Here is a 57,671-nt window from a genome sequence, read left to right as displayed (position 1 = left end):
GATTAATTGTCGCAATAAATAATAGAATCCGGTTTTTACAGCCGGATTATTTTGGTGGAGTAATTGTAAATTCAGAAAAAGTATTCATTTGGAAGGTTTTAATTTTTATTAATAACTTTGCAAACTTATGTCAGACGTCAATTCACAACCGAAAACCGTTGCTTTTCATACACTTGGTTGCAAACTCAACTTTGCAGAAACTTCTACTATTGCACGAACTTTAACAGATGCAGGTTATAAGAAAGTTAATTTTGATGAACCTGCAAAAGTTTATATTATCAATACTTGTTCTGTGACAGAAAACGCAGATAAAGAATGTAAACTTCACGTCAAGCGTGCAGTGAAGGCAAATCCAGAAGGTTTGGTCGCCATCATTGGCTGTTATGCACAGTTGAAACCAGAAGAAATTTCCGGAATCGAAGGTGTTGATTTGGTTTTAGGAGCAAAGGAAAAATTTAATATTTTGAGTTATCTGGATGATTTGGAAAAATCAGAAAGTTATGCTCAGATTCATTCTTGCGAAATTGATGAAGCAGATTTTTTTGTTGGTTCCTATTCAATAGGCGATAGAACAAGAGCTTTTTTGAAAGTTCAGGACGGTTGTGATTACAAATGTACTTATTGCACGATTCCTTTAGCAAGAGGAATTTCTCGTTCTGATACCATCGATAATGTGGTTGCGAATGCCAAAGAAATTGCTGGAAGAGATATTAAAGAAATCGTTTTGACTGGTGTTAATATCGGTGATTACGGAAAAGGCGAGTTTGGTAATAAAAAACACGAGCACACTTTTCTGGATTTAATTTCTGAATTAGATAAAGTCGAAGGTATTGAAAGAATTAGAATTTCTTCCATCGAACCTAATCTTCTAAAAGATGAAAGCATTGAATTGGTTTCTAAAAGTAGAAGTTTTGTTCCGCATTTTCATATTCCGCTTCAATCTGGAAGTGACGAATTGTTGAAAAAAATGAAACGTCGTTACTTAACCAAATTATATTACAATCGAGTTAATAAAATCCGAGAAGTAATGCCAGACGCAGCAATTGGTGTAGATGTGATTGTTGGATTTCCTGGAGAGACAGAAGAATTGTTTATGGAAACTTATAACTTCCTGAATGATTTGCCAATCAGTTATCTTCACGTTTTTACTTATTCTGAAAGAGAAAATACAGAAGCTGCAGAAATGCAGGGTGCAGTTCCAATCTCCGAAAGAAAGAAAAGAAACAAAATGTTGAGAATCCTTTCCGAGAAAAAGAAAATGGAATTTTACAGAACTCAGTTAGGAAAAAAACTTCCTGTTCTTTGGGAGCATGAAAACAAAAACGGAATGATGTATGGTTTTACAGAAAACTATGTAAGAGTTTCAAAACCATTCGATGAAAAATCTGTTAATCAAATAGAAGATATTATCTTAGATAAAATCTTGGAAGAAGGATGTGTTTCTATAAAAGAGAATCAGTTTGAGGATTTTCTTGCTAAAATTTAAAAAGTGAAATAGCTTTAAATAAAAAACCGCAAATCTGATTTGCGGTTTTTTATATTTATAGAAAATATTTAAATTAATTTTCAGTAGACAATCTTTCTCTAGTATTATAAATCTGGAAGTTGAATACAAAACTTCTATTATTGTAACTAGTTCCATAAAAGTTATTGTCTCTAGCAAACGCAGCTCTGGAAGGTACAATGATGATGCCTTGCATATTGTAATTAGCTGAGTCGTCAAGGTCAAAAGATTTGAAATATTTTAAACCTTCCTGGAATCCTTCTATCTCATAAAAACTTCTTCCAATAGTTGTGCTATTGGCTGTATTGTATGCATCAATCACAGATTGTTTTACATAGTAATAGGCAGGGTCTCTTATCACATTTCCTGATGCTACAGAGCTAGCAAATGTAGATTCGCTACCAAATACTATTTTGTCATCTACTTTTGCGGATACGTAGCTTTTTACAACCTGAAATAAGCTAACTACATCTTTGGTTCCAATCTGTTTTCCTGGATTAGGTTGTAAAGAATCTTCTCTTTTGATATAAATAACACCAGAAGGTAAGGTTACATAATCATAATCAATCAGCTTTTTTTCATTATCATCAGTATCGGTTGTACTGTCAAACGCTGTAATTACACCTTTGCTATTGATGTAGTTTTTAGTCATGAAATCTTTCGCGGCCTCATCGTCGTAGGTTTTTTGTTCATCTACAGTCAAGACTACAGTTGTATCTACTTCGTCATCATCTTTTTTACAACTCTGTAATGCAACGACAGAAAGAGCAATTCCTAAAAGTATTTTCTTCATTTTTTTATTTAATCTTAAATTGCGATTAATTTAACGTGACAAAAGTATAAAAAATTATGAGAATAGATAAATTTTTGTGGAGTGTAAGATTTTATAAAACAAGAACCATTGCTACAGAAGAGATCAAAAAAAATAGAGTTAGCATTGGAGAGAATGTTGTAAAATCTTCAAAAGAAGTAAAAGCAGGAGATGTTATAAAAATCAGAAAGAATCAAATAGATTACAAAATAAAAGTTATAGATATCCCAAAAAGTAGAGTAGGAGCCAAGCTTGTGGCCATGTATGTAATTGATATGACTGAAAAGGATCAATACGAAATCCTAAACATGAGAAAAGCATCTCAGGATTATTACAGACAAAAAGGCATCGGGAGACCCACCAAAAAAGATAGGCGAGATATGGATGGCTATGTGGATGATGGCTCTTCCGATGATATGGATAATGAAGATTGGGATACTTTTTTCAAAGAAGAGAAGGAAGAAGACTAAATTTTTAAGGCTTTTATAATCTCGTCGGAGATATTGTTGGGTTCTTTAGAATCTGTATCCACTGTATAATGAGCTTTGAAATAAAAAGTATTCCTTTCAAAAAGATGTTTTGCGATAAACTCAGGAACATCAGAGTCTTCTAACTTCGAAATCAACGGTCTGGTGTGTTTTTGCAAGAGTACACGTTCTGTAAGTGTTTTTACAGAGCCTCTCAAAAACACACTTTTTGATTTTTCATTGATAATATCCATATTGTTGTAATAAACAGGGGTTCCTCCTCCAAGACTCAAAATTATATCCTCTTTTGAATTTAAAATTTCTTCTAAAATCCTTTTTTCCTCCTTTCTAAAGAAGATTTCTCCTTTATTTTGAAAGATTTCTGCAACTGTTTGCTGATGTTCTTCAGAAATTTTCTGATCGAGGTCAATTAATTTAAAATTTATTTTTTGGCTCAAGTTTTTGGAAATGTGAGATTTACCACTACCCATGTAGCCTAATAGAGAAATAATCATATTTTTATTTTAAACAAAGTTCGAAAAAAATTTTGAGATTTAAAAAATAGCCCTATCTTTGCACCACTCTAAACGGAACAACATACGTTGCTAAGTTTAAGAAGTGGCCGACCTGGTAGCTCAGCTGGTAGAGCAATACACTTTTAATGTATGGGTCCTGGGTTCGAATCCCAGCCAGGTCACTAGCAAAAAGTCCGTAAGGATACGGTTTTTTTTGCCTGCGTGGTGAAATTGGTAGACACGCCATCTTGAGGGGGTGGTTTCCTAAGGATGTGCTGGTTCGAGTCCAGTCGCAGGCACTGCAAAGAAAAATATTATTTTAATTAAATAATCTAGGTTATTAATTAAAGTGGCCGACCTGGTAGCTCAGCTGGTAGAGCAATACACTTTTAATGTATGGGTCCTGGGTTCGAATCCCAGCCAGGTCACAATTTACGCAAGTAAATTTTTTTCATATTAATATTTTGTGATTTGGTGTAGAAGCTTCTTGTAAAAGAAGCTTCTTTTTTTTGTCCAAATCTTTCGGCTTAATCGAGGTGAAGATTGTCAATCAATCTTACGTTTCCAATGTTCACAACGATGAAAGCGCGGTAGTTTTTGTCGTTGGAAATAGAATTTACTTCTTTCAAGGTTTCCTCGTCTGCAATCATAAAGTATTCTAAATCCATTTCTCCTTGGTTGAAGATGTTTTCAACTTTTTCTTTAATATCAGAAATATTTAAGGTTTTTGTCCAGTCATTAACTTGTTTCAAAGTCTTATATATAAGAGAGGAAGTTTCTTTTTCAATTTCAGAAAGACGCATGTTGCGAGAGCTCATTGCTAGTCCGTTCTCTTCTCTATGGATTTTAACACCATGGATGTTGATTTTTAAATTTAAAACTTCAACCAGCTTTTCGATTATCTTCAGCTGCTGGAAATCTTTTTCTCCAAAATAGGCATTGTCTGGCTGTACTTGTACAAATAATTCTTCTACAACTGTTCCAACACCATCAAAATGACCTGGTCTTGCAGCACCTTCCATTTCGTTTTCAATTCCTCCAAAGTTGTAATGTTTTCTTTCCATTCTATTAGGGTAGATGTCTTCAACTCTTGGGATATATACGGCATTTACAAGATTCGAATTTTCTAGTTTTTTTATATCAACATCAATGGTTCTAGGGTACTTTTCTAGATCTTCAGGATTGTTGAATTGTGTTGGGTTGACAAAGATTGAAGAAATAACTATATCATTTTTTTGTCTGGCTTCTTTGTAAAGTGAAATGTGTCCAGCGTGTAAGGCTCCCATTGTTGGGGCGAATCCAATTGTTTTGTTTTTCTCTTTTTGTGTTTTTATGTATTCGGAAAAAGTTTTTTTGTCGTAGAATATTTCCATTGTTTTATTGTTTTAATAGGTCAAAGGTAATTGTTTTTGGAAGTTCTGAGATAAGGTTGGGGTATTAAAATTAGATCAAACCTTAGCAAAATAACCTTGTCTTAATATTTGAAATTAATTTTATAAAATCGAATCAACAATTTAATTATGATTATTTTCTGAAATTAACATTTTTTAATCTGTTAACTAGTTGATAGGTAGAGTATTTTAAATAAGAGTATTAATATTAATGAAAATAAATGTTTTGATTTAATTTTTTGTAATTTTGCAAAATGAAGATTTTATACTTCATCTAAAGTAAATTTTATGCCTAATCAAAAGATTTTATACGTTACTACAGAGATGTTCCCTTATCAAGAAGATACTAATATGGGAAGTATGGTACACAAAATGGCTCTTAAGATGCACGGGAGTGGTAACGACGTGAGGGTTTTTATGCCTAGATTCGGACAAATAAGCGAGAGGAAATTCCAACTTCACGAGGTAATCAGACTTTCCGGGATGAACATTATCATTAATGACCTAGATCAGCCTTTGATTATCAAAGTTGCTTCTTTGCCAGGAGAGCGTCTGCAAGTTTATTTTATTGATAACGAAGAATATTTCAAAAGAAAGCAGTTTTATTTTGATGACGAAGGGAAACCTTTTGAAGATAACAACGAGAGAGCTATTTTCTTTGCCAGAGGTGTTATCGAGACTATAAAAAAACTTAACTGGGTTCCTGATGTGATTCATTTGAATGGGTGGATGGCGTCTTTGATTCCTATTTATTTGAAGACTTATTACAAAGATGATACTTATTTCAATGATACCAAGATTGTTCTTTCTGTTTATAACGAAGATGATATAGAATTAAACAATAATACAAAAGAAGTCTTGGCTTTTGATAATATTTCTGATTTACAATCGTTAGATAATCCTAGCTTTTTGAGTTTTGTAAATGATAGCATGAACTATGTAGATGTGATTGTAAAAGGAAATGAATTCCTAGAAGAGAAACTTGAAGAAGCTTATGGAAAAGCAGAAGTTGAAAAATTGGATTACTTGAATGCTGATTCTATAGCAACAGTTTATTAATACTATTTTTTTATAATGATAAAAATAAAAACTTTTATGAAAGTGATCCCATTTTTCGTAATGGGAATTGTTGTTTTAAACTCTTGTGAAGGAGATTTGGATAATTTGGGATCACAGTTGGTAGATGCCAATGGAGCAGATGGTTACGATGAAGCATATAGTCTTATAGCATATAATATTGATAATGACGATGTTATTCGCGCAGATGCTTCGAAATTGGATAGTGTTAGAATTGGTGCTTTTACTGAAGATGTATTTGGTATGCAAAAAGCATCTTACATTACTCAAGTTAGATTGAATACATACGATCCCGATTTTGGAACTAATCCAGTTATTGATTCTGTTGTTTTGACATTGAAGCCAAGATATGAAACAGCTTCAGATTCTATTACCACTACAACTAATGAAGATTATATCTATCCAGATGGGGCGGTTGCTGCAAAAAAAGTAGTAACGACTTATCCTGTAAGTAAGTATGGGAAGTATAAATTAGGAGGAGAAAAAACTAAGTTTACTATTAAAGTAAATGAAGTGAGTGATTTCCTGGGAAGTACATCAGACTCACTTACTTCTAAAAAAGCAGTTGCTTTGGGTGCGGAATTAGGCTCGAAAGTTTTTGACGGGACTGTTAATTCTGTAGTTGTAACAAAGGATAGTGATGCTACTGAGTTGCTAAATAAAGCTGTTTCTTTTAGAATGAAGTTGGATAGTTTATTCTTCCAAAATAAAATTATTGCTAAAAAAGGAGATCAGGTTCTAAAAGACGCTGCATCTTTTATTAGATATTTCAAAGGTCTAAGTATTTCTGTTTCTGAGAATGACGGTTATTTATTTTCAATGGCTCCCAATGATGCCGCAATTACCATTTATTATAAAAACGATGTGACTGCAACAGATGGAACTGTTACCCGTACTAAGGCAGAAACAGAATTGAATTTAGGTTCGTCCAATGTTCACTTAAGTAGTATAACATACAATAGAACAAATCAATCTTATATTACCGCTAGAAATAATGCCATCAAGATTGCTGATTTTAATAAAATAGAATCAGGAAAAAACTTAGTTGTTTCAACTAATAATTATGCTAAAGAATTGTATTTGCAAGGAATGGGTGGATCTAGTGCTGGGATTAGAATTCCTGCAGCAACAATTATAGCGTTGAAGAACAAGTATAAAAATGAAAAAATAGGGATTGTTTCTGCCAAGATACGACTTTACAATGACGCTGCTACTTGGAATAATAAGTATAAGAAACCTTCCAATATGTTGGTGAAAAATAGAGTTTTGAAAGGCTTTCTTCCAGATATGACCAGCTTGTCTAGTGCGGGATATTCTTTATTGAAAACTGCTAATCTGTCAACAGAAGATGCTTACTATGATATTGGAATCACGGCTTCTCTTAAAACAATAATCGAAGATGATACTTACAATCCTAACACTACTGATAGGGATTATATTATCAATCTTGGAAGTTATTTAACCGATACAACTACTGGAGTTTTGCTAGGACAATATTATAATACTAGAGCTTATAACCCTTATCGTGTAGTACTAAAAGGTACTGTTGATGCTCAAAATGTAGGTAAGCAAATTGACGCAAAATCTAGCAAAGAAGCTCAACTAAGATTAATTTATACAAAAAAATAAAAAACTTTTAATAATATGTGTGGAATCGTAGGATATACAGGTTTTCGTGATGCTTATGATATTGTTATCAATGGATTACGTCGTTTAGAATACCGCGGTTACGATAGTGCTGGCGTTGTTCTAGAAACCGAAAATGGTGAATTAGAAGTTAAAAAAACTAAAGGAAAAGTAGATGATCTTGTAGCTATCTCAAAAGTATTAAAGGGTACTTCCAAACTAGGGATGGGACATACGAGATGGGCTACACATGGTGTTCCAAGTGATAACAATTCTCATCCACATCTATCCAATAATGGGAAAATAGCATTGGTTCACAATGGTATCATAGAAAATTATGATACTATAAAAACAATGCTTATCAATAAAGATTTTGAATTCAAATCAGAGACAGATACAGAGGTATTGGTAAATCTTATTCAGTATTTTATGGATAAAGAACCAACCTTGGCATTTCCAGAAGCAGTTCGTTATGCTTTGAATGAGGTTTATGGAGCTTATGCAGTTTCTGTTATGCATGATGATTTTCCAGGACAATTAGTAGTTGCTAGATTAGGGTCTCCGCTTGCAATTGGTATTGGTGATAATGAGTATTTTGTCGCATCTGATGCTTCTCCATTTGTAGAATTTACAAAAGAAGCCGCGTATCTTGAAGAAGGGCATATGGCTACTATTTCTCTCGATTCTGGTATTGACATTAGAACAATTAAAGAAAACGCTAAAATAGAACCAGCAATACAAGAATTAAGACTTAATCTTGAGCAGATAGAAAAAGGAGGTTATGAACATTTTATGCTAAAAGAAATATTCGAACAACCAAAATCTATTTTAGACACAATGAGAGGTCGATTACTTGTAAATGAAGGTATTATAAAAATGGCTGGTATTTGGGATCATTTGGAAAGATTAACCAATGCAGAAAGAATAATAATTATTGCTTGTGGTACTTCATGGCATGCAGGATTGATTGGAGAATATCTAATTGAAGAATTTGCTAGAGTACCAGTAGAGGTAGAATATGCGTCAGAATTTAGATACAGGAATCCAATTGTTAATTCTAAAGATCTTGTAATCGCAATTTCTCAGTCTGGAGAAACTGCGGATACAATGGCTGCTATCAAATTAGCTAAAGAAAAAGGTGCTTTTGTATTTGGAATTTGTAACGTTGTAGATTCTTCGATTGCAAGATATACAGATGCTGGAGCATATACACATGCAGGTCCAGAAATTGGTGTTGCTTCTACAAAGGCATTTACAGCTCAACTTACAATTTTATCTCTTATCGCTATCAAATTAGGAAATCATAATGGTAATTTGGGTAAAGCCGACTTTATGAGGTTAATTACAGAATTAGAAGCTATTCCTAAAAAAGTAGAAGATGTTTTGAATTCTGTTGATAATACAGTAAAAGAAATTGCGAAGAACTTTGTAGATGCGACTAACTTTTTATACTTGGGAAGAGGTTATAACTATCCTGCAGCATTAGAAGGAGCGCTTAAGTTAAAAGAGATTTCATATATCCATGCAGAAGGCTACCCTGCAGCTGAGATGAAGCATGGTCCAATTGCTTTGATTGATGAGAAAATGCCAATCGTTATCATTGCACCAAAGATTGGACATTATGATAAGATTGTAAGTAATGTTCAAGAGATCAAGGCTAGAAAAGGAATTGTAATTGCTGTTATTAATAAAGGTGATGTTCAAGTTGCTGCAATGGCAGACTACATAATAGAGATTCCTGAGACTTCAGAATGCTTCTCTCCAATTTTGGCTTCAATACCTTTACAACTCCTTTCATACTATATTGCAGTTGAAAGAGGAGCTAATGTAGATCAGCCTAGAAACCTTGCAAAATCAGTAACTGTAGAATAATTTCATAGTTTATGAAATATTCTCTAACAAATTACGTTTTGAATAAAAATTGATAATTATTCATAAAAAAAATTATATATTTACCGCTTAATTTCTTTAAAATAGGATGAAAAGGATATTACTAATATTATTGTCAACATCGGTTATTGTTTCTTGTTCCAAAGGGAGCAAGGGAAGTGCCGGTAAACCCGGCCTTAAGGGTGAGCTTGTTCCAAGAGGATCATCTAAATCATTTATTGCAGACAGACCATATGGAATGGTTTCAATTCCTGGTGGGTCGTTTGTAATGGGTATGGCAGATCAGGATTTTTCAGCAACACCAGAAAAAGCAATGCCAAAAACAGTTACAGTATCTTCCTTTTTTATGGATGAAACAGAAATTACGAATGCTGAGTATAGAGTGTTTATTAATGCTGTTAGAGATTCAATAGCAAGAGGTTTATTGGCAGAAGCTGCTGGCGAAGGTGGTGGAGAAGAAGGCGGTAACGGTGGTTCTATTGGAGATTTTGCATACGCAAGTAAAAAAACAGGAGAAGAAGCTACACCTTACCAATCGTATTTGGAATCACAAGGAGGCAGAGATGGAGATGGCGGTTATGACGAATCAAAAAAACTAGATTGGAAAGTGCCACTTCAATATAATACATCTGCTTATCCCGACGAAAAATATGCAGAAGTTTTGGAGTCTATGTATTTACCTAAAGAAAAAAGAATCAATAACGAAAGAATTATAGATTGGTCAAAAATCAAATATAATTATCAATGGGAAGATGTTATGTCTGCTGTAAAAGATAAAGACAGAAGCGCAAATTATCTTAAAAAAGAAAGTATTGCAATCTATCCTGATACTACAGTTTGGGTAAAAGATTTTAACTATGCTTATAACGAACCATTGTTTGATCAGTATTTTTGGCATAATGCTTACAAAGAGTATCCTGTTGTAGGTGTTACTTGGGATCAAGCAAGAGCTTTTTGTGATTTCAGAACCAAAATAAAAACAGATTACAACAATAGTCTTAAAAAGAAAAAGCAAAAAGCCATGAGATTCCGCCTTCCTACAGAAGCTGAATGGGAATATGCTGCAAAAGGAGGTATTGAAAATGCTACTTATCCTTGGGGAGGTCCTTACTTGCAAGATGATAGAGGTTGTTACCTTGCAAACTTCAAACCTAAAAGAGGTAGTTATATAGAAGACGAAAAGAAAGGAAACTATACTTATACTGCTCCTGTTAGAAAGTTCCCTAAAAATGGATATGGATTATTCGATATGGCGGGTAATGTTTCTGAATGGACAGAGTCTCCTTACAGTAATTCTACATACGAGTTTTCTTCTACACTAAATCCTTATCTATCTAACCAAGCTTACAGAGAGGTTAAAAAAACTGTAAGAGGTGGTTCTTGGAAAGATGTAGGTTATCTATTGATGACCGGTTACAGAGATTGGGAAAGGAAAGACTCAGCTAGAAGTTATATTGGATTCAGAACGATTCAGGATATTCCTTCTGGAGCTGGGAAATTTAAAAGAACAACTAAATAATTAACTAACTATTACTAACTAAAATTTTTGAAAATGTTTAAAACAAAAGAATCAATAACGAATTTTGTTTATTCGTTCGGTGCTGCGATTGTAATCTTGGGAGCTCTATTCAAAATGACACACTGGAGCTTAGGTCCAATTACAGGTAACGTTGCTCTTGCTGCTGGTTTGATTACTGAAGCATTAATTTTCTTATTCTTTGCATTCGATCCACCAAAATCTGAAGAAAGCTATGCTTGGGAAAATGTGTATCCAGAATTATTAGACGAGACTGCAGAAAGACAACCTAGAAAAGTTGTAAACAAAGTAGAAAATAAAGAATTAGAAGTGTCTTTATCTAGCAAACTTGATCAAATGTTAGCAGATGCTAAACTAGATGTAAGTTTATTCGAAAGATTAAGAGGAGGAATTGATAAGTTCTCTTCTTCTGTAGATCAAATCAACCAAACTGTTGATGTTTCTGCTTCTACTCACAAATATAATGAGCAATTGAACCTTGCTGCTTCACACCTTGAAAGTATGAATGCCCTTTATGCACTTCAATTAGAGCACGGTCAAAAACAATCAGAATTCAGCAAAAAATATGTAGAAGATATTCAAAAATCTGCTGCACAATCTGAAAAATTCAACGAAGAATTACAAGGTTTAACATCTAATCTAAACAACCTTAACAGAGTTTATGGTGGTATGCTTAGCGCAATGAAGTCTTAATCACTATCATTTTAATTATTGTTTAACATTTAAATTATTTTAAAATGGCAGGAGGTAAACAGACACCACGTCAGAAGATGATTAACCTGATGTATTTGGTTTTCATTGCAATGCTTGCAATGCAAATCGATCAGGAAATCATCAGATCATATAAAGATACAAATCAGTCATTGACTGATACAAGACTTACAGTTCAAGATAAGAATGATAAAATCTTCAAAAAGACTTTAGAAGCGAAAGCTGTTGCATCACCAGAAACTTATGGTCCATTATTAGACCAATATAAAGGATTGGAAGGAAAAACTAACGAATTGGTTAATTTTATCGAAGACCTTAAAACTAAAATGAGTAAAGAAGCAGAGTATAACTCTACTTTGCCTGTTGAAGAAAGTTTTACAGCTCTTAATAATACAGAACCAGCTACAAGTAATTTCTTCAAAGATGGGGATGAAAAAAATCCTTCTAAAACAGCAACTGATCTTCAAGCTAAAATTAATGGATTGAGGGATTTTATTGTAAGTACTTTTGGAACTAATGCTCAACTAAAAGATGTTGCAGATAGAGCTAAAAAAACTCTTCTTTCAGATTTTCCTAAAGGAGATAAAAGAGCGAACAAAGGTTGGGTTCAGTACAAATTTTATAATCAGCCATTAGTAGCGGCTCTTTCTAATTTAGAAGTTATTCAGTCAGAAGCTAGAAATTTACAATCTGATGCAATTACATCTATGCTTCAAGAGAAAGTAGATGCAGATATCAAGTTTGACGCTTATGAAGCTTTAGTTTCTGGACCAAGTTCAGTTATGAAAGGAGAACCGGCTCAAATCAAAGTGGCAATTGGAACTTTTGCTAGTTCTGTTCCTGGTTTAGCTATTTCTGGAGCTCAAGTTGTAAATGGTCAAGGAGTTATTACTCCTAATACAGGAGCTACTGGTGAACAAAAATTCCAAGGTACTATTACATTTAATGATAAGAATGGTAAACCACATTCATTGCCTTATGCCCATACTTTAAATGTTGTTTCTGGTTCAGAAGCGCTTAAAGAACAAAGTGGTGCAATTTTAGCAGCTGATAAAATGAACGTTCTTTATAGAGGACTTTCGAACCCAGTTTCAGGATCAATATTAGGTGCTGATCTTAGTGCTACTACGTTATCAGGAGCAGGAGCTTCTGTAAGTGGGAGCAGTGGTAAGTGGAATGTTACACCTGGCGCAGGTAATGAGGTGACTCTTACAATTGCTGGAAAGTCACCTAGTGGAAAGACAATTTCTCAACCATTCAAATTTAGAGTTAAAAATATTCCTCCACCAAGAGGTGAAATTAGAGGTAAAGGTTACGATGTAATGCCTGCGAATATGATTTCGAAACAAACGTTGACTGCAACGCTTAAAGATTTTGATTTCCCAGTTTCATTTAATGTCGTAAGCTTTAAAGTTAAAGTACCTGGTAAAGCTGTAATGTCTGTAAACGGAAATTCTTTGGCACCAGTTGAATCTTTAACTAAAGGGTTAAGACCTGGTGACAACGTCGCAATCTTTGATGTTCAAGCAACAGCTCAAGGACTAAGCGGTGTAGTACTTCCTAATATCAGCGGTGTAGTTATTAGTGTACTATAAATTTTAAAACAAGTTTTTTATCTGATTGATTTTTTATTTCAATACTTATTATGAAAAAGATTATATATAGTTTAATTTGTCTTTCCTCTACAATAGCTTTTGGACAAAATAGCATTCTGAATGCTAATTCTCCTCAGACATTCAGAGAAGATCGTGAGATTAAGAAAGATAGTATTACACCTCTTAAATATGGTTTTATCGAAGATAAAGACATATTGAGAAGCATGGTTGTATGGGAAATTATTGATATGAATGATAAAATCAATCAGCCTTTCTATCACAATGCTGATGGTCTAGTTTCTCAAAATAAATCCCTTTATCAGGTTTTATTAGACGCGGTTAATTCAGGTAAAATTAAAGAAGTTTATTCTGGTGATGATTTTACAAGTAGATTAACTCCAGAAGGTATCGCAGCCGCAACGTCTGTTCCTATGGTTGATGATTATTTCACAGAAATAATGAACGCTAATAAAATTGAAGATGCAGAAGCTCAAAGACTTTTGAAATATTTTACTTCTCTGAAAGGTGCTGGCAACAAACAAGTTGATGGAATGTTTATGAAATATTCTACAAGACTTGCGGATGTTTTGGAATATACAGGAACTGCTCAACCAGAAGCTACAGAAGAAACTGTCACTACTGGAAAAGGCAAAAAGAAAAAAACTGTTAAAAAGACCACTAAAGCACCAACTATTGAACCTGGAACAATGCTTGTTAACTTAGATGGATCTTGGTACAAAATCAAAAAAAGTGATGTTGAAGCCAACGTTGGTTTTTCTGAAACTAGTACCGAGAAAGTTAAAGCACTTAAGTTGATGGGAATGTGGTATATCGATAAAAGAGATACTCAATTAAGATATAGACTTCTTGGAATTGCAGCAATGGGGGAAGATCCTAACTCTGCTATTTTGAAAGCGGAAAGAGCTAGACAAATGCAGGAATCTGGAGCTCCAGTAGATCCTTCCATCCTTAATGAAGCTAGTGATTTAATCGATCTTTTCTGGATTTATTATCCGGATGCAAGACAGGTTTTGTCTAGTAACTACATTTTCAATGCTAAGAACTCTACATCTGATATTACTTTTGATGATGTTCTTAATGCAAGAAGATTTTCAGCAATTATCTATAAAACGGATAACGGAATGGGAAGAGGCGGAAGTGGAATCATTGACGAGTATATCCCGAACGATGCAGACGGACAGCTGGAAGAAAGTGATAGAATCAAAGCTCAGATTCTTCAAATGGAAAATGATATGTGGAATTACTAATATTTCTCATAGTCCAAATAAAAAAACCTAAGTATCTTTACTTAGGTTTTTTATTTTTATGGAACAAGTAGATTTTATCATCGTCGGAGCAGGTTATGCAGGACTTTTTTTTGCACATCAATTAATCAAGGAAAATAAGTCCTTTAAGATTTTCTATGACGGCAATATTTCTGCTTCTCAGATTTCTGCTGGTGTTTGTAATCCGGTTATTCTGAAAAGGTTTACCACGTTTTGGAAGTCCCAAGAACAAATCGATTATCTTGATATTATTTTTAGTGAGATTGAACAATATCAATCGAAAAAATATTTGATTGATGAAAACGTCATTCGAATTTTTCATAACGATTCTGAGAAAGTTCAATGGAAGAGAAATTCTGAAAAAGAAAACTTACAATCTTTTCTTAATAATGATTTTATCAAACTTGATAGCGTAGAAAATCCTTTCGAAGCTGGAAAAGTAAATCATTCTGCAAGATTAAATGTAACTGAATTTTTTCAAGATATGCTTAATTATTTAGAAGAGAACAATTATTTAATCAGAGAAAAATTTGACTATGATTTGATTAATACTGAGAATAATTCCTACAAATATCTTTCATTTAAAAACCTCGTTTTCTGTGAAGGTGTTGCGAGCAATCATAATCCTTATTTTAAAGAAATTCCAATTAAACCAAATAAAGGACATTGCTTAAAGCTAAAACTTAAAGAGAAACCTGAATCTTACATTATCAAGAAGAAACATTTCTTGTTCAATCTTCAAAATGATGAATATTATTACGGCGGAACTTACGACCGTTTTGATAATTCAGATGATATCAACAAAGCATCTTTTGAGGAACTAGAAAATGGACTTCGCGAATTATACAAAAACGATTTTGAAATAAAAGATATTAACTTCGCTTTTCGTGCGACAGTTACAGACAGAAGACCAATTTTAGGAAGACAGCAAGACCATCAGAATTTTTATATTTTTAATGGATTGGGAGCAAGAGGTGTTTACAACGGAAGTTATTTTTCCAAAGTTTTGTTTGATTACTTAGAAAACGATATTGAACTCGATTCTGAAATTGATGTGAAAAGATTTTACTAATTTAATTAACAAAATTTAAATTATACTAATTTGGTCAGATTTCAATGAATTGTTAAATTTGCATTTCGGATAATATCTAATAATGATGAACGAACTAAAAGAAACTTACCAAAAACTAATTGATGAAAACATTGAATCAAAATCGATAGAAGAAGTTCTGGAGATTCTGACGAATACTTTTCCCGACGAAGTTTGCTTTTCCACAAGCTTTAGTTTCGAAGATCAAGTGATTACGGATTATGTAAAAAATTCCGAAATCAAAGTTTTCACGTTGGACACAGGTCGTTTATTCGAAGATACTTACAACACTTGGAATTTAACTAAATCCAAATACAAACTTCCAATCAAAGCTTATTATCCAAATCCCGAAGAATTAGAACCTTTCATTCAGGACAATGGACCTGATTCTTTTTACAGGTCTGTGGAAAATAGGAAAACTTGTTGCGATATCAGAAAAGTGCATCCGTTAAAAAGAGCTTTGAAAGGCAACAAAATTTGGATTACAGGACTCAGAGCCGAACATTCCGTCGCGAGAGAAAATCTTTCTCAATTCGAATGGGACGAGTCCAACCAAATCATCAAATACCATCCAATCCTCTTCTGGACAACGGAACAAGTTAGAGATTATATCAAAAAAAATAATATTCCTTATAATATTTTGCACGACAAAGGTTTCGTTAGCATCGGCTGTGCACCTTGTACACGTGCGATTCAGCCGGGCGAAGATTTTCGTGCAGGTCGCTGGTGGTGGGAAGATGCCTGCAAAAAAGAATGTGGACTCCACGTTCATAAATAACAAATCAAATAGTTAGAAAAATAAATATAATCCAATTGTTAAATATTTTCGAATAGATAATCTTGCTGAGTGAAACGCCTTTGCGAACCTTAAAATATTTTCAATTAGATAAAAAAAACTTTGCGCACTTTGCGTTTAAAAAATAAAAAAATGTCAAAATATCATTTGGATTACCTGGAACAGCTAGAATCCGAAGCCATTCATATTTTCAGGGAAGTTGCGGGTCAGTTTGAGCGACCGGCTTTGCTTTTCAGTGGTGGAAAAGACAGTATTACGTTGGTACATCTTGCGCTGAAAGCTTTTCGTCCTGGGAAATTTCCGTTTCCGCTAGTTCATATCGATACAGGTCATAATTTTCCTGAAGTTTTGGAATTTCGCGACCAATTAGCAGAACAAATCGGAGAAAAACTGATTGTAAGAAAAGTTGAAGATACCATCAAAGAAAAAGGCCTGACCGAACCAAAAGGAAAATTGCCCAGTAGAAATGCATTGCAGACTTTCACATTATTGGACACGGTCGAAGAATTCGAATTCGATTGCTGTATTGGTGGCGGAAGACGAGATGAGGAAAAAGCCAGAGCTAAAGAAAGAATTTTCTCTGTTCGTGATGATTTTGGACAATGGGACCCGAAACTTCAGCGTCCCGAACTTTGGAATACGTACAACGGGAAAATCCATAAAGGAGAACAGGTAAGAGCATTTCCAATTAGTAACTGGACAGAGTTGGATGTTTGGAATTATATCTTGAAAGAAAACATTCAATTACCTTCAATCTATTTTTCTCACGAGAGAGAAGTTCTGAATCTCGATAATCAATTCATCGCAATGAATGAGTTTGTAAATCTGGAAGAAGGCGACATTGTAACCACAGAAAAAGTACGCTACAGAACGGTTGGCGATATGACTTGCACCGCAGCAGTTTTGTCTGAGGCTGGTAATCTAGAGCAAGTGATTGCAGAAATTATTACCACAAAAACCAGTGAACGAGGCGAAACCAGAATAGACGACAGAACTTCGGAAGCTGCAATGGAAGACAGAAAGAAAGCCGGATATTTTTAGGAGCCGAGAACCTGCTGTCCGCTATATCTTTTGCTTTTTCATATATGAAAAAAAAGCAAAAGGATGCCGCTACCATCAGGGCTATTGAGCAATTCTATGGTTAGATGATAACCATTCAACATTAACAATTAACCATTACAATAATGGACATATTAAGATTCATCACTGCAGGAAGTGTAGATGACGGAAAAAGTACACTGATAGGCAGATTATTATACGATAGCAAAAACATTCTGATAGACCAATTGGAAGCTGTTGAACGCGCCAGCAAATTCAAAAATGACGGAACTATCGATTTGGCTTTGTTGACAGACGGTTTAAGAGCCGAACGTGAACAAGGAATTACAATTGATGTGGCTTACAAATATTTCTCAACACCAAAACGTAAATTCATCATTGCAGATGCGCCGGGTCACGTTCAATATACCCGAAATATGATTACCGGAGCCAGTAACGCTGCTTTAATCATTATTCTGATTGATGCCAGAAACGGAATCATAGAACAGACCAAAAGACATTCTATCATTGCATCTTTGCTTAACATTCCGAATGTTGTGGTTGCGATTAACAAACTGGACTTAGTTGGGTATTCGGAAGAGATTTTCAATAATATCAAAGAAGAATATTCCAAAATGGCAGAACAGCTGTCTTTGAATAATGTCGTTTATATTCCAATCTCAGCTTTGAACGGAGACAATATCGTTGACCAATCCGAAAACCTGAATTGGTACGAAGGGAAAACTTTACTCGATTATTTGGAAACTGTTGAGCTGGAAAATACAATCAATCTGGATAAAGCGAGATTTCCTGTTCAATACGTGATTCGTCCTCAGACAGAAGAACTTCACGATTATCGTGGATATGCAGGAAAAATCACCAGCGGAATTTATAAAGTTGGAGATTCGGTGACGATTTTACCTTCCGGAACGGAAAGTAAGATTTCTGCAATAGAAGTCGCTCAAAAACAAGTTGAAGAAGCATTTGCGCCTCAAAGTGTGGTTTTGCATTTGGAAAATGATGTAGATATCAGCCGTGGCGATTTGATTGTAAAATCTGATGACCTTCCAAAAATTGAACAGGAATTAGAAGTTTTGGTTTGTTGGATGGGTGACAAACCTTTGAAATCCGGTTCAAAATATCTGATTCAAAATAACACAACTCAAGTCAAAGGAATCGTAAAAGACATCGAATATAAGCTTGATGTCAATACTTTGGAAAAACAAGAAGTTGAGCAAGTCTCACTCAACGAAATTGTAAAACTAAAACTCAAAACAGCAAAACCTCTGGCTTACGATTCTTACAAAGATTTGGCTTCCAATGGCGGAATTATATTTATCGATGAGACGAGTTTTGTAACAGTTGGTGCAGGATTGATTCAGTAATTGTAACATTGTCAGAATGAGCCTGTCCAAGCTTTTTTAATAAAAAATAAATCCAATTTTGACATCAAAAATTTCACTTCCGGTTTTCATCAACGCATCGACTAACAAAATCTTGATTGTCGGCGGTGGAAAATTAGCTTCGGAACAGTTGAATGATATTATGCAGAATATTCCGGATGCTAATATCAGTGTTCTCGCAAAGAGACTTTCTGATGATATCAAAAACCTATTGCTGGAAAATACATCGGTTAAAATTATCAATGAAGATTTTGATGATTCTTATTTGGAGATTGCGGATTTGTTCATTGTGGCGACAGAAGATTCTGCTCAGGACCAGCTGATAATTAATAAAATTAAAGAAAGAAAGAACTTATATTTTGCTCCAAGTCCTCCTTCTGATAATGATTTTTTCTTTCGGGGAAATAATGATAATCAGGACAGAAAAAATCTTTTCTTTATTAATGGTGAAAAAAAATGGCGAAGAATTGCAAGTATTTTTTTCTTTGCTTTTGTAATTTTATTAATAGGAAATATTCTATCATTTTACATTGGATTCAACGATTTAGAAGTCGCCTATCAATATCTGAATCATAATACGGACGAACGGTTTTTCTGGTTATTCTTGGTTGGATTTTTAGCTCAATTGATTGATGGTGCTTTGGGAATGGGTTACGGCGTGACTTGTACAGCTGCGCTTTTATATATTGGGATTCCGTTGCCTGCAATCAGTAGTAGTATCCACACGGCGGAGATGTTTTCGAGTGGCGCTTCGGGTTTCAGTCATTACAAATTCGGGAATATTAATAAAAAATTATTCAAGAATATATTAATTCCAGGTGTGATTGGAGCCGTTGTTGGAGCATTGTTGCTATCATATTTTGGAGAAAAATATGCAGGAATTATCAAACCGATTTTGGCAACTTATACATTTATTCTTGGAATAAGAATTCTTTTCAATGCATTCAAGAAAAATAAAAAACGTAAAAAAACGAAAAGAGTAGGCTGGTTAGCCGGAGCAGGTGGTTTCTTAGATTCTTTCGGCGGTGGCGGTTGGGGACCTTTGGTAACTTCAACCTTAATTTCTAAAGGAAAAACACCGCGCTATATCATCGGAACAGTCAGTTTAACCGAGTTTTTCGTGACATTCGCCAGCGCATTGACATTCTTTTCAGTAATCGGAATCAGTCATTGGCAATTAATAGCAGCCTTGATTTTAGGAGGTGTTCTTGCAGCGCCGATTGCAGCGAAATTAGCCGGTAAATTACCTTTGAAAGCAATGTTTATCGGAGTTGGACTGATGGTAATTATTTGGAGTTTGAATGTTCTTTTGAAGACATTTCATTTAATCTAAATTTCCTGTCCAAACTGCAAAATAAAACCATTGTTATCATAAATGGCGAACTCGCGCATTCTCCATTCAAAAGTTTCCAATTCGTAGCAAATTTTAACGTCTGATTTTAAACTTTCCCAAATTTCATCAACATTCTGAACATTGATGTAAAAACTTCCTGTAAAATTAGGTTTGATGAAAACTGTATGTTGGTTGGGTTTTGCAAACATTAGTTCAACATTATCTCGAGAAACGGAAGCCCAACCCCAATCTTCATTCTTTTCTCCAAGTTCAAAACCGAGAATTTCTGTATAGAATGCTATCGTTTCTTCAAATTGGTCGGTCCAAAGAATCGGTCTTAAAGAATTGAATTTCATATTAAATAAATGTCAATAACAAAGCAAGCACAATCCCAATAGCGGTAAAAACCATTCCTCTTTTGAAAATTTTTGACTTCGGTGGGAACATCCAAAAGCTGGAAATCACAAAAAAGAATAACGAGATTCCGAAAAACGTATTGAGTGGAGATAATGTGTCTTTGGATTGTGATTTATGCAGTTTTGTCATTTTGTCCAATACAAATGGCAATTCTTTCTTCTTATATTTAGCTTCGCCTGTTTTGATATTGTAAGTTCCTTGTTTGAAAAACATCAAATCACCTTCTGTTTTATCAACCTCAAAACCTTTGATTTTGATTTCCTTTCCTAATTTTTTCTCGTCCAAATTTGGCTCGAATTTCTTTTCATAACTTTTTTCTTTTTTCAGAAAATCTGTGTCTCTGTAAACCAGTAACACGCCGCTAACTGCATAAACAGCCATAATCCCAGCTAGGAAATAGCCCAGATAACGATGCGTGATTCTCATAAAAGTTTTGGTGTCTTTAATTTTATCCATTGTTTTAATTTTTTTATTACCTTAAAAAGTGGAGGCAAATGTATGACTCCACTTTTATTTTTAGAAATTTGATTTGATATTTTATTAAAGTTTATACGTCAAAGTCACATAATAGTTTCTTGGCATAATCGGATTCACTGAATAATTCTCGTGTACCACATAATTATGAGTGTCAAAAAGATTCCCAATTTTACCTTGAATCAAGAATTTTTTATATTCATATCCAACAGATAGATCAAAGATGTTGTAATCTTTCAATTTAAAGATTCTGGAAATGCCGTTTCTTGCTTCCAAGCTGTTTGCTCCGGTTTTGGTGTCGTTCCAGCCTGCAAGTCTGTCTCCGATAAAATAGTAAGTCCCACCAAGTTTAAGACCTTTCACCCATTTGTCGAATGTATAGAACACGGACCCGTTCACCGTTGTAGCCGGCGTTCTCACCACTCTTTGTTTTTCGACATAGCCAAAAATCTCTGGTGTATCTTTATAAACCGCGTGATTGTAGGCAAATCCGGCGATGATGGAGATATTTTTCGTTGGATTTCCTGTGATATCGGCTTCAACACCCCTGCTTAGTAGTTTACCTGCGAATTCCTTAATATTTGTGTCACTGTTTGGAGTTCCATCTAATTTAAATTGAGCTTGCTGATAGAAATTTTTATTTAGAATCTGATAAGCTGATACATTGAATGCCACAGCATTGTTCCAAATATTTTTCTTGATTCCAACTTCAAACTGATCAATGATACTTGGCTTCAAACCTGTATCTGTGTTCACATCACGACCTGTGTTCGGAGAAAATGAATTGGTATATGTAGCAAAAACGGATAAATTTTCATTAGGCATATAAATCAATCCTGCCTTTGGAGAGAAAGCACGGTCTGCTGTTGCAGAATTATCTTTGCCAACTTTAGAGTTATTCATAAAGTTTGAAACCAACGTGGTCATATTCTCCAAATAAGAATATCTCAAACCAGCAATGACTTTCAACTCCTTCGTAAGGCTTACAAAATCTTGGGCATAGATTCCTATTCTTCTGGTTGGGATTCTTGTTTTTTCATATTTGTTGGCAGTTGGTATCGTTCCACCATTCCAAGAAGATGGATCATCCAGATAAACGTAGCCAGATGCATCACCATTGGTACCATAATAATAAGACGTTCCGTAAACAGCATTGTTTCTGTTAGGATCAAAATAAGTGTAGGCATCTGATTTCAAATAATCGGCATCTGCACCAATCAAAATTTTATGATTGATTTTGCCAGTATAGAATTCTCCATTCACATTAATCTGTGCGCTGGTGTAATTTTGTTCGTTATAAGTTCTGTTAAGATTTCTTCTCCATCTGTATCGGTTATTATTTTGAGTCCAAGCTGTACGCTCAGTTGAAAAATAATCTCTGGTATAATTCTGATAAGTAACTACAGCATTCAACGTCCAGTTTTCATTAAACTGATGATTCACGATGATGTCAGTAGAGGCTTGTTTCACATTTTGATATTGCCAATCTGTACCAAAAAAGGTGCTGATGGGCGAAGTAGTATTCAGGAAATAACTTTTGTCTGGATTTTCAAATGTTCCTAGTCCGAAATCTGGTGTAAAATTATTCTGAAGATAATCTGCTTCAACAATAATCTGAGTTTTAGAACCGATGTTAAAAGCAAAAGATGGATTGAAATAGTACTTTTCAGAATTTACCACATCACGAAAGCTATTCGCTTTTTCATAAGTACCGTTCACGCGAAAAGCAATCTTCTCTGTCAATGGTCCGTAGATATCCACAGTAGGTTTGTAAGAATCCCAACTTCCTGCCGAGAAACCAAGTGTTCCGCCAGATTTGAAAATTGGTTTTTTTGTAATCATATTGATAATCCCACCAGCGGCTACATTACCATATAACAAGGCATTGGCGCCTTTTGCAACTTCTACACGTTCCAATCCGGAAACTTCGGGATTTACACCGCTGTTGATTCTTGCACCGTTTTTATATAGATTCTCTGATCCGAAAGTAAAACCTCTACCTCCAAAACTGGCCTGGGAATTTCCTCTCGCAGAAGTTACATACAATCCACTAACGTTTTGAATAACTTCCGACAATTGGCGTATTTGCTGTTGTTCGATAATCTCGTGAGTCACAATGGAAACCGGTTGAGGATTTTCCATTGCTGTAAGATTTGATTTGGAAGTTGATGTTTTAGCCTTGTTAGGATTGCCCGTTTTATGCAACGCGACGTCTTCAATTTGCTGAATTTTGATTGTGTCATTATCTTTTTGCCCACCTTTTTGAGAATAGACAGAGATAGAAAGCAAAACCAGACTTGCAGAGATGATGGACTTCTTCATTTTTTATTTAGAATATTTAAAAACTAGGCAAAAGTATAAAATGTATCTTTACCAACGCAGTGTTATTTTAAATAATTCTAAATAATGAAGTTTGATTGATTTAATTATATGTAAATCAATGTTTTATAATATTATGATATTTATCAATTATTCCTGAAGCTCCAACCAACGCAATTCGTGCTCCTCAAGTTTTCCGGAAAGTAGCTCTAATTCGGAGGATAATTTTAATATTTTCTCATAATCAGATTCATTGTTGAGTTGTTCTAGAATTTCTGCTCTTTTTTCTTCCAATTTTGGCATTTCTTTTTCGATAGTCTCCAGCTCACGTTGTTCCTTGAAAGATAATTTTTTCTTTGGTTGTTGGTTGCTGGTTATTGGTTGTTGGTTTGCCACGCTGAGCGGAGTCGAAGTTTCTTCCGACTTCCGACTTCCAACTTCCAACTTCTCTGTCTTTTGACTTCTGTCTTCCGACTTCTGACTTTCTCGATATTCCGAAAAGTTTCCGACAAATTCTTTAATTTTTCCCTCGCCTTCAAATGCTAAAACGTGGTCCACAATTCTGTCCATAAAATAACGGTCGTGCGAAACAATAATCAAACTGCCTTGGAAATTCTGAAGAAAATTTTCCAAAACTGTCAAAGTCGGCAAATCCAAATCGTTCGTTGGCTCATCAAAAATCAGGAAATTCGGATTCTGATAAAGAATGTACATCAAGTGCAGACGACGTTTTTCTCCTCCGGAAAGTTTCGAAATAGGCGAATATTGCGTTTGGTCGTCAAACAAGAATAATCTCAAAAACTGAGAAGCCGAGATTGTTTTTCCATTCGCTAAAGGGAAATTTTCTCCAATTTCTTTGATGAAATCAATGACTCTTTCGTCTTCTTTATATTGAAGTCCTTTCTGAGCAAAATATCCGAATTTAATCGTTTCTCCGGTTTCAATTTCTCCAGAATCTTTCGGTTCAAAACCTTGAATGATATTCAGTAAAGTCGATTTTCCAGCACCATTTTTTCCGACAATTCCAACTTTTTCTCCTCTTTGGAAAGAATAGGAAAAATCTTTCAATAGGACATTGTTTCCAAAACTTTTGCTGATGTCTTTCAGCTCAAGAATCTTGTTGCCTAACCGTTTCATTTCGAAATCCAATTCCAGGGCTTGTTTTCTAGTGTCGGTTTTCGCTATTTTTTCAGTTTCGTAGAAATCGTCTTGTCTTGATTTAGATTTTGTTGTTCTCGCTTTTGGTTGACGTCGCATCCATTCTAATTCCTTTCTGTAGAGGTTTTGCGCTTTATCAATCGTCGAATTCAGATTATCCTCACGAATCATTTTATTCTCAAGATATGTCGCATAACTTCCGTTGTGGAGATAGAGATTGCCGTCTTCCATTTCCCAGATTTTATCACAAACGGCATCCAGAAAATAACGGTCGTGCGTCACAAGAAGCAACGTAATTTTAGCTTTACTCAAATAATTTTCCAGCCATTCTACCATTTCCACATCCAGGTGGTTGGTTGGTTCATCCATTATCAGGAGTGTGTGGCGATGTTCTGCTCTGGTTTCAGTCAAGAGTTTAGCTAATGCAATTCTTTTGATTTGACCTCCGGAAAGTGTTCCCATTTTCGCTTTCAAATCTGTGATTTTAAGCTGAGAAAGGATTTGTTCCATTTCGTTTTCCAAATCCCACGCTTTGTGGATTTCCATTTCTGCTAAAGCCGTTTCCATATCATCCGGATTTTCTGAAGTCAAGGCGTGATGATACTTTTTCAAAGCCAAAATTGGTGCGGAATCCAAAGTCATCATAAACTCATCCACAGACAATGTTGGGTCAAAATCAATCTCTTGGTCAAATAAAACGACCTGAATATCTTTGTTGATAATCACATCTCCACCATCAGCAATTTCTTTTCCCATCAGGATTTTCAGGAGTGTCGATTTTCCACTTCCGTTTTTGGCAACGATAGCAATTTTGTCACCTTCGTTAACGTGGAAAGTAATGTTTTTGAATAAAACTTTGAGGCCGTAAGATTTGCTAAGATTTTCTGCAGAAACGTAATTCATTTTTATAAATGATAAATGATGAAATATAAATGATCTGCGAAAATACGAAATTGAAAACCGAAAATTCTGTTACTATTGATTAATATTCAGAAAAATTTAAGTAAAAAATTAGTGGATTTAACCTTTCTTTGAGAGATTGGGAAAAAGAAAATTCAGAAGTTTGTGTTAAATTAATTTCAATGAAAAAAATCAACTTTATCCTTGCGTTATTCGCAATCTTATCTTTTCACGCACAAACTATTTCCGGAACTGTAATTTCAAAAGACGATAACCACCCAATTCCTTATGCGAAAATCGGAATTGTCAATAGTAATTATAGAATTCAGGCGGATGAAAACGGGAAATTTCAAATCAAACTAAATGACATTTCGAAAGATAAAGAACTGATTGTCGCAGTTGCCGGCTACAAACAATTCCGAAGCTCTGTAGAAGACTTTGTGAAGACCAATCCTCACAACATTTATCTGTATGAAAAAGTAACTAACATACAGGAAGTTGTGATGGCTCCGAAGAATTATAAAGATAAAAATCTTGGGGTTAACAGCAAGTCAAAATCCGTAATGTTTACGCCCAATATGGAAAAAGGAAATTCTGTGGTGGAAGAAACCGCTGTGGAATTCAGTTCCAATAAAAAGCTGAAGATTACAAAAATCAATATGAATTTTTCCAGATTCGAATCGACTACGCCAATCAAAGTTCGTTACAAGATTTATGATGAAAAAGACGGAAAACCGAACAATTTGATTTTGAGTAAAGACATCATTGCAACGATTAATAAAGACGATTTGGATGATTTTACATATTCTTTGGATGTAACAAATGAAAAGATTTGGCTTGAAGGAAAGTTTTTTGTTGGGATTCAGTTTATCGGCCAATCCAATGGCAAAGTGGCTTTGAGTGGCGCATTGTTCAGGTCTGGTTATTACCGCAGTTTTTATGGGAATTGGGAAAAAATCGGAATGGCAGCGCCAGCAATTAATATCGATGTGAAAGTTCAAAAGTAAATTCTAATCAATCGTCATCATTTTCAAAGACCAAAGATTCCCATTATAAATATCCAAATCGACTTTTGAGTTGATCCCATAAACAATTCCGTTTTCAGAGAATTGCCAAAATTGCCATTCATCGTCTGGAGAAGGTGTTGGGACATCATTATAATTGGCTAACCAAAGCGGATAATCATCAAATTCGCCTTTCAAGTAATCTTTGTAATAATGATAATAAGTGTAGATAATCGGTTTTTCGCCGTAAGTATCTTCCATTATTTTTATCCAAACTTTGAGGTCAGAAACCAATTGTTCTTTTGATTTTTTTCTCGGATTTTTTTCAATATCGAGAATGGGCGGAAGGTCGCCTGATTCTAATTTCGCCACAGAAAGAAAAGAATTGGCTTGCATCACAGGATCTTCGTCCGGACGGTAAAAATGATAAGCGCCACGGATTAAGTTATGCTGTTTTGCAGTTTCCCAAAAATGGTCAAAATTTTTATCTAACTTTCGGTTTCCCATACTTGCTCTCAGAACCACAAATTTCAAAGGAATTGTTCTGTTTCCGATGCTCAAACTATCCCATTGGATATCTTCTTTTTTTTGATAATGAGAAATGTCAAAACCAAAAGTTTGATTAGAATAGAGTCCGATTATTTTTTCGATTCTTTGGGATTCGGTTTCTGTGTTTGAGAGTTTTTTATGCTCAAAATGTTTTCCTAGATAGTAAGCGAAATAATAATTGATTTTCTGCCTTAGATAAAAACCTGTTCCTAACAAAGCAATACAAAGTATAATCAACAAAATCCAACGTTTCTTGATGAATGTTTTTCTTCTTTTCTGATGAATTTTTCTTTTGGAAGCTGGATTGATCTTGGACATAAGTTTTGCAAAAATATTATTTTTATTAATTGAAATATCGAAGAAAATTTATTTTATGAAATTTAAATCCAGATGAATATTTTTGGCTTATTTTATGCTAATATTGTAACATTAATTTTAAAATATTAAAAACGATGAAAAAGAGATTATTATCATTAGCTGCAATTCTTTTTGTAGCAGTTACAATGAACGCTCAAACTGTGAAAGAAGAAGTTAAAAAAGATTCAAAAGCTGTAGGAACTGCGGTTAAAAAAGGAGCCAAAGCAACTGGAGAAGGCGTAAAAGATGCTGCAAAATGGACTGGGGAAACAGTAGAAAAAGGTGCTGATGCAACCGCTGAAGGTGTGAAAGATGGTGCGAAATGGACCGGCAAAACAGCAACCAAAGGTGCAAAAGCGACAAAGAAAGGTGTGAAAAATGCTGCTAAATGGACTGGGAAAACAGCCAAAAAGGGAGCAAATGCTGTAAGTGATACTTACAAAGATGTAAAAGATGACATCAAAAAGAAAGATTAATATTTGATAAATCAATAGAAAGCAACTTCAAAGTCTGAAGTTGTTTTTATTTTTTTTGTAACAAAACTACTGTGAATTGAACTAACTGAAAAGTGATAGTCTTATAAAATCACTATATTCGTTAATAGAAAATAAAAAAAATAAAATGAAAAAACTTATTGTATCGTTTGCACTTTCTCTTTTGTTTGCTGCAAATATGATGGCTCAAAATGTTCCAACTGCGAAACAAGTTATTGATAATTATGTAACTGCTCTTGGTGGAAAAGCAAAATTGGAGGCTGTGAAAACACTTTCTATGAAAAATACTATCAGTGTGATGGGAATGGAAATGGAAGGTACAACGGTGAAAAAAGATAACAAGTTCAAGTCAACTCAGACGATGATGGGGCAGGAGATGGTTCAGATTTTCGATGGAGAGAAAGGTTATGCTAACCAAATGGGACAAAAAATGGATTTTCCGGCTGACCAAGTTGCAAAACTGAAAACTTCAAAAATAATCGAAGCGCTTGGAATGGACGCTGCAAAAATTAAAACTGTGGAGAAAAAACAGATTGATGGAAAAGATTTCTATGTGCTTTCTTCTGATGATACCAAATCTTATTTTGATGTAAAAACAGGATTACTTGCAAAATCTGAAGGAGATAAAGGTGTAATGACTATTGCTAAATATGCGGATGTTGACGGAATCAAATTCCCAGAAGAGATGTCTGTAGATGCAGGTGGACAACAGATTACAATCAAAAATTCTGATATCAAAATCAATCAGCCAGTTTCTGATGATGTTTTCAAAATTGAATAATTTTTGAATTATATTATAAAGAAAAAGAATCCAAATTTGGATTCTTTTTTTGTTTTATGAGTTGTATTCTTTTTCCCATTCTTCGGCAGCTTCACAAAGTGTATTGTAAAAATCCAGACCGTATTTCCTAATCAGCGGCTCTTTCAAAAACTGAAAAATCCTAACCTGTAATTCTGAACCCAACGTACAAGCATCACTACAAATATCCCATTCGTGATAGTTGAGTGCAGAAAAAGTTTTGTACTCGTTCACACGGATTGGGTAGAGATGGCAAGAGATTGGTTTTTTCCAATCCACAGCGCCATCTTCGTAAGCCTTTTCTATGCCACATTTTGTAGTTCCTTTTTCGTCAAAAATCACATAAGCACACTCGCTTCCGTTGACCAAAGTTGTTACATAACCTCCGTCATAATCATCAATAACCCAAGTTCCCTGCTCTTCAATGGCTGTTACACCTTCTGGTCTTAGGTAAGGTTTTACTTTCGGGAAAATTTCGTCAAGGATTGGCAGTTCATCTTTATCAAGAGGAGCTCCTGTGTCTCCATCTACACAACAAACGCCTTTGCATTTGGTAAGGTTGCAGACAAAACTTTGGGCAAATATATCTTCCGAAATTAATTTATCATCTATCTGAATCATTCGACATCCATTTTAAATTTTATACAAAATTAGCGATTTTAAAGATTGCAAGTGTAAAGACAATGATCCAAAGTCCCAATTCCTGCATCCAATATTTAGGTAAGAAACGTAACATTCTGCTGATAATGATGCTTGAAGGCAAAGCAAGAAGCAACAGATATTCGTAATTTGTTCCCATATAAAAAATAATCGTAATCAACTGAGCAAGAGAGAAAACAAGAACAAATGTGTATTTGTATCTACTGATTGGACTTTTCTCATTGTAATGTTTGAAATGGTCGGAAAGCGAGTAGAGTAACATCAGCGCAATCGGAATCAAAATATATAATGTTAAGTAAGAATCTAACGGTTCAAATTTTCCATAAAAAGGCAAATAAGTCTTGTCCCAAGTTGTGTAATGAATGAGATACATCAATCCGAAGTAACTTAGAACAATCAGAATAATTCCAAATAAAAGTCTGAAAATATTAAGTCCAATTCTCCCCGAAGTTCCGATAATATGGAAAATTACAAAAACGCCCATTGGCCAGCTTGGCGGAAAAACCAAATAATTGAAAGCCAGAATTGAACCTACTAGCATAAAAGAACTTTTTCGCAATTGGTCGTTTTGACTGGTGAGAATTAATAATAAAATCGAGCTCATCAGGAAAGTAAAAGCCAATCCTAAATCAATAGTTCCATCATAAAATGAAGCAACAAAAATCGTGTAAAGAAAAAGCGGGAGATGTGAAAACTGATTCAGCGCAATCGCATTGAATAAAAAATATCCTAAACTGATTCCCATAAATGTAATTACCGATGGGAAAACACCTATGTATTTGAAATCTAATAAATTAAGTGATAAAAATATCAAGAACAAAAAGCCGATATAAAGCGGAACAGAAAAAATATTGCTTTCTTTAGAAAGTAATCGAAACATTTTTTATAAATTTGTGCAAAGTTAATTTAAAAAAAGAAAAATATGACATCTTTCTGGTTAGCATTAAGTGCAGCATTCAAATGGTCTTTTGGTTTCTTCGACCTTACTGCTAATGTTTTGAATTGGATTTTATTCCTAGTAGCTTCTGGATTTTTCTGCTACTGGTGCTACATTTTGGTTGTGACATTAGGTGCTCAAAAAGATAAAGATTATTTCTCTCCTACTGAAGGGAAGAATCCTTACTATGATCCAAAAATTTACAAAAACGAAGGTTAAATAAATTGATTATATTTATAAAAAACCCGTCTTGTTATTGCAACGAGACGGGTTCTTTTGTTTTGAAATCTATTAACTATTGGGGATTTTAATCCTCATCGTGACAAGGAACAACCAAAACCGGAATTTTTGATTTTCTTGTAATTTCCTTTGTTAAACTACCGATAAAAACGTCATAAACACCACTTCTACCGTGAGAGCCAATTACAATATAATCAGCATTTTTCTCATCAGAGTATTCTAGAATTGTATCACCAGCAATACCTTGTTTAAGAATGTGAGTGCAATTCACGCCTTGCGAAATTACTTTTTCTTCTAATTTGTTAAGTGCTTTCAGTTCAAATTTGATTTCATTTTCCTCAACTTCTGGGAAATATTGGAAACCCATATCACCAATCACAAAACCAATATCTGTAGCAGCAACGTGAATTAGGGCAATCTCGGCATTTACATCTTTCGCAAAACTTACAGCATAATCTACCAATTTGTCGGAGCTGTCAGAAAAATCTACGGGTAAAATAATTTTTTTCATAATCTCAAGGTTTATAGTATTTCTTGTTTGTAGAAAAGCAAAAACTTAGCCATTTTTACTTTTCAAAATATGATATAAGTTGCAATAAAGGATTATTGAATCTTCAAAGAAAACAACTTTTTGTCTTCGAGAGAAGCTTCCAAAAGGTCATTTTCAGAAACTTTTCCAACACCTTTTGGAGTTCCTGTAAAAATCAAATCGCCAACTCTCAATGTGAAATATTGTGAAGCAAAAGCAATAATATCATCAAAGCTGAAAATCATATCTTTTGTATTTCCGTTTTGGACTTGTTCATTATTTTTTGTCAGAGAAAAATTGAGATTCTGCAAGTCATAATTCTCTTTTGATACAAAATCCGAAACTACAGCAGAGCCATCAAATCCCTTTGCTAATTCCCAAGGTAAACCTTTATTCTTTAGTTTAGATTGTAAATCTCTTGCCGTAAAATCAATCCCAAGACCGATTTCTTCATAATGTTTACCAGCGTTTTCTTTTTGGATATATTTTCCTCCTTTTGAGATTTTCAAAACCACTTCCAATTCATAATGAACGTCGTCAGAGAATTCTGGGATATAAAAATCAGAACCTTTTTTCAAAACCGCTGTGTCAGGTTTCATAAAAATTACTGGATCTTCAGGGATTTCATTTCCTAATTCTTTTGCGTGTTCGCTGTAATTTCTTCCTATGCAGATTATTTTCATAATATTATTTATTTTATACCACAAAAGTCACAAAAGAATAAAATTCCAAATATATTTTTAAAGTTAAAAAAGAGTAGAAATAACCCTTTTTTGTTCTTAATTAGATGTTAGTAATAATTAGAAAGCTTTTGTGACTTTTGCGGTTTTGTGAAAATTTGAGGATTAAAACCTTGACTTCAACTGAATCTTTGTGAATATCTTCTTCGTGTAAAGTGGGAAATCCGCACTTTGAAGCCAGCCGTAATAACCCAAATCTTTTTGAAAAACTTCTTTTACAACTTGACCTTTATATTTTCCGAAAGCAAAAATCTCTTGTTCTTTTTCATTAAAATGAATCATTCCCGCTAAATCAGCAAATCTTTTTTGAGAAGAGAAATCACTTAACTCTGCAATTTCATTCGGAACATCATCATATTTTCCAACTTGAGCATCCAAAACTTCAAAAGTTGCCATTACATCAGCTTCAGCAGAATGCGCATTTTCCAAAGTTTTTCCACAATAGAATCGATAAGCAGCGCCAAGATTTCGCGGTTCTTTTTTAAAGAAAATGGTTTGCGCATCTACAAAACGATGTTTACTAAGGTCAAAATCGACATCAGCTCGTAACATTTCCTCAGCCAAAACAGGAATGTCAAATCTATTAGAATTGAAACCTCCTAAATCAGAATCCTTAATCATTGCCATTACTTTTGGCGCAATGTCTCGGAAAGTTGGAGCTTCTGCAACATCTTCATCATAGATTCCGTGGATTGCGGAAGATTCTTTTGGAATTGCCATTTCTGGATTCACGCGCCAAGTTTTACTTTCTCTTGAAGAATCAGGATTGACTTTTAGAATACAAATTTCTACGATTCTGTCTTTTCCAATGTTGGTTCCGGTTGTTTCCAAATCGAAAATGCAAAGTGGTTTATGGAGTTTTAAATTCATTTTTTATAATTGAAGTTGTTAATTAAGAGTTATGAGTGATTTTTACATTTATAATTAATCATTCATAATTTATAATTATTTAAGTTGTTTTTGGAATATTAATGAGATTAAAATGTAATATATAATCACTAATGGAATTCCAGTTGTTTTAAAAATTAATAAAATCAAAATTCCACCAATTAATAAAGCCAGTTTTGGATAATTATCTTTTAATTGTTTTGATTTGAATTTCATTGCAATCATTTTGATTGGACTTACCAAAAGAAAAGAACTGATAGCAACTAAAAAATATAAGTACAATTCTTGATTTTGGAATAAAAATGCAAAACTGTTATTCTCTTTAAAAGCATAATACAAACCAAAAATCAAAATCGTATTACTTGGCGTATTCAAACCTTTGAAGTAATATTTCTGGTCATCATCCAAATTAAAAATGGCTAATCTAAGGCAAGAGAAAAGCGTAATGAAAATTCCTGCGTAGATTCCAATATTGCTTTCTTTGGACATACTTTCGAGTAAAGCAATATAAATTGTAATTCCAGGCAAAAATCCAAAACTTACCATATCAGCCAAAGAATCTAGTTGTCCACCAAGGTTGCTGCTGGAACCCAATGCTCTTGCGATGAAGCCGTCAAAAAAATCAAGAATCAAAGAAATAATAATACAAATTGCTGTTGTTTGATAATCGCCTAAAAATAGATGAATGATACCAACACATCCGGAAAAAAGATTCCCTAAAGTAAAAGCATTGGCGAGGTTATTCTTGATGAAATTCATATCACAAAAATAGTAAAAACTAATACAAGGAAAGTTTTAATTTTGCAAAATGAAGAATTTAAGAGGGCGGGAATTGTTTGCCTTGATTTACAGACTTTTTCTGGTGTTTATCTTTTACCAGATTGCGAGATTGTTGTTTTGGCTATTCAATAAAGACCTTATAAAAGTTGACGGGATATCAGAATATTTTAATTTGTCTTATTACGGAACTGCGTTTGACACCACTGCAATCTTATATGTAAATGCAGTTTTTATTTTACTAAGTATCATTCCGTTGGTTATTAATTCAAGAAAAAGCTATCAGAAATTTCTTTTCTATTGGTATTTTATTACGAATGGAATTGCTTACTCTCTGAACTTTGGCGATATGATTTATTATCGATTCAGTCAGGCGAGATTAACGTCTGCGGCGATTGAAGTTGGGAAGCACGAAAATAATCTTGGAAGAATATTTTGGAATGCAATTCTACAGCATCCGTTTGTTATTGTTTGGTTTATTTTAGTTTTGCTTCTGTGGATTTTTCTTTATAAAAAAGTTAAAATTAATGATGAAAAACCTAAGAATCTGATTGTCTATTTTGTTTCATCTATTATAAGTTTATGCTTGATTGCAACTTTGGTTGTTGGCGGAATCCGAGGCGATTTCAAACATTCTACAAGACCGATTAATTTGGTGGATGCCAATAAACACGTGAGCAATCCACTGCAGGCAAATATTGTTTTGAATAGCGTTTTTTCATTTTTCAGGACGATTGGAACTAATAATTTTAAGCTCGTCCATTTTGTGGATGAGAAATTCATTAATCAAGAAATTAAACCTTATAAGTTATATCAGCGAGAAGTTGATTCAAAACCAAATGTTGTGATTTTCATTATGGAAAGTTTTGGAAAAGAATATTCTGGAGCATTTAACAAAGAAAATAATATTAAAGATTTTGTTTCTTACACACCGTTTTTGGATAGCTTGGCTGGTCAAAGTTTAATTTTCACCAATACTTTTGCCAACGGAAGGCAATCTATCCATGGAATGAGTTCAGTTTTGGCAGGAATCCCGAGTTTGACAGATGCTTTCACAAGTTCGCCTTATTCCAATCAGAAAATACAATCCATTGTTTCTGTTTGTAATGATTTGGGTTATGATACGAGTTTCTATCACGGAGCACCGAATGGTTCTATGGGATTTCAGGGATTTGGAAATATCTTAGGCTTCAAACATTATTTTGGAAAAACCGAATATAATAAAGATGAAGATTTTGACGGGATTTGGGCAATTTGGGATGAACCATTTTTTCAATATTACGCTAAGAATATAGGCAAGCAACAGCCATTTATGTCAACCTTATTTTCAGCGTCTTCTCACGATCCGTTTAAAATTCCTGAAAAATATAATGGAAAATTTAAAAAAGGAACATTGCAGATTCACGAACCTATTCAGTACACGGATTATTCTTTGAAAAAATTCTTTGAAACGGCGAGTAAACAACCTTGGTATCAGAATACAATTTTTGTAATTACAGCCGACCACACCAATCAAATCAATTATCCCGAATATCAAAAAGCGATGAACCGATTCGCGATTCCGCTTTTGTTTTTCTCTCCAAATCCTAAATATAATTTGAAAGGTGTTGATGACAGATTTGCTCAACAGATTGACATATATCCAACTTTAGCAGATTTGCTAGGATATAATAAAAAGATTAGAAGTTGGGGTAGAAGTTTGCTGTCTGATAAAAATGAAGATTATATGATTGTTAATTCTGATGCAATTAATGAGCAGATGATTATTGGGAATTACATTTATATCTTTAATGGAAAAGAAGTGACGGGAATTTACGACAAATCGGATTTAGCTTTATCCAAAAATATTTTGAATAAAAACCTTAATCCAGAACAAAAACTAGGAATCGAAAAAACAAAAGCCTGGTATCAGGATTATATGGATAGAGTCATCAATAGAAAACTAAGGTAAAATAAGTGTTTAAAACAGGAAAAATCTTGTAAGTGGTGTTATTTATGCTTTGGATAGCAAATAATTATTGTTTGTTTAAAATAAATTTATATTTTTAACAATGTTAATTTAACGTTAACAAGAAAAGCTTATCAAAAACAAAACAACTTAAAATAAAAGACAATGAAATCGAAGATTCACGAATACCAAAACAAAAATGTTTTTACAATGAGTAAAAAGTTATTATTATCACTTGCCTTTTCATTCATCGGGGTTTTATCATTCGCTCAAATCGAAGGAAAATGGAAAACCATTGACGACGAAACGGGAAAAGCAAAATCTATCGTTGAGATTTGGAAAAAATCAGACGGTAAATATTACGGTAAAATTTCGCAATTGTTGATAAAGCCGGAAAACGCAAACTGCGTAAAGTGTAAAGATGACAGAAAAAACAAACCTTTAGTTGGGCTGGAGATTATTCGTGGTCTTTCCAAAGATGGTAACGAGTTTTCTGGTGGAACTATTACCAATCCAAAAGATGGAAAATCTTATAAAACCGAGATTGTAAGAGAGGGAGATGTGTTGAAAGTGAAAGCGATTATTTTAGGAATTGCTGTTAAAACACAAACATGGCATCAAGTAAAATAATTAATTCTATGATATTATGCAGGCTTCCTTTTGGGAGCCTTTTTTTATTATCAGCATAACAAAAAAATTAATACTTTTGTAATTCAAAATTTAAAAGAAACATTTTTCAAAATGAAAGAACATACATTTCGTGAAGTAATTGCTCAAGCGATGAGCGAAGAAATGCGTAAAGACGAGTCTATTTTTCTTGTAGGAGAAGAAGTTGCAGAGTATAACGGAGCTTACAAAGCTTCTAAAGGGATGTTAGATGAATTTGGTGCAAAAAGAATCATCGATGCACCTATCGCAGAACTTGGTTTTACAGGTATTTCTGTTGGCGCTGCAATGAACGGGAATCGTCCGATTGTAGAATATATGACTTTCAACTTCTCGATGGTTGCTATCGATCAAATTATCAATAACGCTGCAAAGATTTATCAGATGAGTGGCGGACAATGGAATTGCCCAATTGTTTTCCGTGGTCCAACAGGTTCTGCAGGTCAGTTGGGAGCAACGCACTCTCAAGCTTTCGAAAGCTGGTATGCCAACTGTCCCGGTCTTAAAGTAATTGTTCCTTCCAATCCTTATGATGCAAAAGGACTTTTGAAGTCAGCCATCCAAGATAACGATCCAGTAATCTTTATGGAGTCTGAGCAGATGTATGGCGATAAGATGGAAATTCCTGAGGAAGAATATTATATCCCAATCGGAAAAGCAGATATCAAAAAAGAAGGAAAAGATGTAACATTAGTTTCTTTCGGTAAGATTATGAAAGTGGCCTTGCAGGCTGCAGAAGATTTAGAAAAAGAAGGTATTTCTGTAGAAGTTATCGATCTTAGAACAATCCGTCCTTTGGATTACGATACAATTCTTGAGTCTGTGAAGAAAACCAACAGATTGGTAATTTTGGAAGAATCTTGGCCATTCGCTTCTATTTCTACGGAGATTACTTATATGGTTCAACAAAAAGCATTTGACTATTTGGATGCGCCAATCAAGAGAATCACTACACCAGATGCTTCGGCACCATATTCAGCACCATTATTTGCGGAATGGTTCCCGAAAGTGGACAAGGTGAAAGAAGAAATCAAAAACGCTTTGTACATCAAAGCATAAGATATAACAGACTCCCGATTTATTCGGGAGTTTTTTTTGATTAAATGTTTTTTAGGAGCTTAATCCCGCTATCCACTATATCTTTTTTGTCATTGCGAACGAAGTGAGGTAATCTTTAGAAATTTCTCTCCGCAATGACAAAAAAGGATGCCGTTACTATCGGGGCTAGGGGACTTGTCATCCATTTAACATTCAACTAAAAAATACAAGTTTGTCATTCCGTAGGAATCTAAATCGCGGGGATTTTTACGGAATGATGATTATACCTTTGCTGAGCAAAAGCGCCTTAGCGAACCTTAAAAATATTTTCTATAATGTCAAAAAATCTTAGCGGGCTTTGCGTTAAAATATCACACCAATATAAATTTCTAAAATAAAAACCGTAAAAATTTGTAGATTAATAAATAATTTCTATTTTTGCACCTCAAAATGAGATGTAAATTATGTTAATAATACCAGTAAAAGACGGAGAGTCTATCGATAGAGCTTTAAAAAAGTACAAAAGAAAATTTGATAAAACTAGAGTTGTAAAACAACTTAGATCTAGACAACAATTTATTAAGCCTTCTGTAACTTTGAGACAAGCTAAACTTAAAGCAGCTCATAAACAAAGAAACTTGAGCAAAGAAGAACAAGCTTAAGGTTCTTTTTTTAGCAAAACATAATAAAAATCACTTCCGAATTTCTATATTTGGAAGTGATTTTGCATTTATAGACCTATGATAGAAAGATTCTTGGATTACATTGAGGTAGAAAAACGATATTCTCCACATACGTTGATCAACTACAAAAAAGATTTGTCAGATTTTTCAACCTTTGTTTTAAAAACTGAAGCTTCGGAAGATATTGTCCACGTACATAAAAAAGTAATTAAAAACTTTATTGTAGATTTGAGTAATTCCGGACTTAGTAAAAGAAGTATTAATAGGAAATTGTCATCACTGCGAAGTTTTTACGTCTTTATGCTTCGTGTGGGAGAAATTAAAGTTTCTCCTATGGAGACTATAGACTCACTTAAGTTCTACGCAGAAAAACGAATCCCGTTTTCTGTTGAAGAAATGGATCAAATGAAATCGGAGGTAGAAGAAGTGGGTAGTATGACATTGCTTGACAAGTTAATTATAGAAACTTTATATCAAACCGGGATTAGAAAAGCAGAGCTATGTGATCTTTTGTTGGAGAATGTTGATTTTTCCAAAAAAGAAATATTAGTAATTGGTAAAGGAAACAAAGCTAGAATAATTCCTATTGCAGATGAATTGCTATTAGATCTTCAATTGTATCTTAATGTTCGTAAGGCTAATTCAGAAAACCAGCGTTATTTTTTCGTTAATAAAAAAGGGAAAAAACTGGGCGAAAAGTTTGTGTATTTGGTCGTTAATAAGTACTTTAGTGTAGTTACTTCTAAAGAGAAAAAGAGTCCACATATTCTGAGGCATACTTTTGCTACCCACGTTTTGAATCAAGGTGCGGAAATATCCAAGGTTCAAAAAATATTAGGACACTCTAGTTTAGCCAGTACGCAAGTATATACAAGTGCGAATATAGAAAAGCTCAAGGAGGTTTATAAAAATGCACACCCGAGAGAAGCTAAAAAAATAATATGAAGTAAATATTTACATTTTTATTGTTTAACCATTTAAAACAGACGTTATGAAAATTACAATTCAGACTGTTGGGGTAACACCTCACGAACCATTAAAAGAAAGAATTGAGAAAAAATTAGCCAAGCTAGAAACTTTTTATGACAAAATTGTAGAAGCTGCGGTTTACCTTAAAGTAGAAAATACTTCAGAAAAAGAAAATAAAACTACTGAGCTTGTTGTGAAGATTCCGGGCAATGATATAGTAGTAAAGAAGACGTGTGCTAGTTTTGAGGAAAGTTTAGATGATGCTGTAGAAACAGCTAAGAAACTGCTAATCAAGAAAAAAGAATTAGCTTAGAAAAAAAATATGTTTTTTCTAAAAAAATACTTGTAGGTTTCAAAAAAGAGTATCATATTTGCACTCGCAAAACGGAAACAACCGCGATGCAGAAATATGATCTTTGTTTTGAAACCTTTTTGTTTAAGCGAATCATTTAGATTAAACAAAAAAATATTTTAAAAAATATTTGCAGGTTCGAAAAAAAAGTTTCATATTTGCACTCGCAAAACGGAAACAACCGCAAGCGGAAATAAAGAAGTTCTTTTTAAATCTAAATGCCTCCATAGCTCAGTTGGCCAGAGCACGTGATTTGTAATCTCGGGGTCGTGGGTTCGAATCCCTCTGGAGGCTCAAAAAAAAATACTGGGGAGATACCAGAGCGGTCAAATGGGGCTGACTGTAACTCAGCTGCTTCGGCTACGTAGGTTCGAATCCTGCTCTCCCCACATTTTTTTATTTGCAAATATCAAAATAATGTTTTATATTTGCACCCATAAAAACCAACCTTTTTTGGTAACAAAAATGCGAAAGTAGCTCAGTTGGTAGAGCGTCAGCCTTCCAAGCTGAATGTCGCGGGTTCGACCCCCGTCTTTCGCTCAAGAAATCACAAACCTTACGGGATGTGATTTTTTTTTACGCCGACTTAGCTCAGGGGTAGAGTGCTTCCTTGGTAAGGAAGAGGTCACGGGTTCAAATCCCGTAGTTGGCTCAGAAGATTCTTTTTAGAGTTTTTTTGGAATAGGTTTTATGTTTTTTCAATGTAAATTTGTATTCCGATTGAGGAGTGTACTTGATGGATTGTTTTAAGTTATTTTAAATTGAAATTCATATTATTATTTTTTATTCAAAATAATTTTTGATATTCAAAAATTCATTATATTTGCAGACCGAAAAAAAACAATATTAAATAAATTAAATATTAAAATCATGGCAAAGGAAACGTTTAATCGTTCAAAACCACACTTGAACATTGGTACTATTGGTCACGTTGACCATGGTAAAACTACTCTTACAGCTGCTATTTCTGCTGTATTAGCTAGCAAAGGTCTTGCTGAGAAAAAAGACTTCTCTGCAATTGACTCTGCTCCAGAAGAAAAAGAAAGAGGTATTACTATCAATACTGCTCACATCGAGTACGAAACTGAAAAAAGACACTACGCTCACGTTGATTGCCCAGGTCACGCGGATTATGTAAAGAACATGGTAACGGGTGCTGCTCAGATGGACGGTGCTATTGTTGTATGTGCTGCTACAGACGGACCAATGCCTCAAACTAGAGAGCATATCCTACTTTGCCGTCAGGTAAACGTACCTAGAATCGTTGTTTTCATGAACAAAGTTGACATGGTAGACGATCCAGAATTGTTAGAACTTGTTGAAATGGAATTGAGAGACTTGTTGTCTACTTATGATTTCGACGGTGATAACTCTCCAGTAATTCAAGGTTCTGCATTAGGAGCTCTTACTGCTGCTACTGCTGCTACTGTTGATACTAACGATAAATGGTTCAAGTCTGTTGAAGAATTAATGAATGCTGTTGATGAGTGGATCGAGCAACCACCAAGAGATACAGATAAGCCTTTCTTGATGCCAATCGAAGACGTATTCTCTATTACAGGTAGAGGTACTGTTGCAACTGGTAGAATCGAGGCTGGTGTTATCAACACTGGAGATCCAGTTGATATCGTTGGTATGGGTGATGAAAAATTGACTTCTACTATTACAGGAGTTGAGATGTTCAGAAAAATCCTTGATAGAGGTGAAGCTGGAGATAACGTAGGTCTATTGTTGAGAGGTATTGAAAAAACTGACATCAAGAGAGGTATGGTTATCGCTAAGAAAGATTCAGTTAAGCCACACAAAAAATTCAAAGCTTCTGTTTATATCCTTTCTAAAGAAGAAGGTGGACGTCACACTCCATTCCACAACAAATACCGTCCTCAATTCTACGTAAGAACTACAGACGTTACCGGTGAGATCTTCTTGCCAGAAGGTGTAGAAATGGTAATGCCGGGTGATAACTTGGAGATTACTGTAGAATTGCTACAACCAATCGCTCTTAACGTAGGTCTTAGATTTGCGATCAGAGAAGGAGGTAGAACAGTAGGTTCTGGTCAGGTAACTGAAATCTTAGACTAATCGTCTTACAATAAATAAAGCTTCCGCAAGGAACTCTTGCGGAGCTTTTTAATCTACGGGCATCGTCCAATGGTAGGATACCGGTCTCCAACACCGTTGATCAGGGTTCGAATCCTTGTGCCCGTGCAAAAATAAAATAATGAGCTCATTAGTTAATTTTTTAAAAGGTTCTTATACAGAATTTAAAGATAAAGTGGAGTGGCCAAAATGGCCAGACTTGCAGTCTTCTACGATTGTTGTAGCAGTGACTACTGTAATCCTTGCTTTATTTACATTTGGAGTAGATTCTTTGTTTAGTGTAACTATCAAGAATTTTATTGCGACGTTTATTAATCTATTTAACTAATTTAAAATTACTTTCCTTATGAGCGAATCGAAATGGTATGTGCTGAAAGCTATTAGCGGACAGGAAAATAAAGTTAAGAATTATATTGAGAACGAAATCCAACGTCTTGGAATGGATGCTTATGTTACTCAAGTTGTAATTCCTATGGAAAAAGTTATCCAGATTAGAAATGGGAAAAAAGTTCCAAAAGAAAAGCCTTATTATCCTGGATACCTTATGGTAGAAGCTGATTTAGTAGGGGAGGTTCCTCACGTAATTAAAAACATTCCAGGAGTTATTTCTTTTTTAAGTCTTACAAAAGGAGGTGAGCCTGTTCCGATGAGGAAATCTGAAGTTAACAGAATGCTTGGAAGAATGGATGAGCTTTCAGAATTTGCTACAGATGTTGAGATTCCTTTCGTTGTTGGAGAAAATGTAAAGGTAATCGATGGTCCTTTCAACGGTTTCAATGGAACTATTGAAAAGATTCTTGAAGACAAAAAGAAAATCGAAGTTTCTGTTCTTATCTTCGGAAGAAAAACACCAATGGAATTGAGCTTTATGCAAGTAGAAAAAGTTTAATACTTTTATAATATTATAAAATACCGTTCAGAAATGAGCGGTATTTTTATTTTAAAAGTAATCAGTTATTACTTCATTAATGATAATATTTAATTTTCATTATTTAATTTCTGAAATTTAGTAAGTTAGGTATTGCTATTTCAAAAATATTTTATAATTTTGCAAACCGAAATATAAGTTCACTTTTATGCGAAGTAACTTATGTTGAATAATAAATGCTTCCACATTCATTATTTATTAATTTAATCAAACATTAAAATGGCTAAAAAAGTCTTTAAAATGGTAAAACTTCAGGTGAAAGGTGGCGCTGCTAACCCTTCTCCACCAGTAGGTCCAGCTTTGGGTTCTGCGGGTGTGAACATCATGGAGTTTTGTAAACAATTCAACGGTAGAACGCAGGATAAGCCTGGTCAAGTTTTGCCAGTTGTTATCACGGTGTATGAAGACAAATCTTTTGAATTCATCATCAAAACACCTCCAGTTGCAATCCAATTATTGGAAGCTGCAAAACTGAAGAGTGGATCTGGAGAACCTAATAGAAACAAAGTAGGTGCTGTATCTTGGGCTCAAGTTCAGAAAATTGCTGAAGACAAAATGGGTGATCTTAACTGTTTCTCTGTTGAACCTGCAATTTCTATGGTAGCTGGTACTGCTAGATCTATGGGATTGAGAGTAACAGGAGCTAAACCAACTAACGCTTAAAACTTAAAGAAATGGCAAAATTGACAAAAAAGCAAAAAGAAGCTTTAAGTAAAGTAGAAAAAAACAAAATTTACAATCTTGACGAAGCATCTGCTTTGGTAAAAGAAGTAAATTTCGCAAAATTTGACGCGTCTGTAGATATCGCTGTTAGATTAGGTGTAGATCCAAGAAAAGCTAACCAAATGGTAAGAGGTGTTGTATCTCTTCCTCACGGTACTGGTAAAGATATCAAAGTTTTGGCTTTGGTAACTCCAGATAAAGAAGCTGAAGCTAAAGAAGCAGGTGCTGACTATGTAGGTCTTGATGAGTATTTGCAAAAAATCAAAGAAGGTTGGACAGATGTTGACGTTATCGTTACTATGCCAGCTGTAATGGGTAAATTAGGACCATTAGGTAGAGTTTTAGGACCAAGAGGTCTTATGCCAAACCCTAAATCTGGTACTGTAACGATGGAAATTGGTAAAGCTGTAGCTGAAGTAAAAGCTGGTAAAATCGATTTCAAAGTAGATAAATACGGTATTATCCACGCAGGTATTGGTAAAGTATCTTTCGATGCTGCTAAAATCAAAGAAAATGCTCAAGAATTGATCTCTACTTTGATTAAGTTGAAGCCAACTGCTGCTAAAGGTACTTATGTAAAGAGTATTTTCATCTCTTCTACAATGAGTCCTGGAATTGCAATTGATACTAAATCTGTTAACTAATTATAATCCTTAAGACAATGACAAAAGACCAAAAAGTTGTAGCGATACAAGAGATCAAAGACTTGCTTCAGGATGCAAAAGTAGTTTATGTAGCAGATCTACAAGGTTTGAACGCTGCTAGATCTTCTGACTTCAGAAGACAAGCTTTCAAACAAAATATCAAAGTAAAAGTAGTGAAGAATACATTGCTTCAAAAAGCAATGGAACAGATCGAAGGTGTAGATTACGCTGAGATGTTCGAAACTTTCAAAGGAAACTCTGCATTGATGATTGCTGAAACGGCTAACGCGCCAGCAAAATTGATCAAAGATTTCAGAAAGAAAGAAGAGAAACCAGCTCTTAAATCAGCTTTCGTTCAAGAAACTTTCTATGTTGGTGATGAGAACCTTGACGCATTAGTAAGCATCAAGTCTAGAGAAGAAATGATCGGTGAAATCATCGGATTACTTCAATCTCCAATCCAAAGAGTTGTTTCTGCTCTTCAAAACAAATCTGAAGCTGGAGAAGCTACAACTGAAGAAGTTGCTGCTCCTGCAGTAGAAGAAACTCCTGCGGAGGCTGCTCCAGAAGCTCCAGCTGCAGAAAGCACTGACGAAACGCCAGCTGCTGAATAATTACACTCAAAAAAATAGATAAATAATCAACAAAAAACATTACAACAATGTCAGATTTAAAAAATTTAGCTGAAACGCTAGTAAACTTAACAGTAAAAGACGTAAACGAATTAGCTGCTATCCTTAAGGATGAGTACGGAATTGAGCCAGCTGCTGCTGCAGTAGTAGTTGCTGCAGGTGGTGCAGGTGAAGCTGCTGAAGAAAAAACAGAATTCGACGTAATTCTTAAATCAGCTGGTGCTTCTAAATTAGCTGTTGTTAAATTGGTAAAAGATTTAACTGGTGCTGGTCTTAAAGAAGCTAAAGACATCGTAGATGGTGCTCCTGCTCCAATCAAGCAAGGTGTATCTAAAGACGAAGCTGAAGCGCTTAAAAAGCAACTTGAAGAAGCTGGTGCTGAAGTAGAATTGAAGTAATCATTTACTCAATAATATTATAAGCGGTAAGTCTAGGACTTACCGCTTTTTTTATGCTTATGTTAAGTTTAAATATATTTCGTTAATAAGTAATTATTTTTATTACCTTTGCAAAGTGAAAAAAAATTTATTTCCTTTCCCTGAGAAAATAAAGTTTTGTGCCATTATATTACCAAAATGCTGGCATTTATCTTTTTTATTAACTTTTTTTTCACTTTTTACACTTTCTGCTCAGAAAATTCATGTAGACTCTCTCACCACAGCAAATATCGCTGTCGTTGGAGATGCCTGTATCTATTCAAAAGACGAAGCGTTCAATGAGCAAATATCAAATAACAAAAACCTACAGCAATATTCCAAAGTTATTAGATTTAAAGATAATGAAATAAGAATTATTGCGAAAAATTCTGATGTACAGTCTTCTACAAAACAAAACTTTGAAAGGGCTAAGCCAGAGAAAAAGCTCCTAGTTTCCAAGAAGAAGACTATTGAAATATCGGATTTACCCGAGAAAGAAATTGCGCTGAAAATTTCTAATGGTCTTAACGGTACTCGGTTTCTTACAGGAAACGCTTTGGGAAATATTCCTTTCATTTCTCCCAGTAATGATTATTATAATGCAAAGCAATGTATAATTAACTACTGTAATGATTGTAGTTCATTGCTAGAGTTCTTATATCTAAGCAATTTTCTTTTATCGCATAATATTAATAGATTACAGAATAAAGTTGCTGATTTTTCTGTAAGACCACCGCCGCAGATTTAATTGATCATACGTTTTTTACTAGGTATTCTCTTTGGGAATAATTTTCCAAGGCGAATTATATATTTATTAATAATAATCTTTTATGAAAAAATTAAATCTATTTTTAATTATAGTGGCTTTTTTATTGGGTAATCACTTTCTTTTTTCTCAAGCTGTTGACAAACTTTATTTATCAACGGTGTCAACTGGTAGAGTTTATGATATAACATCATTATCAGGTGGAGCTTTGCCAACACCTATAACAATACCTAATTCAAGTGGAACACCTTCAAATATAAGCAACTTAGCTGTTGGTTATGATCAGCCTGGCGGGAATCCATCAACACTTGTTTTCATTAATTCTAATATTGCAGCAGGTTCTACATTGTATAAAAATGGAACTGCTATATCTGGAACTACTATTCCTGGTGTAGAAATTGGAGGGATAGCAACCAATAACGTTCCAGGTCCTTATTTTGGAAATGTTTATGGTTTCCGATCTGGTACCAAGACTCTTTACCGAATTTATCCATCCGGAACTGCTATACCTATTACCAGTACAGATACTGACTGGAATAATGGAACTACGTTTGGAACGGATACTTTCTTTGATTATCAAAATAATATTTATACATTTATTAATAATGGCTCAAATAGATATCTTTTTAAAATATCTATTGCTACAGGAGTTGCAGAAAAAGCAATCTCAGCTCCTATCTCAGGTAGTGCGAGTTTTGCAAATTTACCTACAGATTCGGGGATTCAGGGAATGGCATATTTACAAGGTTATGTATATATTGCCACTTCAGTTAATGGAGCTGGAACTATAGTTATTCGAAGAATTAACATGTTTGATGGTGTTTCAACAACTGTTGCTACATATACCGTTAGCTCTTTTTCCAATTTAGACTTAGCAAGCGTTCCATATTATGTTCCCTTTACTTTAACCTGTAACGGTATATCACAATCATCCACTACAATTCCTTTTGTAGAGGGAGTAGCAAGCAATGGTGTAAGATCTCTTAATATTCCAATTACTAATGTTTATGGACCTGGGACATATACTATCAATATAATAGGAGCTAATTTTAACAGCTCATATACTGCTAATATAACCTCTACAACCACTTCTATTTCTGTTCCTCTTGTATATGATGGAGGAGGGAGTTCGGGAACAAGAACAATAAGCGTTAACCTTAACGGAAGCACCACTGCTTGTAGTGTAAATGTTGTTGTAGAAAAAGATACTGATAAAGATACCATTCCGGATTATTTAGATCTTGACGATGATAATGATGGTATTTTAGATTGTATCGAAAACGGATTTGGCCCAAATTCTTCGGTAAGTACTATATTCAAACTTAATGGAAGTGCTTCTCAATTGGCTACGAATGAAATTAGATTAACCCCAGATGCTGGGAGTCAAGGTGGTAATGCTTGGAGTTATGGTAAAGTAGATTTTGCGAAAAGTTTCACAATTTCTTATAGTGCGTATTTTGGGACAAAAGATGCAGCTGGTGCAGATGGTATTGCAACTGTATTTCATAATTCTCCATCAGGAGTTAACGCTACAGGAGATCAAGGTATTGGTATTGGAGCGCGAGGAATTGCCAACGGTATTGTATTAGAAATCGATACCTTTAATAATGGTACTGGAGTTGGTGATATTGCGAATGATCATGGCCAGATTTGGGTGTCTAGTAATCAAAGTGGTGCAGGTTTGTTGACAACTGCTACAGATTTAGGCAATGTTGAAGACGGATTATATCATAATATTGTTGTAAACTGGAATTTTGCTACTAAGACATTATCCTACACTTTAGATGGCATTAATGCGGGTACATATACATTCCCAGCAGGAACCCCAATTACAAGTTATTTTGGTGGTGTAAGCAAAGTTTATTTTGGATATACAGCGTCTACAGGAGCTTTTAGTAATGATCAAAGAATAAGATTTAATAGTTTATGTTCAGATTTGCCACTTGAACTGGATTCAGATAATGACGGAACGCCTAATCATTTGGATGTAGATTCAGACAATGATGGTTGTGCAGATGCGTTGGAGGGATCAGAATTTGTGAGAAGAACTCACATCCATTCATTATCTCTACCTACAACAGATGCGAATTATCCTTACCGTGGTCAAATTAAAGTGACTTATAATGGCACAACAACGGGTACTCCGGCTCAAATCATTAGTACATCTACGGGGGCTAACGGAGTTCCTCAATTGGTGAATGTTGCAGGAAGTAACTTGAATACAACTACAAACCCATCCAACTTAGCAGGTATTTCTGATAATACAGATGGAACGGCTGATATTGGTCAAAATTTTGGAAGTTCTCAAGATAGTCTTGTAAGAGATCCAGATTGTGATCGTTGTTTCCGACCTGCTACTACTACAGGAACAACATTGCCTACTAATCACGGTATTACTGCTCTTGCTAGAGCGGGAAGTAATACTGGTGAATGGCCAGTTAGAGTGAACGGAGCATATACAGTGTTAGATGCGAAAACAAAAGGTTTCGTTATCAACAGAGTTCCAACTTCTGCATTGACCTCTATTATTGGAGTAACAGGAATGATGGTGTATGACACAACTGTCAATTGTCTTAAGATTTATGACGGGACATCTTGGAACTGTTATACTAAACAAACTTGTAATGATTCAAATCCATAATTAAGATGAAAACATATATAACATCTCTAATAATTTTAGTTTCTAACCTTAGTTTTGCTCAAGTTACTATTGGTAAAGCGAGTCCATATACAGCGGCTAACGCAACAGTGTCCTTAGAATTTGGAAATGCAGCTGGAGGCGTGAGAGGAGTTGTATTGCCTTGGGTGACTTCTGCAGCAGGTGTAACTTCTGCAGTTCCAGGAACTATAATTTTTGATAGTACTGATCAGAAAGTTAAATTCGGAACTGCTGCTACAGCTAATGCAACTGCTGTCACTACCTGGGGAGATTTATCAGCTGGGGCCTATGCGCCAACAACACCCAACGTTCCAGATACAAATACTGAGAATGCAACTGCAAAAACTTTGATTGGTGGAACGCCGGCTACAGATACAACTTCTGGGATTTTGGTCTTAGGGGATACAAATAAAGCGATGATCTTACCGAGAGTTAATTCTCACACAGATATCGTCAATCCAGCAGCTGGAATGATGGTCTATGTGACCGGAACACAGCAATTGGCTTTGTACAACGGTAGAGAATGGACTTTCTGGACTAAGCCTTAAGATTTTAAATCTAAATATTTCTAAACCACTTCTTTGTGAAGTGGTTTTTTTGTATATGTCAATTATTTTATATAAATTTGCAAATCTTTTGGCGCTAATAATTTCATATATTGTAATCAATTTATAACTCTTTCATTTTATGGAAGGGAATTTCTTGTTTATATATACTTTATTTCGTCATTAGATATAAAAATATTTTGCATTACGTCGTGAAAAGATATACCGGTGTTGCAGTTAGAGAAGATTGATAATTAGGGATTTAAGGTTTATTCTGATAGCGCCAAAAATCAAAAAGCCTGAATCTTTATTTTAAATCTAGTCTGATATTTTTTAAAACAAAATATTTTTTAACCCTTTTTCTTATAATTTTATGAGTAAAACACAGGCCGCTCCTAAAGTTCAAGGAACTCCGAGAATTAACTTTTCTTCTGCAAAAGGTAAAATCGAAACTCCTGACTTTTTGGACATCCAAATCCAGTCTTTCAAGGAGTTTTTCCAGCTAGACACACTTCCTGAAGAGCGACAAAAAGAATCGCTTTACAAAACATTTCAGGAAAATTTTCCAATTACAGATTCCAGAAACCAATTCGTTTTGGAATTCTTAGATTATCTGGTAGATTCTCCTCGTTACTCTATCGATGAGTGCGTTGAGAGAGGTTTAACGTACAACGTTCCTCTAAAAGCTAGACTTAAATTATACTGTACAGATCCGGAACATGAAGATTTCCAAACTGTTGTACAAGATGTATATTTAGGTCCAGTTCCTTATATGACACCTTCTGGTTCATTCATTATTAATGGTGCGGAACGTGTTATTGTAACTCAGTTACACAGATCTCCGGGTGTGTTCTTCGGACAGACTTACCACGCTAACGGAACTAAACTTTATTATTCAAGAATTATCCCTTTCAAAGGATCTTGGATGGAGTTTACTACGGATATCAACAACGTAATGTATGCGTATATTGACCGTAAGAAAAAATTACCTTTAACTACATTATTAAGAGCAATCGGTTATGAGTCTGATAAAGAAATTCTTCAGATCTTCGACCTTGCAGAGGAAGTGAAAGTTTCCAAAGCTGCCCTTAAAAAAGTAGAAGGAAGAACTTTGGCTGCGAGAGTATTGAACACTTGGTTCGAAGATTTCGTAGACGAGGATACAGGTGAGGTAGTTTCTATCGAAAGAAACGAAATCATCTTGGATAGAGAAACGATTCTTGAAAAAGAACACCTTGATGTTATTGTAGAATCTGGCGTTAAGTCAATCTTGATTCATAAAGAAAATAGCAACGAGTTCTCTATCATCCAAAATACTTTACAAAAAGATCCAACCAACTCAGAAAAAGAAGCGGTTGAATATATCTACCGTCAGTTAAGAAATGCTGATGCACCGGATGAGGAAACTGCAAGAGGAATTATTGAAAAATTATTCTTCTCAGAGCAGAGATATTCGTTAGGTGAAGTTGGTCGTTATAGATTGAACAAAAAATTAGGTCTTAATATTTCTCAAGAAAACCAAGTGTTGACGAGAGAAGATATCATCTCTATCGTAAAACACTTGATTGAGTTGGTAAATTCTAAGGCTGAAGTTGATGATATCGATCACTTGTCAAACAGAAGAATCAAGACTGTAGGTGAGCAATTGTCTGGACAGTTTGGTGTAGGTCTTTCTAGAATTGCTAGAACTATCAAAGAAAGAATGAACGTTAGAGATAACGAAATCTTTACACCAGTTGATTTGGTTAATGCTAAGACATTGACATCTGTTATTAATTCATTCTTTGGTACCAACCAGCTTTCTCAGTTTATGGATCAAACCAACCCACTATCAGAAATCACGCATAAGCGTAGACTTTCTGCACTAGGGCCTGGTGGTTTATCTAGAGAAAGAGCAGGTTTCGAGGTTCGTGACGTTCACCATACTCACTATGGTCGTATCTGTCCAATCGAAACTCCAGAGGGACCAAACATTGGTTTGATCTCTTCACTTGGGATGTTTGCAAAAATCAACCGTCTTGGATTTATAGAAACGCCTTATAGAAAAGTTGAAGAAGGTAAAGTTGATTTAGAGTCAGCTCCTACTTATCTTAATGCAGAGGATGAGGAAGATAAAGTAATTGCTCAGGCAAACGTTGAGATGAACGATGATGGAAGCATCAGTACAGATAGAGTTATTGCTCGTCTAGATGGAGATTATCCTGTAGTTGAGCCTCAACAAGTAGACTTGATTGATGTGGCGCCAAACCAAATTTCTGGTATTTCAGCTTCATTGATTCCGTTCTTGGAGCATGATGATGCGAACCGTGCATTGATGGGATCTAACATGATGCGTCAGGCTGTTCCATTATTGAAACCTCAAGCACCAGTTGTAGGTACAGGTTTGGAAAAACAAGTAGCTAGAGACTCAAGAGTTTTGATCAACGCAGAAGGTTCTGGAGTTGTAGAATATGTGGATGCTGAGAAAATTGTTATTAAGTACGAAAGAAGCGAGGAAGACGACTTAGTTAACTTCGATTCTGCTACTAAAACTTATAAACTAACTAAGTTCAGAAAAACCAACCAGAGTACAACTATTACATTGAGACCAAACGTAAGAGTAGGTGATGTAGTAGAAAAAGGTCAGGTTCTTTGCGACGGTTATGCAACTGAAAACGGAGAGTTAGCATTGGGTAGAAACCTTGTGGTAGCCTTCATGCCTTGGAAAGGTTACAACTTTGAGGATGCTATCGTGATTAATGAAAAAGTAGTTCGTGAGGACTGGTTTACATCAATCCACGTTGACGAATATTCTCTTGAAGTTCGTGATACCAAATTAGGTATGGAAGAATTGACAGCTGATATCCCTAACGTTTCTGAAGAAGCTACCAAAGATCTTGATGAGAATGGTATGATACGTATCGGAGCAGAAGTGAAGCCTGGTGATATCCTTATTGGGAAAATTACACCAAAAGGGGAGTCTGATCCAACGCCAGAAGAAAAACTTCTTAGAGCAATCTTCGGAGATAAAGCTGGTGATGTAAAAGATGCTTCGTTGAAAGCAGATTCTTCATTAAGAGGAGTTGTAATCAACAAAAAATTGTTCTCTAGAAATATCAAGGACAAAAAGAAAAGAAGCGAAGAGAAAATCAAGTTAGAAGAAATCGAAAATACTTACAAAGCTAAGTTCGATACTCTTAGAAATACTTTGATTGAAAAATTGAATACTCTAGTTTCTGGTAAAACGTCTCAAGGTGTACAAAATGATCTTGAAGAAGAAGTAATCAGTAAAGGAACTAAATTCACATTGAGATTACTTCAAAACGTTGAAGATTATAACAACATTAGTGGTGCAGATTGGACAGTTGATTCTGATAAAAATGAATGGATCAAACAATTGATTCACAATTATAAAATCAAATACAACGATCTTTCTGGTGTTAAAAACCGTGAGAAATTTGCATTGTCTATCGGAGACGAGTTACCAGCAGGTATCATCAAACTAGCTAAAGTTTACATCGCTAAGAAACGTAAACTGAATGTTGGTGATAAAATGGCGGGTCGTCACGGTAACAAAGGTATCGTTTCAAGAATCGTACGTGAAGAAGACATGCCATTCTTAGAAGACGGAACACCAGTAGATATCGTATTGAATCCACTTGGGGTACCTTCTCGTATGAACATTGGTCAGATCTACGAAACTGTTCTTGGTTGGGCTGGAACTAAGCTAGGACTTAAGTTTGCAACACCAATCTTTGATGGAGCAGAACTAGATGAGATTACCGAATATACAGATAAAGCAGGTCTTCCTAAATTCGGTCACACACACCTTTACGATGGTGGTACAGGAGAGAGATTTACTCAAGCAGCTACAGTTGGTGTGATTTACATGTTGAAACTAGGACACATGGTAGATGATAAGATGCACGCACGTTCTATCGGACCATACTCATTGATTACGCAACAGCCGTTAGGAGGTAAAGCACAATTTGGAGGTCAGAGATTTGGAGAGATGGAGGTTTGGGCTCTTGAAGCATTTGGAGCATCTAACATCCTTAGAGAAATCTTGACTGTTAAGTCAGATGACGTGATTGGTAGAGCAAAAACTTATGAAGCGATTGCGAAAGGAGAAGCAATGCCAGAACCTGGTATTCCAGAATCTTTCAATGTATTACTTCACGAGTTGCAAGGTCTTGGACTTGATGTAAGACTTGAGGAATAAATTCCATTTGAAATTATTTATTTGAAATTTGAAATTCTGTACGCAGGTTTCAAACAAAAATTAGAAAAAAGTAGGGATTTATAATCTCAAATTTCAAATGTCAAATCTCAAATTTAAAAAAAATGTCAAATAAAAATAAAACTAGTCGATTTAATAAAATCACTATTGGTTTAGCTTCACCAGAATCTATTCTTCAAGAATCGAGAGGAGAAGTTCTAAAACCAGAAACGATCAACTATCGTACTCACAAGCCAGAAAGAGATGGTTTGTTCTGCGAGAAAATCTTTGGTCCTGTAAAGGATTATGAGTGTGCTTGTGGAAAATACAAACGTATCCGTTACAAAGGGATTGTTTGCGACCGTTGTGGTGTAGAAGTTACCGAGAAAAAAGTACGTAGAGAAAGAATCGGACACATTGGTTTGGTTGTTCCTGTTGCGCACATCTGGTACTTCCGTTCTTTACCGAACAAAATTGGTTATCTATTAGGTATCCCGTCCAAGAAATTGGATATGATTATCTATTACGAGAGATATGTTGTGATTCAACAAGGTATTGCTAAGAAAGCAGATGGTTCTGATTTCGAGGATAAAGAATTCCTTACAGAAGAAGAATATCTTGATGTATTGGAAACTCTTCCTATCGAGAACCAATATCTTGATGACTCTGATCCTAACAAATTCGTTGCGAAAATGGGAGCGGAAGCTGTTGAAGAATTGTTGAAGAGAATCGATCTTGATTCTTTATCATTCGATCTTCGTCACAAAGCTCACAACGAGTCTTCAAAACAAAGAAGAACAGAAGCACTTAAGAGATTGAACGTTGTAGAAGCACTTAGAGCTGCTAATACAAGAATGATTAACCGTCCAGAGTGGATGATTATGAGAGTTCTTCCTATTATACCACCAGAACTAAGACCATTGGTTCCATTGGATGGAGGACGTTTCGCAACTTCTGATCTTAATGACCTTTACAGAAGAGTTATCATCAGAAACAACCGTTTGAAGAGATTATTGGAGATCAAAGCTCCAGAAGTAATCTTGAGAAACGAGAAACGTATGCTTCAGGAATCAGTAGATTCACTATTCGATAATACAAGAAAATCTTCTGCGGTTAAGTCGGAGTCAAACAGACCATTGAAATCACTTTCTGATTCATTGAAAGGTAAGCAAGGTCGTTTCCGTCAAAACTTATTAGGAAAAAGGGTAGATTACTCTGCACGTTCGGTAATTGTCGTTGGACCTAGTCTTCAACTTCACGAGTGTGGTATTCCTAAAGATATGGCTGCTGAACTTTACAAACCGTTTATCATCAGAAAATTGATTGAGAGAGGTATTGTAAAAACTGTAAAATCAGCTAAAAGAATCATCGATAGAAAAGAGCCTGTAGTTTATGATATCTTAGAAAACGTGATGAAAGGTCACCCTGTTCTTCTGAACAGAGCACCTACGCTTCACAGATTGGGGATCCAAGCATTCCAACCTAAGATGATCGAAGGTAAAGCAATCCAACTTCACCCATTGGTAACAACGGCTTTCAACGCCGATTTTGATGGGGATCAGATGGCGGTACACTTACCTCTAGGTCCAGAAGCTATTTTGGAAGCTCAATTATTGATGTTAGGTTCTCAAAATATCCTTAACCCTGCAAATGGTTCTCCTATTACAGTACCATCTCAGGATATGGTTTTGGGTCTATATTTTATGACCAAACAACTAGATTCTACGGATACAATGAAAGTAAAAGGCGAAGGTCTTGCTTTCTATTCTCCGGAAGAAGTAGAAATTGCTTATGCAGAGGGGCAAGTTTCTCTTAATGCAAAAGTAAGATGTCGTCTTCCAATCAAAGAAAATGGCGTAATCACAACCAAGTTATTCCCTACAACAGTTGGTAGAATTTTATTTAACCAAATTGTACCTAAAGAATCAGGTTATATTGATGAATTGTTGACTAAGAAATCTCTTAGAAATGTAATTGGTCAAGTATTGGCAGATACAGATTTCCCAACTACGGTTAAGTTCTTGGATGATATGAAGAATCTTGGTTATGCTAATGCATTCAAAGGAGGTCTTTCTTTCTCATTAGGTGATATTGTAATCCCGGTTGAGAAGAAACAAATGATCGCAACTTCTATCGAAACTGTAGACGAAATCAAGGCTAACTATAACATGGGTCTTATTACAGATACAGAGCGTTATAATCAGGTGATCGACGTTTGGACAAATACCAACGCCAGCCTTACCGAAATGATTATGAGCAGAATGAAGACGGATCAAGGTGGATTCAACTCTGTATATATGATGCTTGATTCTGGTGCGAGGGGTTCTAAGGAGCAGATCCGTCAGTTATCAGGGATGAGAGGTTTGATGGCAAAACCACAAAAAGCTGGTTCTGTTGGTGCTGAGATTATCGAAAACCCAATTCTTGCAAACTTTAAAGAAGGTTTGTCAATTTTGGAATACTTTATCTCTACCCACGGTGCTCGTAAAGGTCTTGCGGATACCGCTCTTAAAACTGCCGATGCTGGTTACTTGACTAGAAGATTGGTAGACGTTGCACAAGATGTTATCATTACAGAACAAGATTGTGGAACTCTTAGAGGTACAGAGATTACTGCACTTAAGAAAAATGATGATATTGTAGAAAAAATTGCTGAGAGAATTCTTGGTAGAGTTTCTCTTCATAATATCTATCACCCAGAAACTGATGAGTTGATTGCGAACGCAGACGAGTTAATCGTAGAAGCGGTTGCTAAGCAAATCGAGGAAGCGGGAATCGAAGCTGTTGAAGTTCGTTCTCCATTGACTTGTGAAGCTCAAAAAGGTATCTGTGCGAAGTGTTACGGACGTAACCTTGCAACAGGTAAAGGTATCCACATGGGAGAAGCTGTTGGTGTAATCGCAGCACAGTCTATTGGTGAGCCGGGAACTCAGTTAACATTGAGAACTTTCCACCAAGGGGGTACTGCAGGTAACATCTCAGAAAATCCTAGTATCGTTGCAAAACGTGATGGTATTGTAGAGATGGACGAAGTTAGAACTATTAAATCTGAAGGCGAAGACGGAAAAGAAACAGATATCGTGGTTTCTCGTTCAACCGAATTTAGATTGGTAGCAGATAACGAAGCTAGAACGCCAATCATGATTGCAAACGTTCCTTACGGTTCCGAGCTATTTGTGAAACCAGGTGATAAAGTGAAAAAAGGTGACCTTGTTGCTAAATGGGATCCGTATAACGCGGTTATCATTGCAGAAACTTCTGGTAAAGTAGAGTATGAGGATATTATCCAAGGTATCTCTTTTGTATTGGAAATTGATGAACAAACAGGTTTCGAAGAGAAAGTAATCTCCGAATCTAGAAATAAAAAAGCGGTACCAACGCTTAAAGTTGTAGATGCAAAAGGTGTAGAGCAAAAAGCGTACAACTTACCTGTTGGAGCCCACCTTATGGTAAATGATGGTGAAAAGATTAAGTCTGGTAAAGTCCTTATCAAAATCCCAAGAAAATCTGCAAAAGCAGGGGATATCACCGGAGGTCTTCCAAGAGTTACCGAATTATTCGAAGCTAGAAATCCTTCCAACCCAGCGGTTGTTACAGAGATTGATGGTGTAGTTTCTTACGGTAAAATCAAGAGAGGTAACCGTGAGTTGATCGTTGAGGCTAAAACAGGAGAAATCAAAAAATATTTGGTTAAATTATCAAACCAAATCTTGGTTCAGGAAAATGACTTCGTGTACGCAGGTGGTCCACTTTCCGACGGTTCTATCACGCCAGACGATATCTTAAGAATCAAAGGTCCAACTGCGGTTCAAGAATATCTAGTAAATGAAATTCAAGAGGTTTACCGTCTTCAAGGGGTGAAAATCGATGACAAACACTTCGAGATTATTGTTCGTCAGATGATGACAAAAGTATCGATTGTGGATGGAGGAGATACACAATTCCTAGAAGGTGCTTTGGAGCACAAATACGATTTCTTACAAGAAAACAACAGAGTATTTGGTCTTAAAGTAGTTGTGGAAGCTGGAGATTCTAAAGTATTCCAACCAGGACAGATGATTACAGCTAGAGAACTTAGAGATGAGAACTCGAAACTGAAGAGAGAAGATCTTGCTTTGGTACAAGTAAGAGAAGCACTTCCTGCAACAGCAACTTCTGTACTACAAGGTATTACAAGAGCGGCATTACAGACTAAGTCATTTATGTCTGCAGCATCGTTCCAGGAAACTACCAAAGTATTGAACGAAGCAGCTGTTTCTGGAAAAATCGACTTCTTGACAGGTCTTAAAGAAAATGTAATTGTAGGACATAGAATCCCTGCAGGTACTGGTCTTAAAGATTACCAAAATGTAATCGTAGGTTCTAGAAAAGAATTTGAAGACATCAACTAAAATTAATTAAAATGAAATTTGAGGTTTGGAATTATTTTTTATATTTTCACAACCTCAAATTTTAAATAAAAAAATAACAAAACCAAAATGGACAACAATCAAAACCAAGATCCAAACAACATCAACATCGAACTTAATGAAGTTGTAGCAGCGGGAGTTTATGTGAACTTAGCTTTAGTAAACCATTCACCTTCAGAATTCGTATTGGATTTCATCCAATTGATGCCAGGTGTACAACAAGCGAAAGTAAGATCTAGAGTTATCGTAGCACCTCTTCACGCAAAGAGAGTTTTAGCTGCACTTCAGCAAAATGTTGCTAACTACGAGCAACAGTTTGGTGAAATCAAAGAAGTTGAGCCTTTCGTATTAGGAGGAAACAACGTTCAAGCTTAAGATTTTTCTTAAAATAAATGATCCCGATTCAACTAAATGAATCGGGATTTTTTGTTTAATAAGTACTTTGAATAATTTTAGAATACAGTTTAAATCATAGATTTTAAGTCATTAATCTTTACTCTATTTTCTTTTATTTACTTAAGTATTTAGTCGTTCCTTAACAAAACCCACTATTTAATTTATTTTTAAAAACAGGATTAGAAAAAAGCATAATTTGTATCTTATAAAATAAGAAAATAATTTTCTGTTTCAGTAGTTCCATCATTTTCTTCATGTTCCAAGCGGTTGCAGCTAGTAATGCATTG

Annotated in this window: 52 protein-coding genes and 8 tRNA genes (1 of these 60 running past the window's edge); 46 read left to right on the top strand and 14 right to left on the bottom strand. The window is 34.9% G+C overall.

All coding sequences use genetic code 11. From position 1 onward, the window contains the following. Together DRF58_RS01005 and mtaB are read left to right on the top strand one after the other, a co-directional pair. Positions 1 to 6, top strand: the 3' portion of a protein-coding gene (locus tag DRF58_RS01005) for a hypothetical protein (protein ID WP_116031817.1). Its footprint begins 474 nt before the window's first position; only the last 6 of its 480 coding nucleotides appear in the window; its start codon lies off the left edge, out of view; its stop codon occupies positions 4 to 6. A 121-nt stretch (positions 7 to 127) separates the two neighbouring features. Beyond that, on the top strand, positions 128 to 1,486 hold the full coding sequence (gene mtaB / locus DRF58_RS01000) for a tRNA (N(6)-L-threonylcarbamoyladenosine(37)-C(2))-methylthiotransferase MtaB (RefSeq protein WP_116031814.1): 1,359 nt from the start codon (positions 128 to 130) through the stop codon (positions 1,484 to 1,486). Between the two features lie 73 nt (positions 1,487 to 1,559). On the opposite strand, the gene DRF58_RS00995 is transcribed toward mtaB, so the two are convergent. Beyond that, a complete protein-coding gene (locus DRF58_RS00995; protein WP_116031813.1) occupies positions 1,560 to 2,297 on the bottom strand; it encodes a hypothetical protein in 738 nt (245 codons plus the stop codon). 56 nt (positions 2,298 to 2,353) lie between these two features. Here DRF58_RS00995 and DRF58_RS00990 point away from each other — a divergent pair, with 56 nt between their 5' ends. Next, positions 2,354 to 2,785, top strand: a complete 432-nt coding sequence (locus DRF58_RS00990) for an RNA-binding S4 domain-containing protein (RefSeq protein ID WP_116031810.1) — start codon at positions 2,354 to 2,356, stop codon at positions 2,783 to 2,785. Here DRF58_RS00990 and DRF58_RS00985 read toward each other — a convergent pair. Then, positions 2,782 to 3,297, bottom strand: a complete 516-nt coding sequence (locus DRF58_RS00985) for a shikimate kinase (RefSeq protein ID WP_116031807.1) — start codon at positions 3,295 to 3,297, stop codon at positions 2,782 to 2,784. The genes DRF58_RS00990 and DRF58_RS00985 overlap by 4 nt on opposite strands. Positions 3,298 to 3,406: 109 nt before the next feature. Between DRF58_RS00985 and DRF58_RS00980 the strand changes: the two genes are divergently transcribed. The 3 genes from DRF58_RS00980 (at position 3,407) to DRF58_RS00970 (ending at position 3,725) form a co-directional block, all read left to right on the top strand. Next, positions 3,407 to 3,479, top strand: a tRNA-Lys gene (locus DRF58_RS00980). A gap of 34 nt (positions 3,480 to 3,513) precedes the next feature. Then, positions 3,514 to 3,596: transfer RNA gene (locus DRF58_RS00975), tRNA-Leu, on the top strand. Positions 3,597 to 3,652: 56 nt separating this feature from the next. Beyond that, positions 3,653 to 3,725 (top strand) — tRNA-Lys (locus tag DRF58_RS00970). Positions 3,726 to 3,824: 99 nt separating this feature from the next. Here the strand turns inward: DRF58_RS00970 and panC are convergent. Next, complete coding sequence (panC, locus tag DRF58_RS00965) at positions 3,825 to 4,670, bottom strand: pantoate--beta-alanine ligase (RefSeq protein WP_116031805.1); 846 nt, start codon at positions 4,668 to 4,670, stop codon at positions 3,825 to 3,827. 306 nt (positions 4,671 to 4,976) lie between these two features. On the opposite strand from panC, the gene DRF58_RS00960 reads away from it, so the two are divergent. The 12 genes from DRF58_RS00960 to DRF58_RS00905 all read left to right on the top strand — a co-directional run bounded on the left by DRF58_RS00960 (position 4,977) and on the right by DRF58_RS00905 (position 20,070). Next, positions 4,977 to 5,747, top strand: a complete 771-nt coding sequence (locus DRF58_RS00960; RefSeq protein ID WP_116031803.1) for a glycogen/starch synthase — start codon at positions 4,977 to 4,979, stop codon at positions 5,745 to 5,747. A 36-nt stretch (positions 5,748 to 5,783) separates the two neighbouring features. Then, on the top strand, positions 5,784 to 7,394 hold the full coding sequence (locus DRF58_RS00955; RefSeq protein WP_245955336.1) for a DUF4270 family protein: 1,611 nt from the start codon (positions 5,784 to 5,786) through the stop codon (positions 7,392 to 7,394). Between the two features lie 15 nt (positions 7,395 to 7,409). Further along, on the top strand, positions 7,410 to 9,263 hold the full coding sequence (gene glmS / locus DRF58_RS00950) for a glutamine--fructose-6-phosphate transaminase (isomerizing) (RefSeq protein WP_116031799.1): 1,854 nt from the start codon (positions 7,410 to 7,412) through the stop codon (positions 9,261 to 9,263). A 106-nt stretch (positions 9,264 to 9,369) separates the two neighbouring features. After that, complete coding sequence (gene porK / locus DRF58_RS00945) at positions 9,370 to 10,800, top strand: T9SS ring complex lipoprotein PorK/GldK (protein WP_116031796.1); 1,431 nt, start codon at positions 9,370 to 9,372, stop codon at positions 10,798 to 10,800. A gap of 33 nt (positions 10,801 to 10,833) precedes the next feature. Next, complete coding sequence (gene porL, locus DRF58_RS00940) at positions 10,834 to 11,511, top strand: type IX secretion system motor protein PorL/GldL (protein WP_116031795.1); 678 nt, start codon at positions 10,834 to 10,836, stop codon at positions 11,509 to 11,511. Between the two features lie 44 nt (positions 11,512 to 11,555). Next, positions 11,556 to 13,124 (top strand): type IX secretion system motor protein PorM/GldM, encoded by a 1,569-nt coding sequence (gene porM, locus DRF58_RS00935; RefSeq protein ID WP_116031792.1) that lies wholly within the window; start codon positions 11,556 to 11,558, stop codon positions 13,122 to 13,124. A 50-nt stretch (positions 13,125 to 13,174) separates the two neighbouring features. After that, positions 13,175 to 14,392 carry a type IX secretion system ring subunit PorN/GldN gene (gene porN, locus DRF58_RS00930; protein ID WP_116031790.1) on the top strand — a complete coding sequence of 406 codons (1,218 nt, stop codon included), beginning with the start codon at positions 13,175 to 13,177 and terminating at the stop codon, positions 14,390 to 14,392. A gap of 58 nt (positions 14,393 to 14,450) precedes the next feature. After that, complete coding sequence (locus tag DRF58_RS00925; protein WP_116031788.1) at positions 14,451 to 15,482, top strand: NAD(P)/FAD-dependent oxidoreductase; 1,032 nt, start codon at positions 14,451 to 14,453, stop codon at positions 15,480 to 15,482. 82 nt (positions 15,483 to 15,564) lie between these two features. Further along, positions 15,565 to 16,278 (top strand): phosphoadenylyl-sulfate reductase, encoded by a 714-nt coding sequence (locus DRF58_RS00920; RefSeq protein WP_116031786.1) that lies wholly within the window; start codon positions 15,565 to 15,567, stop codon positions 16,276 to 16,278. Positions 16,279 to 16,428: 150 nt separating this feature from the next. Next, the gene (gene cysD / locus DRF58_RS00915) at positions 16,429 to 17,337 is read left to right on the top strand and encodes a sulfate adenylyltransferase subunit CysD (protein ID WP_116031784.1); all 909 of its coding nucleotides are present in this window, start codon (positions 16,429 to 16,431) and stop codon (positions 17,335 to 17,337) included. A 143-nt stretch (positions 17,338 to 17,480) separates the two neighbouring features. Next, entirely contained in the window at positions 17,481 to 18,719 is a 1,239-nt protein-coding gene (locus DRF58_RS00910) for a sulfate adenylyltransferase subunit 1 (RefSeq protein ID WP_116031781.1), read from the top strand. 58 nt (positions 18,720 to 18,777) lie between these two features. After that, positions 18,778 to 20,070, top strand: coding sequence for a TSUP family transporter (locus DRF58_RS00905; protein WP_116031779.1), 1,293 nt, complete (start codon positions 18,778 to 18,780; stop codon positions 20,068 to 20,070). Here the strand turns inward: DRF58_RS00905 and DRF58_RS00900 are convergent. From DRF58_RS00900 to DRF58_RS00885, 4 genes are all read right to left on the bottom strand, one after another. Next, positions 20,067 to 20,426: a VOC family protein gene (locus tag DRF58_RS00900; RefSeq protein ID WP_116031777.1), complete on the bottom strand. Its 360-nt coding sequence runs from the start codon at positions 20,424 to 20,426 to the stop codon at positions 20,067 to 20,069. The genes DRF58_RS00905 and DRF58_RS00900 overlap by 4 nt on opposite strands. A 1-nt stretch (position 20,427) precedes the next feature. Continuing rightward, the gene (locus tag DRF58_RS00895) at positions 20,428 to 20,943 is read right to left on the bottom strand and encodes a hypothetical protein (RefSeq protein ID WP_116031775.1); all 516 of its coding nucleotides are present in this window, start codon (positions 20,941 to 20,943) and stop codon (positions 20,428 to 20,430) included. Positions 20,944 to 21,027: 84 nt separating this feature from the next. Beyond that, positions 21,028 to 23,283, bottom strand: coding sequence for a TonB-dependent siderophore receptor (locus DRF58_RS00890; RefSeq protein ID WP_116031773.1), 2,256 nt, complete (start codon positions 23,281 to 23,283; stop codon positions 21,028 to 21,030). 147 nt (positions 23,284 to 23,430) lie between these two features. Next, the gene (locus DRF58_RS00885) at positions 23,431 to 25,341 is read right to left on the bottom strand and encodes an ABC-F family ATP-binding cassette domain-containing protein (protein ID WP_116031770.1); all 1,911 of its coding nucleotides are present in this window, start codon (positions 25,339 to 25,341) and stop codon (positions 23,431 to 23,433) included. A 179-nt stretch (positions 25,342 to 25,520) separates the two neighbouring features. Here DRF58_RS00885 and DRF58_RS00880 point away from each other — a divergent pair, with 179 nt between their 5' ends. Next, positions 25,521 to 26,345: a carboxypeptidase-like regulatory domain-containing protein gene (locus DRF58_RS00880; RefSeq protein ID WP_123902343.1), complete on the top strand. Its 825-nt coding sequence runs from the start codon at positions 25,521 to 25,523 to the stop codon at positions 26,343 to 26,345. A 3-nt stretch (positions 26,346 to 26,348) separates the two neighbouring features. Here DRF58_RS00880 and DRF58_RS00875 read toward each other — a convergent pair whose 3' ends face one another. Continuing rightward, complete coding sequence (locus DRF58_RS00875; protein WP_116031766.1) at positions 26,349 to 27,209, bottom strand: GH25 family lysozyme; 861 nt, start codon at positions 27,207 to 27,209, stop codon at positions 26,349 to 26,351. Between the two features lie 134 nt (positions 27,210 to 27,343). On the opposite strand from DRF58_RS00875, the gene DRF58_RS00870 reads away from it, so the two are divergent. Together DRF58_RS00870 and DRF58_RS00865 are read left to right on the top strand one after the other, a co-directional pair. Next, positions 27,344 to 27,724, top strand: coding sequence for a hypothetical protein (locus tag DRF58_RS00870; protein ID WP_116031764.1), 381 nt, complete (start codon positions 27,344 to 27,346; stop codon positions 27,722 to 27,724). A 145-nt stretch (positions 27,725 to 27,869) separates the two neighbouring features. After that, a complete protein-coding gene (locus DRF58_RS00865; protein ID WP_116031761.1) occupies positions 27,870 to 28,523 on the top strand; it encodes a LolA family protein in 654 nt (217 codons plus the stop codon). Between the two features lie 54 nt (positions 28,524 to 28,577). Here DRF58_RS00865 and DRF58_RS00860 read toward each other — a convergent pair whose 3' ends face one another. Both DRF58_RS00860 and DRF58_RS00855 read right to left on the bottom strand, forming a co-directional pair. Beyond that, positions 28,578 to 29,162, bottom strand: coding sequence for a DUF3109 family protein (locus DRF58_RS00860; RefSeq protein WP_116031759.1), 585 nt, complete (start codon positions 29,160 to 29,162; stop codon positions 28,578 to 28,580). A gap of 19 nt (positions 29,163 to 29,181) precedes the next feature. Beyond that, a complete protein-coding gene (locus DRF58_RS00855) occupies positions 29,182 to 30,081 on the bottom strand; it encodes a DUF6427 family protein (RefSeq protein WP_116031756.1) in 900 nt (299 codons plus the stop codon). Positions 30,082 to 30,123: 42 nt separating this feature from the next. Here DRF58_RS00855 and DRF58_RS00850 point away from each other — a divergent pair, with 42 nt between their 5' ends. Next, a complete protein-coding gene (locus DRF58_RS00850; protein ID WP_116031754.1) occupies positions 30,124 to 30,357 on the top strand; it encodes a hypothetical protein in 234 nt (77 codons plus the stop codon). A gap of 88 nt (positions 30,358 to 30,445) precedes the next feature. Here DRF58_RS00850 and DRF58_RS00845 read toward each other — a convergent pair whose 3' ends face one another. From DRF58_RS00845 to DRF58_RS00830, 4 genes are all read right to left on the bottom strand, one after another. After that, on the bottom strand, positions 30,446 to 30,889 hold the full coding sequence (locus DRF58_RS00845) for a universal stress protein (protein ID WP_116031752.1): 444 nt from the start codon (positions 30,887 to 30,889) through the stop codon (positions 30,446 to 30,448). Between the two features lie 92 nt (positions 30,890 to 30,981). After that, positions 30,982 to 31,590 carry a fumarylacetoacetate hydrolase family protein gene (locus tag DRF58_RS00840; RefSeq protein WP_116031749.1) on the bottom strand — a complete coding sequence of 203 codons (609 nt, stop codon included), beginning with the start codon at positions 31,588 to 31,590 and terminating at the stop codon, positions 30,982 to 30,984. A 162-nt stretch (positions 31,591 to 31,752) separates the two neighbouring features. Next, a complete protein-coding gene (locus DRF58_RS00835) occupies positions 31,753 to 32,517 on the bottom strand; it encodes a 3'-5' exonuclease (RefSeq protein ID WP_116031747.1) in 765 nt (254 codons plus the stop codon). 75 nt (positions 32,518 to 32,592) lie between these two features. Then, complete coding sequence (locus DRF58_RS00830; RefSeq protein ID WP_116031745.1) at positions 32,593 to 33,294, bottom strand: CDP-alcohol phosphatidyltransferase family protein; 702 nt, start codon at positions 33,292 to 33,294, stop codon at positions 32,593 to 32,595. A 49-nt stretch (positions 33,295 to 33,343) separates the two neighbouring features. On the opposite strand from DRF58_RS00830, the gene DRF58_RS00825 reads away from it, so the two are divergent. From DRF58_RS00825 to DRF58_RS00710, 24 genes are all read left to right on the top strand, one after another. Next, complete coding sequence (locus DRF58_RS00825; protein ID WP_116031743.1) at positions 33,344 to 35,263, top strand: LTA synthase family protein; 1,920 nt, start codon at positions 33,344 to 33,346, stop codon at positions 35,261 to 35,263. Between the two features lie 207 nt (positions 35,264 to 35,470). After that, a complete protein-coding gene (locus tag DRF58_RS00820) occupies positions 35,471 to 35,890 on the top strand; it encodes a DUF2147 domain-containing protein (RefSeq protein ID WP_116031998.1) in 420 nt (139 codons plus the stop codon). A 111-nt stretch (positions 35,891 to 36,001) separates the two neighbouring features. Beyond that, positions 36,002 to 36,985, top strand: coding sequence for a pyruvate dehydrogenase complex E1 component subunit beta (locus DRF58_RS00815; protein WP_116031995.1), 984 nt, complete (start codon positions 36,002 to 36,004; stop codon positions 36,983 to 36,985). Between the two features lie 443 nt (positions 36,986 to 37,428). Then, positions 37,429 to 37,626, top strand: coding sequence for a 30S ribosomal protein S21 (gene rpsU / locus DRF58_RS00810; RefSeq protein ID WP_116031740.1), 198 nt, complete (start codon positions 37,429 to 37,431; stop codon positions 37,624 to 37,626). 78 nt (positions 37,627 to 37,704) lie between these two features. Continuing rightward, entirely contained in the window at positions 37,705 to 38,592 is an 888-nt protein-coding gene (locus DRF58_RS00805; RefSeq protein ID WP_116031738.1) for a tyrosine-type recombinase/integrase, read from the top strand. A 46-nt stretch (positions 38,593 to 38,638) separates the two neighbouring features. After that, positions 38,639 to 38,929 (top strand): ribosome hibernation-promoting factor, HPF/YfiA family, encoded by a 291-nt coding sequence (hpf, locus tag DRF58_RS00800; RefSeq protein ID WP_074236639.1) that lies wholly within the window; start codon positions 38,639 to 38,641, stop codon positions 38,927 to 38,929. Between the two features lie 259 nt (positions 38,930 to 39,188). Next, a tRNA-Thr gene (locus DRF58_RS00795) sits at positions 39,189 to 39,262 on the top strand. Between the two features lie 14 nt (positions 39,263 to 39,276). After that, positions 39,277 to 39,357: transfer RNA gene (locus DRF58_RS00790), tRNA-Tyr, on the top strand. A gap of 78 nt (positions 39,358 to 39,435) precedes the next feature. Then, positions 39,436 to 39,508 (top strand) — tRNA-Gly (locus DRF58_RS00785). Between the two features lie 40 nt (positions 39,509 to 39,548). Further along, positions 39,549 to 39,620: transfer RNA gene (locus DRF58_RS00780), tRNA-Thr, on the top strand. Positions 39,621 to 39,838: 218 nt separating this feature from the next. Continuing rightward, the gene (gene tuf, locus DRF58_RS00775; RefSeq protein ID WP_116031735.1) at positions 39,839 to 41,050 is read left to right on the top strand and encodes an elongation factor Tu; all 1,212 of its coding nucleotides are present in this window, start codon (positions 39,839 to 39,841) and stop codon (positions 41,048 to 41,050) included. Between the two features lie 55 nt (positions 41,051 to 41,105). Further along, a tRNA-Trp gene (locus DRF58_RS00770) sits at positions 41,106 to 41,176 on the top strand. 13 nt (positions 41,177 to 41,189) lie between these two features. Then, on the top strand, positions 41,190 to 41,396 hold the full coding sequence (gene secE, locus DRF58_RS00765) for a preprotein translocase subunit SecE (protein ID WP_074236638.1): 207 nt from the start codon (positions 41,190 to 41,192) through the stop codon (positions 41,394 to 41,396). A gap of 18 nt (positions 41,397 to 41,414) precedes the next feature. Next, positions 41,415 to 41,957 carry a transcription termination/antitermination protein NusG gene (gene nusG, locus DRF58_RS00760; RefSeq protein WP_116031734.1) on the top strand — a complete coding sequence of 181 codons (543 nt, stop codon included), beginning with the start codon at positions 41,415 to 41,417 and terminating at the stop codon, positions 41,955 to 41,957. A gap of 258 nt (positions 41,958 to 42,215) precedes the next feature. After that, positions 42,216 to 42,659 (top strand): 50S ribosomal protein L11, encoded by a 444-nt coding sequence (rplK, locus tag DRF58_RS00755; protein ID WP_116031731.1) that lies wholly within the window; start codon positions 42,216 to 42,218, stop codon positions 42,657 to 42,659. Between the two features lie 11 nt (positions 42,660 to 42,670). Beyond that, positions 42,671 to 43,363, top strand: coding sequence for a 50S ribosomal protein L1 (rplA, locus tag DRF58_RS00750; protein WP_116031730.1), 693 nt, complete (start codon positions 42,671 to 42,673; stop codon positions 43,361 to 43,363). Between the two features lie 17 nt (positions 43,364 to 43,380). After that, a complete protein-coding gene (gene rplJ, locus DRF58_RS00745) occupies positions 43,381 to 43,977 on the top strand; it encodes a 50S ribosomal protein L10 (RefSeq protein WP_116031727.1) in 597 nt (198 codons plus the stop codon). 47 nt (positions 43,978 to 44,024) lie between these two features. Continuing rightward, the gene (rplL, locus tag DRF58_RS00740; RefSeq protein WP_116031725.1) at positions 44,025 to 44,393 is read left to right on the top strand and encodes a 50S ribosomal protein L7/L12; all 369 of its coding nucleotides are present in this window, start codon (positions 44,025 to 44,027) and stop codon (positions 44,391 to 44,393) included. Positions 44,394 to 44,508: 115 nt separating this feature from the next. Then, positions 44,509 to 45,159, top strand: a complete 651-nt coding sequence (locus DRF58_RS00735) for a hypothetical protein (protein ID WP_116031722.1) — start codon at positions 44,509 to 44,511, stop codon at positions 45,157 to 45,159. A gap of 82 nt (positions 45,160 to 45,241) precedes the next feature. Then, positions 45,242 to 47,818: an L-type lectin-domain containing protein gene (locus tag DRF58_RS00730; RefSeq protein ID WP_116031721.1), complete on the top strand. Its 2,577-nt coding sequence runs from the start codon at positions 45,242 to 45,244 to the stop codon at positions 47,816 to 47,818. 5 nt (positions 47,819 to 47,823) lie between these two features. Continuing rightward, a complete protein-coding gene (locus DRF58_RS00725) occupies positions 47,824 to 48,384 on the top strand; it encodes a hypothetical protein (protein ID WP_116031718.1) in 561 nt (186 codons plus the stop codon). Between the two features lie 370 nt (positions 48,385 to 48,754). Beyond that, positions 48,755 to 52,582: a DNA-directed RNA polymerase subunit beta gene (rpoB, locus tag DRF58_RS00720; protein WP_116031717.1), complete on the top strand. Its 3,828-nt coding sequence runs from the start codon at positions 48,755 to 48,757 to the stop codon at positions 52,580 to 52,582. Between the two features lie 122 nt (positions 52,583 to 52,704). After that, positions 52,705 to 56,970 carry a DNA-directed RNA polymerase subunit beta' gene (gene rpoC, locus DRF58_RS00715; protein ID WP_116031714.1) on the top strand — a complete coding sequence of 1,422 codons (4,266 nt, stop codon included), beginning with the start codon at positions 52,705 to 52,707 and terminating at the stop codon, positions 56,968 to 56,970. Between the two features lie 87 nt (positions 56,971 to 57,057). Beyond that, positions 57,058 to 57,363, top strand: coding sequence for a DUF3467 domain-containing protein (locus DRF58_RS00710; RefSeq protein WP_027384121.1), 306 nt, complete (start codon positions 57,058 to 57,060; stop codon positions 57,361 to 57,363). Positions 57,364 to 57,671: the final 308 nt, after the last annotated feature.

Source organism: Epilithonimonas hispanica, from assembly GCF_003385395.1.
In the GTDB taxonomy this organism is placed as follows: domain Bacteria; phylum Bacteroidota; class Bacteroidia; order Flavobacteriales; family Weeksellaceae; genus Epilithonimonas; species Epilithonimonas hispanica.
This window is presented reverse-complemented; position numbering and strand designations above follow the sequence as displayed.

Bases quoted from the DNA above. Each gene is read 5' to 3' on its own strand.
- mtaB (WP_116031814.1), top strand. From the start codon at position 128: ATGTCAGACGTCAATTCACAACCGAAAACCGTTGCTTTTCATACACTT.
- DRF58_RS00995 (WP_116031813.1), bottom strand. From the start codon at position 2,297: ATGAAGAAAATACTTTTAGGAATTGCTCTTTCTGTCGTTGCATTACAG.
- DRF58_RS00990 (WP_116031810.1), top strand. From the start codon at position 2,354: ATGAGAATAGATAAATTTTTGTGGAGTGTAAGATTTTATAAAACAAGA.
- DRF58_RS00985 (WP_116031807.1), bottom strand. From the start codon at position 3,297: ATGATTATTTCTCTATTAGGCTACATGGGTAGTGGTAAATCTCACATT.
- panC (WP_116031805.1), bottom strand. From the start codon at position 4,670: ATGGAAATATTCTACGACAAAAAAACTTTTTCCGAATACATAAAAACA.
- DRF58_RS00960 (WP_116031803.1), top strand. From the start codon at position 4,977: ATGCCTAATCAAAAGATTTTATACGTTACTACAGAGATGTTCCCTTAT.
- DRF58_RS00955 (WP_245955336.1), top strand. From the start codon at position 5,784: ATGAAAGTGATCCCATTTTTCGTAATGGGAATTGTTGTTTTAAACTCT.
- glmS (WP_116031799.1), top strand. From the start codon at position 7,410: ATGTGTGGAATCGTAGGATATACAGGTTTTCGTGATGCTTATGATATT.
- porK (WP_116031796.1), top strand. From the start codon at position 9,370: ATGAAAAGGATATTACTAATATTATTGTCAACATCGGTTATTGTTTCT.
- porL (WP_116031795.1), top strand. From the start codon at position 10,834: ATGTTTAAAACAAAAGAATCAATAACGAATTTTGTTTATTCGTTCGGT.
- porM (WP_116031792.1), top strand. From the start codon at position 11,556: ATGGCAGGAGGTAAACAGACACCACGTCAGAAGATGATTAACCTGATG.
- porN (WP_116031790.1), top strand. From the start codon at position 13,175: ATGAAAAAGATTATATATAGTTTAATTTGTCTTTCCTCTACAATAGCT.
- DRF58_RS00925 (WP_116031788.1), top strand. From the start codon at position 14,451: ATGGAACAAGTAGATTTTATCATCGTCGGAGCAGGTTATGCAGGACTT.
- DRF58_RS00920 (WP_116031786.1), top strand. From the start codon at position 15,565: ATGATGAACGAACTAAAAGAAACTTACCAAAAACTAATTGATGAAAAC.
- cysD (WP_116031784.1), top strand. From the start codon at position 16,429: ATGTCAAAATATCATTTGGATTACCTGGAACAGCTAGAATCCGAAGCC.
- DRF58_RS00910 (WP_116031781.1), top strand. From the start codon at position 17,481: ATGGACATATTAAGATTCATCACTGCAGGAAGTGTAGATGACGGAAAA.
- DRF58_RS00900 (WP_116031777.1), bottom strand. From the start codon at position 20,426: ATGAAATTCAATTCTTTAAGACCGATTCTTTGGACCGACCAATTTGAA.
- DRF58_RS00895 (WP_116031775.1), bottom strand. From the start codon at position 20,943: ATGGATAAAATTAAAGACACCAAAACTTTTATGAGAATCACGCATCGT.
- DRF58_RS00890 (WP_116031773.1), bottom strand. From the start codon at position 23,283: ATGAAGAAGTCCATCATCTCTGCAAGTCTGGTTTTGCTTTCTATCTCT.
- DRF58_RS00885 (WP_116031770.1), bottom strand. From the start codon at position 25,341: ATGAATTACGTTTCTGCAGAAAATCTTAGCAAATCTTACGGCCTCAAA.
- DRF58_RS00880 (WP_123902343.1), top strand. From the start codon at position 25,521: ATGAAAAAAATCAACTTTATCCTTGCGTTATTCGCAATCTTATCTTTT.
- DRF58_RS00875 (WP_116031766.1), bottom strand. From the start codon at position 27,209: ATGTCCAAGATCAATCCAGCTTCCAAAAGAAAAATTCATCAGAAAAGA.
- DRF58_RS00870 (WP_116031764.1), top strand. From the start codon at position 27,344: ATGAAAAAGAGATTATTATCATTAGCTGCAATTCTTTTTGTAGCAGTT.
- DRF58_RS00865 (WP_116031761.1), top strand. From the start codon at position 27,870: ATGAAAAAACTTATTGTATCGTTTGCACTTTCTCTTTTGTTTGCTGCA.
- DRF58_RS00860 (WP_116031759.1), bottom strand. From the start codon at position 29,162: ATGATTCAGATAGATGATAAATTAATTTCGGAAGATATATTTGCCCAA.
- DRF58_RS00855 (WP_116031756.1), bottom strand. From the start codon at position 30,081: ATGTTTCGATTACTTTCTAAAGAAAGCAATATTTTTTCTGTTCCGCTT.
- DRF58_RS00850 (WP_116031754.1), top strand. From the start codon at position 30,124: ATGACATCTTTCTGGTTAGCATTAAGTGCAGCATTCAAATGGTCTTTT.
- DRF58_RS00845 (WP_116031752.1), bottom strand. From the start codon at position 30,889: ATGAAAAAAATTATTTTACCCGTAGATTTTTCTGACAGCTCCGACAAA.
- DRF58_RS00840 (WP_116031749.1), bottom strand. From the start codon at position 31,590: ATGAAAATAATCTGCATAGGAAGAAATTACAGCGAACACGCAAAAGAA.
- DRF58_RS00835 (WP_116031747.1), bottom strand. From the start codon at position 32,517: ATGAATTTAAAACTCCATAAACCACTTTGCATTTTCGATTTGGAAACA.
- DRF58_RS00830 (WP_116031745.1), bottom strand. From the start codon at position 33,294: ATGAATTTCATCAAGAATAACCTCGCCAATGCTTTTACTTTAGGGAAT.
- DRF58_RS00825 (WP_116031743.1), top strand. From the start codon at position 33,344: ATGAAGAATTTAAGAGGGCGGGAATTGTTTGCCTTGATTTACAGACTT.
- DRF58_RS00820 (WP_116031998.1), top strand. From the start codon at position 35,471: ATGAGTAAAAAGTTATTATTATCACTTGCCTTTTCATTCATCGGGGTT.
- DRF58_RS00815 (WP_116031995.1), top strand. From the start codon at position 36,002: ATGAAAGAACATACATTTCGTGAAGTAATTGCTCAAGCGATGAGCGAA.
- rpsU (WP_116031740.1), top strand. From the start codon at position 37,429: ATGTTAATAATACCAGTAAAAGACGGAGAGTCTATCGATAGAGCTTTA.
- DRF58_RS00805 (WP_116031738.1), top strand. From the start codon at position 37,705: ATGATAGAAAGATTCTTGGATTACATTGAGGTAGAAAAACGATATTCT.
- hpf (WP_074236639.1), top strand. From the start codon at position 38,639: ATGAAAATTACAATTCAGACTGTTGGGGTAACACCTCACGAACCATTA.
- tuf (WP_116031735.1), top strand. From the start codon at position 39,839: ATGGCAAAGGAAACGTTTAATCGTTCAAAACCACACTTGAACATTGGT.
- secE (WP_074236638.1), top strand. From the start codon at position 41,190: ATGAGCTCATTAGTTAATTTTTTAAAAGGTTCTTATACAGAATTTAAA.
- nusG (WP_116031734.1), top strand. From the start codon at position 41,415: ATGAGCGAATCGAAATGGTATGTGCTGAAAGCTATTAGCGGACAGGAA.
- rplK (WP_116031731.1), top strand. From the start codon at position 42,216: ATGGCTAAAAAAGTCTTTAAAATGGTAAAACTTCAGGTGAAAGGTGGC.
- rplA (WP_116031730.1), top strand. From the start codon at position 42,671: ATGGCAAAATTGACAAAAAAGCAAAAAGAAGCTTTAAGTAAAGTAGAA.
- rplJ (WP_116031727.1), top strand. From the start codon at position 43,381: ATGACAAAAGACCAAAAAGTTGTAGCGATACAAGAGATCAAAGACTTG.
- rplL (WP_116031725.1), top strand. From the start codon at position 44,025: ATGTCAGATTTAAAAAATTTAGCTGAAACGCTAGTAAACTTAACAGTA.
- DRF58_RS00730 (WP_116031721.1), top strand. From the start codon at position 45,242: ATGAAAAAATTAAATCTATTTTTAATTATAGTGGCTTTTTTATTGGGT.
- DRF58_RS00725 (WP_116031718.1), top strand. From the start codon at position 47,824: ATGAAAACATATATAACATCTCTAATAATTTTAGTTTCTAACCTTAGT.
- rpoB (WP_116031717.1), top strand. From the start codon at position 48,755: ATGAGTAAAACACAGGCCGCTCCTAAAGTTCAAGGAACTCCGAGAATT.
- rpoC (WP_116031714.1), top strand. From the start codon at position 52,705: ATGTCAAATAAAAATAAAACTAGTCGATTTAATAAAATCACTATTGGT.
- DRF58_RS00710 (WP_027384121.1), top strand. From the start codon at position 57,058: ATGGACAACAATCAAAACCAAGATCCAAACAACATCAACATCGAACTT.